This window comes from Bacillus sp. ISL-78 (assembly GCF_018613455.1).
Lineage (GTDB): Bacteria > Bacillota > Bacilli > Bacillales > DSM-1321 > Peribacillus > Peribacillus frigoritolerans.
This window is the reverse complement of sequence record NZ_JAGGQC010000027.1, coordinates 57252-114922: the sequence shown is the minus strand read 5'-3', so window position 1 is coordinate 114922 and position 57671 is coordinate 57252. Positions and strand designations below refer to the sequence as shown.

Here is a 57671-nt window from a genome sequence, read left to right as displayed (position 1 = left end):
CATGTTCGGTCCAATTCCAATGGCACAGGGGAGCTGTAATTCCCGTTCAATTTCATCTTTTATCTTTTCAGCTATCATGCGGGCATCTCCCCATAAAGAAGCAGCACCATCGACTTTCACAAAACTTTCGTCCACACTATATACATGAATCGCTTCTTTTGGCACATAACGGTTGAACAAGCGGGTGAGTTCCGTCGAAACCCTTAAATAAGTCGCCATTTTAGGTTCAACGACTACTATCCTCGGGTCATTTGGGATCTCAAACATCCGCGAACCTGTCTTGATGCCAAATTCCTTCTTCATCTTTGGAGAAGCCGCGAGCACAATGCTCCCTGTCCTCTTCAAATCACCAACCACCGCCAGATAACAATCAAGCGGGTCCAGACCAAGCATGACCGCTGAACAGCTTGCATAAAAACTTTTCATATCGATACACATAATTGATTGTTTCGGCATCGTCCCATAATCCATCATTTCTTCACCCTAACAAGAATATACGTTCGCTTTATTATATTCATAACTTTAACCGAATATACGTTCTTATTCAATGGAAGTTTTCATACAAATTTCTACTTTTTATTGTAATTTCCTTGAAAAATATAATGGATGCTAAAAATGGATAAAATACCAAATTTAAACTGAGTATCCATATTGTTTTCTTGAAAAAGCTCAATTGGTAGCTTGAATAATATCGAATAGGTCCATGTGCTCAGTTTTTTTAAATCCTCCCACCCTTTTCAACAGGCTTTCGTCTACTTAAAACTCAGTCTTAATGCTCATTTTTTGTAATGAAAATGTAACCAAAATTATGTCTAATTGTCATAATGGTATTGTAGGATAATATTGTTAAGAAATAATAGAGAGATAGATAGAGAGGAAATGAAAATTATGAAGAAATGGATCGCTTCAGCTGCTGTTGCATCTGCCATGATGCTAACCCCACTGCAAGCCTTTGCCAATATTGGAGACCAAACCCTCAGACCCGGAATGACACATAGCGATGTCAAACAACTTCAACAACTTTTAAAAACCAAAGGTTATTTCACATATACAGGTTCACTGACTACATATTACGGCACCTATTCTGTATCTGCAGTAAAAAAATTCCAAAAAGCCAAAGGGTTAACTGTCGACGGAATTGCCGGCCGAGGCACATTTAATGCGCTTGGTGTTTATAATGTCAATAATACTAGCTTGATCAGCTATGCAAAAACCTTAATAGGCAAACCCTACAAATGGGGCGGAACAACACCAACTGGATTCGACTGCTCAGGCTTCGTCTATTACGTATTCCAAAAATCGCAAGGAATCACCTTACCGCGTACTACATCATTACTTTATTCCAATACGGGTTTAAAAGTATCTTCACCAGCCAAGGGTGATCTTGTATTCTTTAATACTTCTGGAACAGGGGTATCCCATGTTGGGATTTATATCGGAAATGGTCAATTCATCAGTGCTACGTCTTCTAAAGGAATAACCATTACGGATATGGATAATTCTTATTGGAAACCAAAATATTTAGGTGCGAAAACTTTATAAAATCCAGGACAAACAGCCGGACAGAATTTCAAAGTGATTCAGTCCGGTTGTTTTATTTTATATATAATATTTCATCCGTTACATCCTCCACTGTCACAGTGAATGAAGAGTCCAAGTTGGAGCGGTTCATCATTTCGATATTATACACATGCTCTGATGGTAAATGGACGACTTCGAGAACCATGAATCGCTGACTTTCCGCTTTGCTGACATGATCGAGAGCAGCAATGACCGCCCTTTGTTCCGCTAAGCTATTTTCATCCGTCAAAACAAGAATCAATTCCGCTTCCGCTTTCCCAGGAAATGATTTCTTCACCCCGCCCCGGTGCCATGGTTTCACTTTCATCCCGATTTCCAGTTCGGAATAATCGAGGTCATTACCATGTTGATCTTGAATATATGTATCATTGGTCACCTTATAGTACGTCCCTTTAATCAAAATCCTCTTATCGTCAAGATCCGTAATGAAACCTTCTTCCCCTTTGTCAATGGATTCATCCATGTTCCAACCGGGGGATTGACAGCTGCCCAGAATGAAGGCGACGAATAAATATATATAAAGGTTTACAATCATCTTCACGAAAATCCCTCCTAATAGAAATAGACGGATTCCCCATGAAATAGTTACCCATTCAAATGATAACTTCGGTTAATACAAAAGGGGAATGTCATCGACATTCCCCTTTACCTATTATTGGACCATTTTTCATCTGGAATCGAAGAACTAGCCTACTTTTTGAAAAATGCTTTTTTCCCTAATGTTTCGGTGATCTTCGGAAACATGTTATACCATTTCCCAGCTAAATCCATCCAGCCAGGGAGATTGATTTCCCTCTTGTTGGTCAGCATCGCCGCTACGATTTTAGCAGCGACATCTTCAGGCTTAAGCATGAATTTTTCAACGTTCTTTAAGTATGTACCTGATTCATCTGCAATGTTAAAGAAATTCGTTTCTATAGGGCCAGGATTGACGGTGGTCACAAAAACATGATCTTCCATCAGTTCGAGCCGAAGTGCGTTTGAATAGCCGAGAACTGCGAACTTGGTAGAAGAGTACAATGTTGATTTAGGAGTGGCGATTTTACCGGCCTGTGAAGCGATATTGATGATATGCCCCGATTTTCTCTGCTTCATATACGGCAGAACCAGCTTTGTGCAGGCCATTAAGCCAATGACGTTGACAGCAAACATTGCTTTCGTTTCATTTAATTCCGTATCCTGCGCTTCTTTAAACGTGCCGAAACCAGCATTGTTGACCAACACATCCACTTCACCTATTTGCTCATGGATATCATTAAAAACATTTGTAACCTGGTCAGTGTCTGCAACATCAAGCATATAGGCATATGCATCAATCCCATACTGGGTGATCAGTTCATTCTTTAGCAGCAATAATTTATCCATGCTTCTGGCCAGGAGGACAAGACGTCCTCCCTGTTTTGCACTTTGTATGGCAACTTCCTTGCCAATCCCTCCGGAAGCACCGGTAATAACAATAACTTTACCTTGTAACTTATTCAAAAAAAGCGGCCTCCTTGCGAACATTAAGCGATTGAATACAGAATGACCCCTGATTGGATTTCTGTTTGGACTTCACCCAAGTCTTCTAAATAGTCCAGCTGACCGACCGTTTCCGAAAGTGTCAGGCCCACTTCCTGAAGGTACACTTTCGGAAACAGCTGCTGACACACTTCAAAGACAGATAAAGGCTTATCTTGAAGCATGCTTTTCACCTGCATGGCACGGTTATGCTGCCGCTCGAATCTATATTGAATCAAGTCTGCAACTGCATCTCCAGCCACTTCAGATCCATGTCCTGAGTAAACAGTGGATATAGGGAAATCCAATAATTTTTGAAGTGATGCATTATATTGCAGTAACGGACGAGGCCTCATGCCTCCAGGGAGTAAAGGTGGTTCCATTAATGGGTTAGGTGAAATCTTGGCGAGCAAGTGATCGCCAGCGATCATGACCCCGTCACTTTCCCGGTAAAAAGATAAATGGCTTTGCGCATGCCCTGGAGTCTCGATCACTTTCCAGCCTGGAAGACCAGGGAGCTCATCCCCCTCAGCCAAATATCCATGCAGCTTCCGTTCACTAAGGAAACGGATTTCGTCGCGGTTATGGATCAGTTTAGTTTGCAGCTCTTCTGCCACACCGAACTTTTTGGCATAATCAAGGAAAAAACGATTATGGGTTTCAAGAAACTCATCACTGATAGTAAGCCAGCGCTGATTATTTTTGTGTCCATAAACCGGGATATCCTTTTCAAAGAAATCGAGTGCACCAGCATGATCGGGATGATGATGGGTTAAAATGATTTGTTCGATATCAGGCAGTTTCAGACCCAAATCCCCAAGACCGTTAGTCAAGGCTTCCTTTGAATGTTTTGTTTTCACTCCAGTATCGATTAATGTTAAAGCATCCCCTTTAACGACATAAACATTCACATCACCCACTGCAAACGGCGTGGGCAAAGCAATTTTCGCAATATCTCCATTCCAATTCGCCATAATCTTTTCCACCTTAGAAAATTATATTTATATAAATCTTTTTATACGCTAACCAGGATTCTAAGTATAGTTATCATGTATAATTACCATTTTACATGTATTTTTAAATGATGTCATTATTTTCACATAATTCATGTCTATTTTTTATCGTCCATGCATATATTATCATTGACAGAGTACTGATATATCCTTCATAATCACAAGTAATTAAAGACGGCATGGCTTTGATTAAGGCCAAGTAAATGATTGATGGCGTAAAGAGAGTGAAGCTCGGAATGTGCTGAAAGGCTTCATCGCCCCCTCATTATTGAACCTACCTTATGAGCCTTCAGGAAAACCTGACGTAATTCCCGCGTTAGAGGATTCAAGTGCAGCTTTTCTGTTTATTTATTATGGAAAAGTTGAACAAAGGTGGTACCACGGAAGCTAGACCTTTCGTCCTTTATTGGATGAGGGGTCTTTTTGTTTTTTATAAAGGCTCTTTTCGTAAAGATTGTTGTTTTTTAAACGAAACGATTTAAGGTTGATTGGAGCGGAAGTGCGAGACTCCTGCGGGAGCAGCGGGACAGGTGAGACCCCACAGGCGTTTACGCCGAGGAGGCTCACCGCCCCGCGGAAAGCGAACATCTGGAAGGGAAATCAACCACAACTCACTACCTGGTAAATAGCAACAAAGTATGTGAAAACAGCCTTCATAAAATGGCCGAAAATTCAAAAGAAAAAGGAGCGGGAAATATGAAAAAAATCGCATTTATCGGAGCTGGATCGATGGCAGAAGCAATCATTTCGGGGCTGGTGACCCAACAGGTAATTGAACCAGAAAATATTTTTGTAACAAATAAATCAAATGATGATCGGTTCGTTTATTTAAAGGACCAATATGGCGTAACTGCAACACGATCACTGCAATTATTAATACAGGATGCAGACCTTGTCGTACTGGCGGTGAAACCGAAAGATATTTTAGAAACGATGCAATCAATAAAAGAATACATTCGTGAAGAAATGCTGTTCATTTCCGTTGTTGCAGGGGTTCATACAACAAGCTTGGAAGGAATCGCCAACAAGCGGTTTTCGATCGTCCGTGCCATGCCTAATACATCGGCAGCTGTAGGAAAATCAGCAACGGCGCTTGCGGCTAACTGCCATACGGAAGACTCGCAATTACAAACGGCGATTACCCTTTTTGAAACGGTGGGTACGGTGGCAGTGGTCGAAGAAACCCAGCTAGATGCGGTAACAGGCTTATCAGGCAGCGGTCCTGCTTATATTTATTACTTGGTCGAGGCATTGGAAAAATCAGCGAAAAAAATAGGTCTCGATTCCGAAACCGCTAAGCAATTGATTCTCCAGACATTGATGGGCGCAGCCGACATGTTACAGAAATCACCTAAAACGCCTGCCGTACTAAGAAAGGAAGTAACTTCACCAGGCGGAACGACCGAAGCAGGTCTGAAAGCACTACAAGCACATCAAGTGGAGGATGCATTCATAGCCTGTGTACAAGAAGCGACAGAGCAATCGAAGAGAATGGGCAATCAAATAAGTAAAGAACTGGCCAAGTATGTAGTTTCGCAGTAAGCCTCATGATGATGATCGGCTGTTGCCTGGCCACTCTGCAGCAGTGGTCAGGCAACAGCCCTTTTTATGATCCATACATCTTAGGGTAAACCTTCTGAAGTAGCGTTACTTTATAATCAGCATATCATTTTCATCGAAACTCCAGTCCTTCGAATACGCTACCTCCCAATAGTAACCATCGGGGTCTGAAAAATATCCGCTGTATCCTCCCCAAAAAACATGCTGAGGTGATTTCTCGATTGTTCCCCCAGCCTTTTCAGCCTTGTTGATCACTTCATCCACTTCTTCAATGGATTTAGCATTATAAGCGAGTGTAAGACCCGGGAACATTTTTCTTAGGCGGATCCATATCATTAATGTCTTTTGCTAGCTCCTCTAAAGGATACAAAGCAAGTTTCGTACCGGCATTATTAAAAAAAACGATTGCGGGATCGTCCTCTTTAATCAATGTACGGAATCCCAACCCGTCCCTGTAAAACCTTAATGATTTAGTAATATCCCTGACACCTAAAGTTATAATGTTGATCCTGTTCATGCCAGTCCTCCTTTTCCATGTTTTAAGGGTAAATTCGACAACTGGAACACTTTTCCCTTTTTAGCTTGATTGACCATCACCCACCATAGCAAATGCTTCTTAAAGTTCCTAAAACTGCTCACCACTTTGCAAAAAGGAACTCCACGGGAAATTCCACCTTGGATTGCCCCTCATGCAAATTACGTAGGAATTCCACTTTCTTTGCCGAATGAATACATGTTTTGTCATCTGTAAAGGAATTCCCCCATACTTATCGAATTCAACATGCAAAAGGGGGAATCTCAATGAATACAAGTGCAGTTGCCCGGTTACTGAATGTTTCCCATAGTACGATTCAACGCTGGGTCACCCAATTGAACATGGAAGTAGAACGGAATCAGCTTGGCCACTACCAGTTTTCGGATGAAGACATTGCATTATTGAGAAAAATCCAAGATCAGCTGAACGAGGGCATCATTCTCCAAAAGGTCAGCATCTCAGAGAAAAAGATTAGAAAAGCACCCCTCCAGAAACACTCCGAACCGAATAAAGAACAGGATCAACTGCTTGAACGGGTCATAAGGCTGGAAAATGGCCTGAAAACAAAAGCGGACGATGTTGTATCCTATCAGCTTTTACAGCACAGAAGTGAAATGGAAGAAATGCACAAACTCGTTAAAAAGCTTGAAGCCCGTATCGAAGCGTTAGAAACACCAACGGGCCAGCACTTTGATTATTTCCTCGCGGCTGAAGAAGCTGCTGCCACTAAAAAGACGAAGAAAAGGCCATTCATAAAAATGATTTTCGGAAACAGAAAGAACGATAGTTCATCATGGAGCACAGCCGACAGCGATTGACATCTATAATCAAGATCTTTCATGAGCACCCACGAATAACCATTTTGTTAGGCAAAGCATCTCTTCAAAAAAACTGATCTTATTAATTACCCCAAAATAAAAAGGCCCTGACCCAAGATTAAACTCACCTGGGTCGGGCCTTTTCATCATCTTAAATCAACACTGCACGGTCATTGATCATTTTTTCGCCTTTGATGCGTTGGAATTCGTTAAGCAGTTTTTCAACGGTTAACTTCTGCTTTGCAGCACCTCTGGCTTCAAAAATGATCTGTCCCTTATCCATCATGATCAGGGAATTTCCAAGATCGATTGCCTGCTGCATATTATGAGTCACCATCAACGTCGTTAATTGGTTCTTTTCGACGATTTCCTTTGTCAGGTTTGTAACAAGTTCTGCCCGCGAAGGATCAAGCGCTGCAGTATGTTCATCAAGAAGCAGGATTTTAGGCTCGGTGAAGGTCGCCATCAGCAGTGATAGTGCCTGACGCTCCCCTCCTGACAATAATCCCACTTTTGCAGTCATCCGGTTTTCCAGGCCTAAATGAAGGGTGCCCAAACATTCTTTAAAAAGTTCTTTCCGTTTTTTTGTCACCCCAAAGCCTAAACCTCTTCTATTTGTTCTGCCATAGGCAATTGCCATATTTTCTTCAATCGTCATATGCGGTGCCGTACCCAGCATGGGATCCTGAAAAACGCGTCCAATCATTTTTGCACGGGCATGTTCTTCAATGGCCGATACGTTTTCACCATCGATGATGACTTCACCGGCATCAGGGAGAATCTTACCGGAAATCATATTCATCAAAGTCGATTTACCTGCTCCATTACTTCCGATGACTGTTACAAATTCACCTTTTGTCATCTGCAGTTCCAGATTTCCAAGGGCTAGCTTTTCATCTGGTGTTCCCTCATTGAACACTTTATAAATCTGATTTAACCGAAGCATACTCTTCCCTCCCTTTCGGTAAAGTGCCATCATGACGCATCTGTATTTCTTTAAGCCGCCTTTTCTTCCGGTTTTTTTCCTTTTGTTTATCCGAAATTTTTGGAATGACAAGTGCCCCGACCACAATAAGTGCCGTAATTAATTTAACATCTCCCGTTTCAAGGAATTCAACGCGAAGTGCCAAGGTTACGACGATTCGGTAAATGATTGCCCCTCCAATGACCGCCAGCGTAGCACGTGCAATCGTTTTTGCCCCGAATAGAGCTTCACCGATTATGACGGATGCCAATCCGATGACAATGATTCCAATCCCCATGCCTATATCGCTAAAACCGTTATATTGGGCAACCAGGGATCCCGAAAAAGCCACAAGTGCATTTCCGATAGCAAGTCCTAAGATCTTCATGTTTCCGGTATGGGCGGAAAAACTCTTGACCATGGCTTCATTATCACCAGTCGCCCGTAAGGCAAGACCAATTTCCGTTTTTAAAAACGCTGACATTCCCGCTTGGATGACTACAGCCACAACCAGCATAACGATTAATATGGCCCACGTTTTTGGCAGGCTGTCACCGAGACCCACGAATGATAAAAGACCATTCAACATATTGTCCAGCCCGGTGCCAGCCCAGGCATCCTGGATATTCGTGATAATGGTTGTTTGGGAAAGCAACGGAATGTTGGATGCACCCATGATCCGCAAATTGATCGAGTAGAGCGCAATCATCATCAAGATACCTGCCAAGAGAGGATTGATTTTCCCTTTTGTATGAAGGAACCCCGTTATCGTCCCAGCGATGAACCCTGCCACCATGGCACACAACGTGGCTACGATCGGCGAGTATCCGTTAACGATCATAATCGCGGCAACAGAGGCCCCTGTCACAAAACTGCCTTCCACAGTCATATCCGGGAAATCGAGAATCCTGAATGTTAAATAGACACCAAGTGCCATGATTGCATAAATCATTCCCGACTCAAAAGAGTTGAATAAGGCTGAGAACATTTTTTTCTTCCTTCCCCGAACAAAAGCAGAGTTTATTTTACAAACTCAGCATCTGCTTTCCATTCTTCTTTTATTTCAACACCCATATCTTTTGCTGCTTTTTCATTGATGACCAATTTCAGTTTTTGTGGATATTGAACCGGGATATCTCCAGGTTTTTTACCATCCTTCAGGATTTCAACCGCTTTTTGCCCCGCTTCATAACCAATATCATAGTAACTGAAGCCATATGCTGCAAAACCTCCAGCTTTCACGGAATCAAGCTCGCCGACAAACAAGGGGATATCTTGATCATTTGCCACGGAAATGACCGATTCCAGTGCAGAGACAACTGTATTATCAGTAATGATATAGAAAGCATCCGCTTTTCCGATTAATGATTCCGTTGCCTGTTTAACATCCGCTGAAGTCGAGACGGACGCTTCCACGACTTTCAATCCAGCTTTTTTCGCTTCCGCCTTCACATTTTTTATTTGGACGACTGAATTTTGCTCCCCTGTGTTATAAACCGTTCCAATCGTTTTGGCGCCAAGCTCTTCCGCTAGGAATTTCATTGACTTGGCAATGGCTTCAGGATGGGAATCCGTCGTACCCGTCACATTTCCGCCTGGCTTTTCCAAAGAAGTGACAAGCTCCCCCGCTACAGGATCGGTAACCGATGTAAAGACGATCGGAATATCCTTGGTCGCATTTAAAGCACTTAGAGCACTAGGTGTCGAATTCGCAAATATCAGATCCACTTTATCCCCAACGAAGTTATTGGCAATCGTTTGGCTGTTGTTTTGGTCACCCTGAGCAATTTGAAGATCATATTTTGCATTGATGTCACTATCCTTCAATGCCGCCTGGAAGCCTTCATATGCTTGATCCAGGGAATCATGCTGAACGATTTGTGTTACCCCAATATTGAAGGTATCCTTTCCGCTTTCATCCTTTGCCGCATCTTTTTCCTTTTCATTTCCACACCCAGCCAATAATAAACCTGCGACCAATGTCATGGCTGCAGTTGAATATAATTTCTTTTTCATATTTTCCCCCCGCTTTTTCCTTATTTAAAATAATGTTTTTCTAACGACGCCAGCTTTTTTCGCTTTTATTTCCTAAATTATAATCGTTTAGTCCCAATTATTCCAATATATTTTTTAACTTTTTAGAATTTTTTGAGTTCTACATGTAAAACATGAAAAAAGCTGCTGTGAAAGGTATGATGACTTTCACAGCAGCTTTTTGAAAAATCAATGTTCGACAACCTGGCTGACAATTTCGGTAACGGTAGCCCGATCAATTTTTTCTTTTCCTTCTTTTAGGGCTTTCAATGTAGCTTTTGCCAATTCCAAGGGTATTTTACAGAATTGGATGATGTCCTTCGTTTCAATCTCTTCAATGTACGCATCGGCTAATGCAAGATTACGCTCCGTATGGGCAAGCATCTCGTCGAAACCCCAGCCATCCGGATAAAAGTTCACACCACGTTCTGCATCTTCCTCGCGGTTACGCAGGATATTGACCGTTTGGAGCCCACGGCCAAATGCGATGGCAAGTTCACGGTCCGTTTCGGTTCCATCGTACCAGTTCCACATATCAGACAGCATGACCCCCACTAAACCCGCAACATAATAAGTGTAATCATCGAGTTCCTCTTCATTATGGATTTGCCAGTCCTTAATAACCCATTTTGCCATGCCTTCGGCCATTTCCTTTGTTGACTCCAAGACTTTGCCTTTTGCACCGGGTGGACAAAATTCAACCCAATCCGAAAGAAACAGGGTCACCTCGGGCAGTTCATCCTTATATGGTTCAAATAACTTTTGAAGATGCTCTTCCTTGAAATCCGCATCCGGCAGCTCACTAAGGGCCTGTAACAAGGAAACCTTACTATCTGCAGGAAGATTTGGGTGGTCCTCTATCTCATCGATGGCGCGCATGCAAAGGTATGCAGCTCCAATACCCTCTTGTAATCCCTTTGGAAGATAACTGATTGGAATGAAAAAAGTCCGGCTTGTTTTTAGGAGAAAATCCATTGCTTTAGTATGTAGGTCACTTTTGTCAGTCATATTTACACTCCTTTAAATATCCAATGAACAATTGATTAATTATATCAAACATTGGCTTTGATTTCAGCTGTCCGATTCCTCTGAATACAAAGGAACTTTAATCGCCATCAGATCTTCACCCATGATCGTATTTGCAAAGATTGCTTTGCTTTCCTCTTTTAGCCTCTCAGCATCCTCTGGAGTATACCGTGAGCTGATATGCGTAAGGATTAGATGCTTAGCTCCCGCTTTCAAGGCCGTTTCTGCAGCTTGAACGGTGGTCGAATGATAATAGGCTGATGCCATTTCAGATTCTTCCGCTGAAAATGTAGCTTCATGAACAAGGTAATCCGCCGATTCAGCAAGAATGAGCGCATTGCTGCACATTCTTGTATCACCAAGAATCGTGATGATCCGGCCTTTTTTCGGAGTACTGATATAGTCCTTCCCATTTATGACACGGCCATCATCGAGACAGACCGTTTGTCCTTTTTTCAATGCTTTAAATAGAGGCCCCGGCTTCACACCTTCGGAACGCAGCCGGTCGACCAGCAGGCTACCCGGACGGTCTTTTTCCACAATCCGATAACCGATGCTGTAAATGCCATGATCAAGCGACTTGGCCGTCACTGTGAATTGTTCGTCCTCAAACACTATGCCTTCTTCTATTTCGATGATTTCCAAGGGATATTTTAAATGAGTCCCACTCACCTGTAAGCTCGTCTTAATGAATGAATCTATGCCTTGTGGACCATATACGGTCAATTTATCCACTCCGCCCTGAAAAGATCTGCTGCTTAAAAAACCAGGCAGTCCGAAGATGTGGTCACCATGTAAATGGGTGATGAAGATCTTTTCAACCTTTCGCGGTTTGACCGCCGTTTTTAATATTTGATGCTGTGTTGCTTCCCCACAATCGAATAACCAAATAGTCCCTCGCTCTTCCAATAATTGAAGGGCGATTGATGTCACATTCCGCGCTTTGGCCGGAACGCCAGCGCCTGTACCCAATAAAACGAAATCCACTCATACTACCTCCGTTGCAAATACTTTATGCCTTAACTATAGCATAACCAAGGTGCTCTTTCATTTATGACCCATTAAAACCGAAACCAAATTAAACTTTTAATGAAATCTGAGAAAAAATGCGCAAATTGATTGCTTTGAGGGAAAGCTAAACGTAAAATTAGAAATTGGTACACATACGGGAATTCCAACTTTATAGACAGATTTAACGGAAAGTTGAGGTTTTAACATGACAGAAAACAATAAACCCACAGCATTGATCATGATTTTTGGTGCTACCGGAGATTTAGCGAAAAGGAAATTGTTTCCTTCCATATATCGACTATTTCAAAAAGAGAAAATCAATAAGTTCGCGGTCGTCGGAGTGGCAAGGAGGCCATTGACGAACGAGGAGTTCCAAACAAGTGTCAAGGACTCGATTCTTACGTTCGGACATGCGGAAGAAAAGGTCGATGAATTCATTTCCCATTTCCATTATCACTCCCATGACGTCTCAAGTTCGGAATCATATTTGCAATTAAAAGACATTGCCGAACAATTAGACGGACAATATCAATTAGAAGGAAACAGGATCTTCTATTTGGCGATGGCACCTGAGTTTTTCGGAACGATTGCCGAACAGATTAAAGCTCAAGGCCTGAGTGACACGGATGGATATAAACGCCTGGTCATCGAGAAGCCATTTGGACACAGTTTTGAAACAGCACAACAATTGAATGAGCAGATTCGGACTGCATTCGCTGAAGATGAAATTTACCGCATCGATCATTATTTAGGTAAAGAAATGGTACAAAATATCGAGGTCATCCGTTTTTCCAATGCCCTTTTCGAGCCGCTATGGAATAACAGATATATATCCAATATCCAGGTTACTTCAAGCGAAACGCTCGGCGTTGAAGAACGCGGGCGTTATTATGAAACCAGCGGTGCCCTAAGGGATATGGTCCAAAACCACCTGCTGCAAATGGTGGCCTTGCTTGCCATGGAACCCCCGATCGCTCTGACGACTGAAGAGATTCGAAGCGAAAAAGTACGGGCATTGCGTTCACTTCGACCAATGAAGGTCGACGAAGTCAACCAATACTTCGTTCGCGGCCAGTATGGTGAAGGAACGATAGACGGTCAAATGCTTCCGGCCTACCGAAATGAACATAATGTAAATCCTGAATCCAACACAGAGACCTATGTTGCGGGTAAATTGATGATTGATAACTTCCGTTGGGCCGGTGTTCCTTTTTATATCCGTACCGGTAAAAGAATGGATGTCAAATCAACGAATATCGTTGTTCAATTCAAAGATATTCCAATGAATCTGTATTATAAAACGGAAGAAACGCTGAATCCGAATCTTCTCGTCATCAATATCCAGCCTGACGAGGGTATCACATTGTACTTAAATGTCAAGAAATCCGGGACGACTTCCAATACAAAGCCAATGAAGCTGACCGTCTCGAACAAAGGGATCGAACACATCAATTCTCCCGAGGCATATGAAAAGCTATTGTTTGACAGCATGCGCGGGGATGCTACAAACTTTACGCACTGGGACGAGGTTGCCCTCTCATGGAAGTTCGTCGATACCATTTCCAATGCATGGGAAAATACTAAAGACGAGTCTTTCCCTAACTATGAAGCGGGATCAACAGGTCCACTTGCATCCGATGAACTCCTGGCGGAAGATGGACATATTTGGTGGCAAGTCAAGAAAAACGAAAATAATGATTGAAATGAAGAAGGGATGCAGATTTGAATCTGCATCCCTTCTTCATGAAACACTCTTCCTTAGCAATTTATTCCGGATAATATGAAACATTTCCTTGGACTTGGACATTTCTTCCTCTTTTTCCGAATTAAGCCAAAATGAAACAACGGATTCTAAAGCAATGAAAAATAAAAAAATGGCTACAGCCCACCAGATGATGAACATAAAGTCCTCCGCTCCTTCTCTCTCTTTCTGCCTAATGTATCCTACGGCCCGCCCATCTTCTTTCAATGTTTATATTCCTTTTTCCACAGGTGTTTAAACCTAAAAAAGCAAGGATGAATGTCATACATCATACTACGTTTTCCCTAAAAAAGGTAAATTAATTGGAACTATTTACAACTAGTTCGTTTTTACCATTTTTCCCTCTATCTATAAAGAATGGTAAGCCTTTGCTGAGGATACACTAAAAAAGGTGCTTAATGACAGTACCGCTAACTTCGATGTGGAGGGATTAAACGATGGACATTCGTGAAGGATTAATTCCAACAGCGTTAGGCACAGCCGTGACAGCTGCGGGTTATGCAATGAAGCAGACCCGGGGTTCAAACAAAATGGTAGCTAATACGGTTTTTGGTTTCGGTTTGGCACATGTTGTATTAGGGGTCATTGACCTTGTAGAGCATCGGAGATAGTAATAAAAGGGGGCGCCAAGCGCCCCCTTTTTACATGCTGAAACAAAAAAGCCAGCTTAAAGGGGATCCCCTTCCAAGCCGGCTTGAACCTTTTACTTTTCCATCCATTCGGTATGGAACGTTCCTTCTTTATCAATGCGTTGGTAGGTATGAGCTCCAAAATAGTCACGCTGAGCTTGAATCAGGTTGGCTGGCAGCGTTTCTGTACGATAGCTGTCGAAATAGGAAAGTGCCGATGACAAGCAAGGAACCGGGATTCCGTTCATCACAGCCGTTGATACTACTTCACGTAAAGCTCCTTGATAACTTTCGACGATCCCTTGGAAGTAAGGATCTAGAAGAAGATTGTTCAAGTTCGCTTCACGATCGTACGCTTCCTTGATTTTTTGGAGGAATTGTGCACGAATGATACAGCCGCCACGGAAAATCATCGCGATTTCCCCATATTGCAAATTCCAGCCATTTTCTTCTGATGCTGCTTTCATTTGTGCAAATCCTTGTGCATATGAACAGATTTTGCTCATGTAAAGTGCTTTTCGGATACTTTCAATCAAAGCCTTTTTGTCGCCTGTAAATGATTCGGTTTTTGGACCACGAAGGATTTTACTCGCTTCGACGCGCTCGTCCTTGATTGCTGAAATAAACCGGGCAAACACGGATTCCGTAATGATTGGAAGCGGAACACCAAGATCAAGCGCACTTTGACTTGTCCATTTACCTGTACCTTTTTGGCCAGCTTTATCTAAAATGACATCGACCATCGGCTTGCCGGTTTCTTCATCATATTTTTTGAAAATATCAGCAGTAATTTCAATTAAATAGCTATCAAGTTCCCCTTCATTCCATTCAGTAAAGACTTCATGGAATTCTTCAGCAGACAGTCCAAGGAGATTTTTCAGAAGAAAATAAGATTCGGAAATCAATTGCATGTCCCCGTATTCAATACCATTATGTACCATTTTAACATAATGACCTGCCCCATCCGGTCCGATATATGTGCAGCAAGCATCACCATCGACCTTAGCTGAAATATCCTTCAAAATCGGTGCAACAAGTTCATATGCTTCTTTCTGACCTCCAGGCATGATGGAAGGACCTGTTAGAGCTCCTTCTTCCCCACCTGACACGCCTGTACCGATGAAATGGATGCCAAGCTTGCTTAACTCCTCATTGCGGCGCTGAGTGTCCTTGAAGAAGGTATTCCCTCCATCAATAACGATATCACCTTTTTCAAGCAATGGTTTTAATTGCTCGATTGTTGCATCCGTTGCCGCTCCGGCTTTAACCATCAATAAAATTTTGCGTGGTGTTTCCAAAGAATTGACGAATTCTTCAAGCGTATAAGCAGCTGTTACGTTTTTGCCTTCCGCTTCCTTCATCATCTCGTCCGTTTTTGATCCTGAGCGATTATATACGGAAATTGAATATCCCCTGCTTTCAATATTAAATGCAAGGTTCTTGCCCATTACGGCTAGTCCGATAACGCCAATCTGCTGTTTTGTCATGATTCATCTTCCCTTCTCTCTATCTTTATACAGCTTGTACGCTATTCTTTGTCAAAAGAAAGATCATTCCTCCTGGATTGCTCAAAGAAATCTTTGCTGAAGCTAGTGTCTGTTCCTATTGAACGTTTTTTCAAGGGTAATCCCTTTTTAATAATATTTTCTCCGTACTTATTTTGCAAGTGTTCCATCGCATCATACAGGGGTTCTTTTTCTGCATCCTCTTGAAAGGAAAAAATATCCAGTTGCTTGAAGGCCGACTCTTTTTCGATGACATCATAGGCTGTGACACCAAGAAGCCTGATTCCTTCCCCATTCCAATTTTTCATGAAGAGATCGATAGCTTCATCCAAAATATCCTTTTTTTCAAAAACTGGATTAGGAACCGTTCTGCTTCTCGTAAATGTCCGGCGGTCTTTGTAACGGATCGTCACCCCTATTTTTTGACCAAGGAGGCGTTTATTTCTCAAGCGGACGGCAACTTTCCCTGAAAGCTTTTCCAATACACCGATCAATTCTTTTTGATTGGCGGAGTCATGTGGAAGAGTTGTCGAGTTCCCGATGCTCTTATGCTCAAAAATCGCTTCGGGATCCACTGCCCTTGGGTCAATTCCATTAGCCCTATCTTTCAAACGGATGCCATTGATCCCAAGAAGCTGTTTAAGTTGACTATCATTGGCGTGTGCAAGGTCCCTGATCGTCATGATCCCGATAGTTTGAAGCTTTTCCGATGTCCTATCCCCGATGCCATGCATTTCGCCCACTTGTAAAGGCCAGAGCTTTTCCGGAATGTCCCGTTTCCTTAACACGGTGATACCCATAGGTTTCTTCATATCAGAAGCCGTTTTGGCCAAAAATTTATTAGGGGCAATCCCGATACTGCAAGGGAGATCCATCGTATTAAAAATTCTTTCCTGAATGCTATTGGCTATATCTAAAGGCGAACCCAATTCGGCGCATTCACTGATATCCAGATACCCCTCATCAATCGAAACCGGTTCAACCATCTCTGTATACTGCCTCAAAACATCGAAAATAGCCAGTGATGCCTTTCGATAGCGCTCGAAATTCGGTTTCTGAATGACTAATTGAGGACATAATTTTTTCGCCTGCCAAATCGGCATGGTCGTTTTAACCCCGAACTTCCTCGCCTCATAGCTGCAGGTGACGATTATGCCCCTTCTCTCCTCAACATTCCCTGCAATGGCAAGCGGTTTGCCTTTCAATGAAACATCATATGACATTTCCACTGAAGCATAGAAACTATTCATGTCCACATGGAGAATGACCCTGCCATTTTTGGGATACATGTCCTTCATGCTTGACCGTCACATCCTTGTAAAAATAAAAAACATTTCTATTAAAGTACCCCTATTTATCTTTGGTAACCACGCTGAGAGATGCTTCCACTCCAAGAAAAACAGCCATCATGTCATTGATGACTGTATTTATATTCCTTGGATAATTTGAACAACTTGACCTATTATGGGTGATTATTCCCCTGAAACTTCTTTGATGATAGTGATGACCATTTCAGCTAGCTTCGTTAATTCCTCAACTGGAATTCTTTCATTCGTAGTATGGATATCTTCATAGCCCACTGCGAGATTGACAGTAGGGATGCCGAAGCCTGCAATGACATTTGCATCGCTTCCACCGCCGCTTTTGACCAGCTCGCATGGACGGCCGATTTTCTCTGCTGCCTTTCTTGCGATTTCGACAACATGGTCACCAGCACCATATTTAAAACCAGGATACATGACGGTAACTTCAACTTCAGCACGTCCGCCCATTTCAATGGCTGCAGTCTCGAAAGCCTCTTTCATTTTCGCTACCTGTATTTCCATTTTTTCAGGGATCAAGGATCTTGCTTCAGCAAGGATTTCTACATGGTCACAAACAATATTGGTTTGCTGTCCCCCCTGGAAACGTCCGATATTGGCTGTCGTTTCTTCGTCGATTCTGCCTAATGGCATTCTAGAGATTGCTTTGGCAGCGATCGTAATGGCCGAAACGCCTTTCTCTGGAGCGACACCAGCGTGAGCAGTCTTGCCTAAAATGGTTGCGGACACTTTCGCCTGAGTAGGTGCAGCAACAACCACATTGCCCACTTTTCCATCACTATCGAGTGCAAAACCGAATTTAGCCGTTACAAGGGAGCGATCCAATGCCTTTGCCCCTACCAAGCCAGATTCTTCACCGACTGTAATGATGAATTCGATGGTACCATGTTCGATATTCTGTTCTTTCAACACTTTAAGCGTTTCTAACATGACAGCTAATCCAGCTTTGTCATCCGCCCCTAAAATGGTCGTTCCGTCTGACACTATGTATCCATCTTTGATGGAAGGCTTGATTCCATTACCCGGTACAACCGTATCCATATGGGAGGTGAAATAAATGGTATCTACGCCTTCTTTCGTTCCTTTTAAAGTACATACTAAATTCCCTGCACCATGACCGGTGACTGCTGTTGTATCATCTTCAAAAACTTCTACACCCAGTGCCCCGAATTTTTCTTTCAGCACTTTGGCGATGGCTGCTTCATTTTTCGTTTCGGAATCGATCTGCACCAATTCCATAAATTCATTAACTAAACGTTCTTCATTAATCATAAAATAAAACCTCCAAAAAAAGTTTTCCTCTTCAATTATACTTCTAAAAGCGGCGCCCCGGCAAATAATGTGGCATGCTGTCCTAAAGACCATTTTAAAAAATGAATGATGACTTATTTCAAAATGATATCTTGCCCTGTATGGAGAAGAGCCCAAAACAGATAGGTTTGGGCTCCTTGCAACGTTTGATCACAACGGGATATTTCCGTGTTTTTTCCATGGTCGAGTTTCTTTTTTGTTGCGTAGCATATCAAGAGATTGAATGATCTTAATCCTGGTTTCACGGGGATCAATGACATCATCCACCATTCCAAGACTTGCGGCAACATAAGGATTGGCGAACTTCTCACGGTATTCTTCAATTTTAGCTGCTCGTGTCGCTTCCGGATCCTGGCTATTTTGAATTTCACGGGCAAAAATGATATTTGCCGCTCCAGCAGAACCCATTACAGCGATTTCAGCATTCGGCCATGCAAACGTAAGATCCGCACCGATGGATTTACTATTAAGAGCCACATAAGCTCCCCCGTATGCTTTTCGCAGAATGATCGTCAATTTAGGCACTGTCGCTTCCGAATAAGCATACAGCAGCTTTGCACCATGTCGAATGATCCCGCCATGTTCTTGTTTAACGCCGGGGAAAAACCCGGAAACGTCTTCAAACGTAATGAGCGGAATGTTAAACGAGTCACAAAAACGAATAAAACGGGCAGCTTTATCTGATGAATCTATATCAAGTCCCCCTGCCAATACCTTTGGCTGGTTACAGACAAGCCCCACTGATTTCCCTTTAATCCGTGCCAAGCCGACCACTATGTTTTTTGCAAAGCCCTCTTGCACTTCCATAAAGGAATCCTCATCGACAACCTGCTCCAATACTTTCCGAACATCATATGGACGGATCCCTTCATATGGGACTACATCCGTTAAGTCCGGCCGGTAGTCATCTCCCTCATCCGCTTCCAGAACCGGCGGCTTCTCTTCATTATTTTGCGGAAGATAGCTCAAGAGCCGTCTAACGTCAGCCAAAACTTGCTCCTCAGATGCTCCTTTGAAATGGGCATTACCGCTTATGGTATTATGTACAGTCGCTCCGCCCAATCCTTCGGATGATATCTTTTCACCTGTAACCGTTTCAATGACTTTAGGGCCTGTTATGAACATTTGGCTCGTTTTTTCAACCATGAAGACAAAGTCGGTAATGGCAGGGGAATATACGGCTCCGCCTGCACAAGGTCCCATAATAACCGAAATCTGTGGAATGACCCCTGAATATATGGAATTCCGGTAAAATATTTGGCCATATCCGTCAAGCGAAACTACGCCCTCTTGAATACGCGCCCCACCAGAATCGTTTAAACCGATGAAAGGCGCTCCATTTTCCGCTGCCAAATCCATAACATTGGCAATTTTCAGAGCATGCATTTCACCGAGTGCCCCGCCAAAAACAGTGAAATCCTGTGAAAACAGATAAATGTCGCGGCCGTTGACCTTTCCGTAACCGGTGACAACCCCTTCTCCCGGCCCTTCTTCCTTTTCCATGCCGAAATTGGTATTACGGTGTTTGATAAAAGGATTAAGCTCGATGAAAGTACCTGGATCAACTAGAAGTTCAATTCTTTCCCTTGCCGTAAGTTTACCCTTTTCATGCTGCTTATCGATTCTTTCCTCACCGCCGCCCATTTCCACTTTTCGACGTCTGTCATATAGGTCATTGATCGCATCATAAATGTCTGTCATTTCTGCTCCTCCTTTGATAATGCTTGTTCACAAAGCTCATATAATACTCCCGCGGTAGACTTTGGATGAACGAAAGCAACATCCGCATTGTGCGCTCCCTTTCTTGATGAATCATCAATCATGCGCAATCCAGCTTCTTTGATTTCTTTTATTCTATCTTCGATGTCATCGACGCCTAGTGCCACATGATGAATCCCTTCACCGCGTTTTTCGATGAATTTGGCGATTGGGCTTGCAGGTGACAACGCTTCCAACAATTCCAAACGGGTATTGCCTGCCAGGATGAAGGCCACTTTCACTCCTTGGCTCTCCACTGTCTCGATTCCTTCAAGTTTCAATTTCAACGTTTCCGTGTAAAGCGGCAAGGCTTCATCTAGTGACTTGACGGCAATACCGATATGATCGATATTTTTAATCATCGTAAAAACCCCCATGCTATGTATTATTGGATGACTCCATTAAAATACTACTAATCTTCCATTAAAGCCTTTTAAGATTCGAAATAATATGAACATTATACTTTTACTTGTTTCTACTAAATGTTCAAGTTAAAATAAAATCAATCAAACTGTATTAAGGGAGAGAGCATATGGGAAACAAGAAAATCAGAAAGATCGTCGTGTATTTAATGCTTATCTCAATGTTATTAACGAGCTTATTATCAGGTATCGCATTTCTTTTGTAATAGACACCGTATTGGGGAGGGGAGCAGAAAGCTTCCCTCTCTTTATTTTATCGCTCCGTTTTTCTTAGCCAGCGTTTTGAAATCCTCGTTCGATAGGGTGATCAATACCTTAGTGCCGATGGGGACTTTTTCGTACAAACGCTCCACATCAGATTTATGCATCCGTACACAGCCATTTGAAATATATTTACCAATCGATGATGGCTGATTCGTACCATGTATGCCGTATATCCTCCCATCGGTATTTCGTGCATCGAAGCCAATCCATCGCGATCCCAAAGGGTTCCTGGGATCACCGCCAGGAATATTCTTTTTCCGGTAATATGGATTGACCGCTTTTACTTTGACCGTGAAAATCCCTTCAGGTGTCAGTTCCTGACTCTTTCCCGTACCGACCGGCAGAATCTCCTTGACCTCGTTATCATCAATGAAAGCCAATTTATTGTTGGCTTTATTGATGATGATAAACGGATCGCCAGGCTTAACCGATTGAGGCTGGGCCTGTACCTGTAACGGCCACAAAGATAGCATAAGCAATAAAGAAAGGATCCATTTCATTTGTATCATTCCTTTACTTTTTTGCTTAGTTTAAGCCAAGTGCCTCTTTTTCATTCGGTTGCCGGTCTGCTTAGGTAATCCCTTGAAGGAATGCTTCAACAATAAATAGCGCTCCATTTCCTTCATGAGCTGCAGTAATGCAGCCCTGGATTCGAACTCTTCACGTGTTTGCGGCAGTGCCATTCCCCTAAAATGTATCTCCATTTCTTCAAGCTTCTTCAAATAAAGGATGGCCGTATTTTGTGGGTGGACGTTTTCTGCCAAATCTTCTATAAAATCAGCCACTATCCCGCTTTGCTTGACGACCAACGGAATATTCGTGACCAAGGGAAGAATTCGTTCAATAATTTCAAATTGCTTTTCACGCATTTTGAAATAATGGTAATACAGGTCTTCTTCCCTTAAGAAATGATTTTCCACGTCCCTGAAGGCAAGGCTCTTGGCTTGATTAAGAAGATTGGCTGTTTCGGTAATTTCCTTACCATCCCATGTGTGATCATTATCCCTCAAATAGCGGACAATTCCCATCAAGATCGCACTGAAGTTCGTTTCGATACTTTCCTGATAGGCCAGCAGTTTGTCATCGACACTGGGCATGTACAGATTCATGACAAGTGCCACTCCAACTCCAACTGCAATTAATATCGTTTCATTGATCAGCAGGGAAAAAGTAATGTTACCGGACCCGTATAGGTGCATGATGATGACGCTGCTCGTCACGATCCCCTCATTAATCTTCAAGGCAACTGTCGTTGGAATGAAAATCAAGAGAATCAACCCTATTATCAGCGGATGAAATGCGATGAACTGAAATAATAGGGATGCATAGGCCATTGCGATCAAACAAGCTAAAAACCGGTGCCAGGAGGCATACACCGACTTCTTTTTTGTAACTTGGATGCATAAGATCGCAATGATTCCCGCGGCAGAGAAATATTCGAGATTAAGCATTTGTGCAATAATAATTGCCAGGGTGGCCCCCAAAGCAGTTTTAATCGTCCTGTACCCGATTTTAAACATTGTTATGTATCACCTGGCTCTTTCTCTATCTATTATAATACTATCAGGAAATCAGATATTTTTACAGTCCTTTGCGAGTTAAATTTCCAATTTTTCTAAATACATGCACGCAAAAATACATTATAGGAAAAAAATAAAAAAGGTAACTAAATGTTACCTTTTTTTCACAATTATATACTATTTGCTTTAGCTTATAAAACTTTTTCCAAGAAGTCTTTTGCACGCTGGCTTTTCGGATTGGAAAAGAAATCTTCTGGAGCACTTTCCTCAACGAGCAGACCCCCGTCCAAGAATAGTACTCGATCGGCCACTTCTTTGGCGAATCCCATTTCATGCGTTACAATCAGCATGGTCATCCCCGTATGTGCCAGTGACTTCATAACCTCGAGCACTTCTTTTACCATCTCGGGATCAAGCGCCGAAGTCGGCTCATCGAAAAGCATTACTTCCGGGTTCATTGCCAATGCCCGTGCAATCGCGACCCTTTGTTTTTGTCCGCCTGACAGACGATTCGGATAAGTCGATTCTTTATCGGCCAAACCGACTTTAGCCAATAGCTCACGAGCTTGTTTTATAGCCTCGGACTTTGATAATTTTTTCACCTTCATAGGTGCATATATCAGATTCTCCAGTACGGTTTTGTGTGGAAATAGATGGAAATGCTGAAATACCATTCCGACATTTTCACGCACTTTCATGATATTGGTCTTTTTTTCAGTGATGATTTGATCTTTAAACCTGATTTGACCATCAGTTGGAGTTTCAAGCATATTGATGCAGCGTAAGAAAGTTGATTTTCCCGAACCGGATGGACCGATGATCGCTACCACTTCACCCTGTCCTATCTCGGTGCTGATTCCTTTTAAAACTTCGAGCTTACCATAATTTTTTTTGAGTCCATCAATTTTAATCACTGCGTCTCATTCTCCTTTCAATCACTTTGCCTAAGATGGTGAGAATCATGACCATCACATAATAAATGAGACCGGCAAATAAAATCGGCTCGAAGAATTTATATGTCTCACCGCCGACAATATAAGCACGGCGCATGATATCCCCTAATCCAATAATTGTGACAACGGCTGATTCCTTCGTTAAGGAAATCAATTCGTTAACAAGAGATGGCAGGATGTTCTTGATGGCCTGCGGAAGGATAATATTAAGCATCATCCCTGAGTAAGGAACCCCAAGTGCAAGTGCAGCTTCTCGTTGGCCTTTATCGACAGCTAAAATGCCTCCCCTGATAATTTCAGAGATATATGCCGCTGAATTTAGCCCAAATGCTAGAAATGCCGCTTGGAACGCTTCGATTTGAATTCCTAATATTTGTGGTGAACCAAAATAAATCAGCATTAATTGCAGCACCAAAGGGGTACCGCGAAAAATGGATGTATAAAAGTCAGCAATCCAATTCAATGGCTTGATTCTGCTGATTTTAAGTATAGATAATAATATTCCCAAAACAAATCCGATTACTGCCGCTACCGCTACAACCTTTAATGTAGTCGGTATTCCCTCCAGGATATATGGAAGGGAAGGCATAATCCTTTCAAATTCCAGATTCACTCCATTCATCCTCTCTTATGAAGGCCGTTATCTTTAGGGCCTTCCTCCTGCTTCATTTTATTAACAATAAAGCGCGGAAAAACGTTCAGAAGGCATACCAAATCTCTTCTGAACGCTTTTCATCTCTCTGCATTATTCAGTTTCACTGCCACCGAACCATTTTAATATTAATTTTTCCATTTCACCATTTTCCATCATTTTTTTCAACTCGGCATTGAATTCTTCAGTTAACTTGCTTCCTTTTTGGAAAGCGATTGCCGATCCGGCATCTTGTTCACCGGACTCAATCAAATGCCCCACCAATTCTTTATTATCTTTCAAGTAGCCTTTTGCCACAGTATCTTCCATGATCACGGCGTCAAAACGTCCTGTTGACATTTCTTGGACAACCTCCGGAATACGATTCCTTTTTTCAACTTTCATCCCGATATCTTGGGATTTATTCAAGTCATTTGCCAATGTCTCCTGAATGGATGCAAGCTGTACGCCTACCGTTTTCCCTTTTAAATCTTCAACAGTTTTGATTTTACTGTCCTTTGTCGTGATGATCATGTTTTTAGCTGTATAGTAAATATCACTGAAATCGACTGATTGCTCACGTTTTTCTGTTGGAGTCATTCCTGAGATAACGAAATCGACCGATTTATTTTCCAGGGCAGGCACAAGACTATTAAAGTCAATGTCCTTCACTTGGACCTCATAACCTAATTTTTTCCCGATTGCTTTAGCGATATCAATGTCAAATCCTTGGATTTCATCACTTTTAGATGTTTCAACAAATTCAAATGGTGGATAATCCGCAGATGTTCCCATTACCAGGACCTTCTTGTCTTCATTGTCAGCTGTGTTCTTATCTTCTTTCTCTGATGTTCCGCATGCCGCTAAAATACCTACTAATAAAATAGAAGTAAGCAACAATGCTAACTGCTTTTTCAACTTCATTATTATTCCTCCAAAATGATATTTTCAATTCTTTTGTTATTAAATTAGGTTAGTTAAATTTCTAATAACTAATATTCATACACTAATGTGTATTTTAACACACTCTAATAATTATTCAATAATGTAAATAATAGATTCATTTTTCAGAATATTATCATAATTACACATCTAGGCTTCGTGCTTTCTCACCAAAGGTAATATATCCGCTTCCATATATATCTTCTTTCCCAAAAGATCCTGACTTATGCAATTTCATGAATAAAAAAACCCATCGATTGGGCGGGTACAGATTGTAGACAAAATTCGAATAAAAGCCAGTTTTTATATAGTTTTTTTCTTAAAAAAGTGTTTCTATTGATTCCAGAAATCCGCTCCCGTTCCGCCGACTGTCTGCCAAGCTTCTCAGCGCAAGCGCCTGTTGGCTCTCGGCTAGCCAGTTATCCGGGATGCGTGTCATAATCTCCGCAATTCAATTATGGATTAAAGTAAAAACCACCTAAGAAATTCTAGTCTGTTCTAAGATCATGGTTCGGATGAGTCCATTCCGAATCACTTTTTGTCGACAAACTAAAACCCGCCGATTGGGCGGGTTTTTAGGTTATCGCTATGGATTAAACTTCTTCGCAATATTGATCGAAGTAGTCTTGTAATTTTTCTACTACAGACATCGGGTGGTGCCCTTCAATTTCATGGCGTTCTATCATGGTGATGATTTTTCCATCCTTCAGCAATGCAAATGATGGGGATGACGGCGGATATCCTTCGAAATAATCACGGGCTTTTTCCGTTGCCTCTTTATCTTGCCCAGCAAAAACGGTTACAAGCTGATCTGGGCGCTTATCATTATGGATTGCATGAGCAGCTGCAGGTCTAGCTATTCCACCAGCGCAGCCACAAACGGAGTTTACCATAACAAGTGTCGTTCCTTTTTGTGCAAATACTTCCTCTACTTCTTCGGGAGTGGTCAGTTCTGTATATCCAGCAGTCTTTATCTCATCGCGAGCCTGTTTGACTACGTCGTTCATTAAAAAATTAAAATCCATATTCATGGCATTTGCTCCTTCCAAGTTTTCTCTTCAATCCTATCATAACAATTGCCTCTTCGTGATTCAATAAATTTACCTATTAAAACCGCATATTCCGTTCCAAACATGTTTAAAACGAAAGGGGAGCGGGAATCATGTGTGTAACAACAAGACTTACAAAAGGATGGGGCAGGCGCGGGAGAAGATCCATGCCTGCCCCATCCCCTTTATTTTTCATTAGAATTAAATGTCTCGGCAAAAGATTGAAAGGCCTGCTTAACAGCAGCAGTAACCGTTTTATTCCCTGACATCACTTGGTTCTCAAGTATAGGAAGAAGATTCTTGACGGTTTCATTTTTATAAAACATCGTTTTAAGCTGGTGATCGATCAATGAATAAAGCCATTCCCTAGATTGCATTCTTCTCCGTTCTTGAAAAACACCCGATTCCTTGGTCATATGGGAAAATTCATTCAATACATCCCAAAGCTCAGGAATTCCTTTACCGGTTATGGCGGAACAAGTATATGCCTTTCCTGCCCAACCCTTTGTTGCTGGCTGAAGGAAGTGCAAGATTCTGCTGTATTCGGATTTCGTCCTAATCGCCAGGGGGAGGTTCTCTCCGTCGGCCTTATTGACAACAATTCCGTCCACAAGTTCCAGAATCCCTTTTTTCATCCCTTGCAATTCATCTCCGGCACCCGTTAGGACAAGAAGCATGAAGAAGTCGACCATACTTCGAACTACGGCTTCACTCTGACCGACCCCGACAGTTTCTATCAGTATCACATCAAATCCTGCCGCTTCACAAAGCAACATCGTTTCCCTCGTTTTGCGGTGAACCCCGCCCAGAGTTCCTTCGGATGGTGAGGGTCTTATGAAGGCATTGGGGTTTCTAGCCAGTTCCTCCATCCTTGTCTTATCGCCCAGTATACTTCCGCCATTGACCGAAGAGCTTGGGTCGACGGCTAGAACGGCAACCTTATGGCCCCTGTCACATAAGTAGGTTCCGAACGTCTCGATGAAGGTACTTTTCCCGGCACCAGGCACTCCGGAAATCCCGATGCGGATTGAGTTCCCTGTATGAGGAAGGATGGCCTGCAATAATTCCTGTGCATGATCCAAATGGTGGGATGCATTGCTTTCAACCAATGTAATTCCTTTGGCTAGCTTGGCCCTGTCCCCTTTTATAATTCCCTCTTTAAGTTCATGGACCGGTATGTTTACATTATGTTTTTTGACGAATTTGCTTTTTGAAGGTTTGTTTTGGCTGGCTGTTAATTCCACACCTGGCTTTAATGAAGTAGCAAAACCTTCCTGATTGTTAAGATCGACCCATTCCGGCTTCTTGTCTTCACTCATTATTGGGCCACTTCCTCATATCCGAGGCGATTGTATATTTCCTGAAGCACTTTCTTTGCTGCCTGCGGAATGACCGTCCCAGGTCCAAAAATGGCTGTAGCGCCATTTTCCATAAGATAATCATAATCCTGTGCAGGGATGACGCCGCCTACGATCACTATGATGTCCTCTCGTCCCAAGTTCTTCAGTTCCGTCATAAGCTGCGGCAACAATGTTTTATGGCCGGCAGCAAGGGAACTCATTCCGACTACATGCACATCATTTTCCACCGCCTGGATGGCGGTTTCTTTCGGTGTTTGGAATAATGGACCGATATCGACATCATAGCCTAAATCCGCAAACCCCGTTCCGACTACTTTAGCTCCGCGATCATGACCGTCCTGGCCCATTTTAGCCATTAACAAACGCGGTCTTCTTCCTTCATTTTCAAGGAATTCTTCCGTCATGCGGACGACTTCCTCAATTTCCGCTTCTTTTGAGTACGCCGAGCTGTATACGCCGCTGATAGAACGGATCGTTGCTTTGTGACGTCCAGCCACCTCTTCGATCGCATCGGAGATTTCACCTAATGAAGCCCGTACTCTTGCTGCTTGCACAGCCAGTTCAAGAAGGTTACCCTCGCCAGTTCTGGCAGCCATTGAAAGCGCTTGAAGAGCTTCATCCACCTTTGCCTGATCACGTTTCGCTTTCAAATCGCTCAGTCGCTTAAGCTGACTTTCGCGAACTGCTGTATTGTCAATCTCCAGTATTTCAATCGGATCTTCTTTTTTCAACCGATACTTATTGACGCCTACGATCGTTTCATCTTGAGAATCGATTTTAGCCTGACGCTTTGCAGCGGCTTCCTCGATCCTCATTTTTGGAAGGCCGGTTTCAATTGCCTTCGCCATTCCTCCCAGACCTTCGATTTCTTCTATGTGAGCCCAAGCCCGTTCGATCAATTCATTAGTGAGCGATTCTACATAGTAAGAACCCGCCCATGGATCGATTACTTTTGTGATCCCGGTTTCCTCCTGCAGATAGAGCTGTGTATTTCGTGCAATGCGTGCCGAGAAATCCGTTGGCAGGGCAATGGCCTCATCCAATGCGTTCGTATGGAGCGATTGTGTATGTCCAAGTGCAGCCGCATGCGCTTCAATGAGGGTCCTTGCGACATTGTTAAACGGATCCTGCTCGGAAAGGCTCCAGCCGGAGGTTTGGGAATGAGTCCTCAATGCCATCGCTTTATTATTTTTCGGTTCGAATTGTTTCATCAGTTTTGACCAAATGAAACGAGCCGCCCGCATTTTCGCCACTTCCATGAAATAGTTCATTCCTACAGCCCAGAAGAATGACAGGCGTGGTGCAAATTTATCGATATCAATGCCTGCTTTCATTCCGGTACGTGCATACTCAAGCCCATCCGCCAACGTATAGGCAAGTTCGATATCAGCCGGCGCCCCCGCTTCTTGCAGATGATAACCGGAGATGGAAATGGAATTGAACTTGGGCATATATCTGGAAGTATACTCAAAGATATCAGCTATGATTTTCATGGACATTTCAGGCGGGTAGATATACGTATTCCTAACCATGTATTCCTTTAAGATGTCATTTTGAATCGTGCCTGAAAGCTTATCCTGTGTTACGCCTTGTTCTTCGGCTGTCACGATATAAAACGCAAGGATCGGTAATACTGCACCGTTCATTGTCATAGATACGGACATCTGATCAAGCGGAATGCCGTCGAACAAGATCTTCATGTCAAGAATGGAATCAATGGCAACTCCCGCCTTCCCCACATCACCGACAACGCGCGGATGATCGGAGTCATAACCGCGGTGTGTAGCTAAATCAAAAGCAACTGAGAGCCCTTTTTGCCCCATCGCCAGATTACGTCTGTAAAACGCATTGGATTCCTCAGCAGTAGAAAAACCTGCATACTGCCGTACCGTCCAAGGCCGATTGACATACATCGAAGGATAGGGCCCCCTTGTAAAAGGAGCGATGCCTGGCACACTTTCCATATGCTCCAGGCCGCGAATATCTTCCTCAACATAAAGCGGTTTGATTTTTATTTGTTCATTGGTTTCAAACAGAAGATCCTCAATGTTTTTCCCAACGGCTTTTTCGACTTCCTTTTTCCAAGCTTCCACTGTACCTTTCATCTCGGACTTAGCAGGATTTATAGCAGAAAAATTCGGTTTTTTCATTTCAGTTCACCCCTAGCTTCTGCAATAATTCAAGTAAAATGGATATTGCATTCGTTTTAACATGGATAAAATCTTTGACCCCGGCTTCTCTTAGTGTAATCTCCAATTCTTCTTGCTGCTTCCCCGCAATATAAATGGTGATGTCAGGGAATTGCTTTTTAATTTCTTTAATGATGACTGGCGCTAATTCCGAATAGTCACCATCACTGCCGCAAAGACAATAGATTGGGAGTTTGGTCACAGCTACATAATCGATTGCTTCCTCAACGGCTTGACATCCCTTACTGCCGATTGTTTCGATACCACCTGCTGCCGCAAGACTTTGAACGAAATCAGCACGAGGTTTATAGGATTTGAGATTTTTCAAATTAATTAAACCGATAGTTGGAGCCGTTCCGCTTATTCCTTTAAACTTTTCACTGCGTAGTCTTATCTGTTCGAACTGACTGGATACCCGTTCCAATTCAAGTGGGGTAATGCCAATCGGCTTCGCAACTTTCATATATGACACATGTTTATCCTTTGCCGTGTTTTTAATCTTATCAGCGGGATTCGGATATACATTCGTTCCGATGATGCTTTCTTTTCTGAAAGCCGCATTTTGAACTCTTCCTTGGTAAACTTCAGCTATTTCTTTCTGAAGGATACCTTGTTTAATTAGCTCCAGAATCCCTCCAGCTGCATCGATTTCAAGGAATTTTGCCCAAGCCTTTTCAGCCAACTCATCCGTTAGTTGCTCAACATACCATGAACCGCCAGCAGGATCGACAACTGTTGTAATGTTTGTTTCTTCTTTTAAAATCAAGTGAGTATTACGGGCAATTCTTTCTGAAAACTCATCGGTTGCACCGGTTGCGTGTGTAAATGGATGAATTTGAAGATATTGAATGCCTCCAATGGCTGCTGCAAAAGCTTGGTTCGTGGTCCGAAGAATATTGACGTGCTGATCATATAGCGTTTCTGTCAACTCGGAGGTTACGGCATGTATCGTCATTTTAAAATGGTCCGATGCTGTATCGAAAGCTTCTGCAAGACCTGCCCAAAGCCTTCTGGCAGCCCTCAGTTTAGCGATGGACATGAAGTAATTTGAATCCACTGCAAACGAGAATACTATTTTTTCGGAAACCGCAGCAATAGAAAGACCTTGCTTTTGCCCTTCCAATAGATATTGGACGGCTGCCGATAATCCGTATGCTATTTCTTGTACGGAATTGGCTCCTCCATTATGGTAGACTGCCGTATTAATCAAAATTGTTTTTAAATCCCTGCCTACCTTCTGATAGTCCTGGATCGTCTTCAGCCAGTCTGCAAAATAGTTATCCGTATCATCTGGCAGCTGACCGCAAATGAGCCATTCTGCAATTGGATCTTCAGCAATGACGCCTGTCAATTGGGTATTTTGTGCTTCGGCAACAGCTTTGAATTGAGGGAATAATTCTTTTTGTTTCCCCTTAAGGTCAATGAAAACCGGTATTTCTTTTAATGATATTTCCTTAAACAAGGTTTCAGCCCTTGCTCCCTCGGAAAGCAATCGTGCAGGATACGCCACGACATTTTGACCGCGCTTGAATGCAGCCCTCATCTTTTCATTTGCTTCTTCAGCCGTGATACCGCTTACAGGTTGAACGACAAGCCAAGGTTTGTCATGATATCCCGTTGGGGACGTTCCTCGGGTGAAAGGGAAAAATCCTGGCAATTCAGCTACTTTTTCCGTTGATTCCGCCTTTTCTGTATAGAGTGGATATAAAGCGATGCCCTCATATGTATTCGTTTTAAGCTTTTCTACACTTTTCCCTTTTAAACTTGCTTCCGCAGCTTCTTTCCACTCTTCAAAAGAAGGCTTAGGAAAGGTTATGTTTTTTACATCTTTCAGTTCCATCTGTAATCGCTTTCTTATCCTCATACGCCCTTTTCCTTCATTGGGAGAACGAACGCTCAGTCAGTTTTGGATAAGAAAACCACCCTCCCGTCAATTTAATCTGGATTATACTAACATTCTACCATAATTTTCTTGAAATTTAAGACAATAGAAATTAGCAAACCTGTTATTAGGGAAACCACTAGCCTATTTTGCCTCTTTAAATCAAGTACAGTCCCTGACCTGTATTAGAACAGCTCTTAATAAAATAATAGCAAAAATAAAATTTTTGTCGATGTTTTTCTACGGAAAAGCGAAGTGCAAAAAAAAAGGAAGGACCTTCCGGCCTTCCTTTTCTTCATTTTAGTATATGGGAGTGTTGTCTTTGGAAATCTTTTCGATGATTTCTTTAACCCTCGCGAGGAATCGTCCGCATACCAGTCCGTCCAAAACACGATGATCAAGTGATAAACAGAGATTCACCATATCTCGTACTGCAATCATGTCATTAATGACCACAGGACGTTTTACAATCGTTTCAACCTGTAAAATGGCTGCCTGTGGATGATTGATGATTCCCATGGACTGGACAGAACCGAATGAGCCAGTGTTATTAACAGTGAACGTACCACCTTGCATATCCTCTGCTTTTAACTTACCTGACTTCACTTTTGATGCAAGTTCCTGTATTTCCCTTGCTATACCTTTGATTGATTTTTCATCTGCATTTTTAATGACCGGAACAAATAGGGCATCTTCAGTTGCAACGGCTATCGATATATTGATTTCTTTCTTTTGTACGATTTTTTCGCCGGCCCACATCGAATTCAGTTCTGGAAATTCCGTAAGGGCTTGAGCAACCGCTTTTACGAAAAAGGCAAAGTATGTTAAATTATAGCCTTCTTTTTGTTTAAAATCGGATTTTAGATTATCACGCAACTTCACCATATTGCTGGCGTCAACTTCCACCATCGTCCAAGCATGAGGAATTTCATGCTTACTTTTCAACATATTGGACGCAATTGCCTTACGGATGCCGGTTACCGGTATTTCCTTGTCACCAGCCGCAGTCGGCACGTTTGTTACTGGACTTGTTTGACGATTGACTTGAGGAGCGATCTCTTCAGGAGCCGCATCGGAAATTGCGGAAGGCTCATCCGCCTTAGGAAGATTCCCTGATTCAACAAGTTTCAGTAAATCTTTACGGGTGATCCGTCCCTCATTCCCCGTCCCTTTAACTTTTGACAGATCGATTCCATGCTCCTGGGAAAGTTTTAACACAGCTGGCGAATAGCGAGCTTTCCTTGATGGTTCTCCCGCTTGCTGCACATCTCTTGTAACAGGTGCCTCAACTTTTACCTCATTTTGAGAAACTTGCGCAGCATTTTCGTTATCCGTCTTTGCCGTTTCAACTTCTATCGAGCAGATGACTTCCCCGACTGCCAATGTTTGATTCTCATCCGCTTTCAATTCCTTGATGATGCCGGTGAAGGAAGAAGGAACCTCAGCATTTACTTTATCCGTCATCACTTCAGCTAGCGGGTCATATTTCGTGACATGATCACCAGGCTTCACAAGCCATTTACTGATGGTTCCCTCTGTGACACTTTCGCCTAGTTGGGGCATCTTCATTAATTCCATAGCCATAATTCGTTCCTCCTTCTTAACAGTCATTAATACTCGGCCAATTCCCTCATTGCCTTTTCCACTTTATCAGGATTCACCATGAATTGTTTTTCCATCGTAGGTGCATAAGGCATGGCAGGTACATCCGGGCCGGCCAATCGTTTTACAGGGGCATCCAAATCAAAAAGGCAATGCTCGGCAATTATGGCTGCGACCTCACTCATGATGCTTCCTTCTTTATTATCTTCCGTAACCAATAATACTTTCCCCGTTTTAGAAGCTGCTTCTATGATGGCATCCTTATCCAAAGGGTACACGGTACGCAAGTCAAGAACATGTGCAGAAATTCCATCTGCAGCTAATTTTTCTGCTGCCTGAAGGGCAAAATGCACACAAAGGCCATAGGAGATGACAGTAATGTCTTCCCCTTCCCTTTTCACATCCGCCTTACCGATTGGAAGTACATAATCTTCAGTAGGCACCTCACCCTTGATCAAGCGGTATGCGCGTTTATGTTCAAAGAAAAGCACTGGGTCTTCATCGCGAATGGCAGCTTTAAGCAAGCCCTTTACATCATACGGAGTGGAAGGCATCACAATTTTCAAGCCCGGCTGATTGGCAAAGATCGCTTCAACCGATTGCGAATGATAAAGAGCTCCATGAATTCCCCCTCCATATGGAGCACGGATTACCATAGGACAGCTCCAGTCATTATTGGAACGGTATCTGATTTTGGCTGCCTCTGAAACAATTTGGTTAATGGCAGGCATGATGAAATCAGCGAATTGCATCTCAGCTATCGGCCGAAGCCCATACATGGCGGCTCCAATTCCAACTCCTGCGATTGCAGATTCTGCGAGCGGGGTATCGATGACCCTGTCTTCACCGAATTGGTCATATAAACCATTAGTGGCTTTAAAGACCCCACCTTTTTTCCCTACATCCTCTCCCAATACGAATACACGGGAATCCCGTTCCATCTCTTCCCTCATTGCCATTGTCACGGCATCTATATAAGAAATCACTGGCATTCTATTACCCCCTTACTTTTGTGCATAGACATGATCCATAGCACTTTCAGCCTTTGGATATGGAGCATTTTCAGCATAATCGGTTGCTTCGTTGACTATCTTCATGACTTCATCATTCAGTTGTTTCTCAAGGTCATCATCCATGATTCCCACTTCTTTTAAATAGGCTCCAAATGTCATTATGGAATCCTTCGTTTTGGCTTCGGCCACTTCGTCCGCCGTCCGGTAGCTTCGGTCATCATCATCACTTGAATGTGGTGTAAGCCTGTATGAGACGGTTTCCACTAGTGTAGGGCCTTCTCCCCTTCGTGCACGGTCAGCCGCTTCTTTCACCGCAGCATACACGGCCAATGGATCATTGCCATCCACCGTTATCCCAGGCATCCCATAGCCAATCGCCCTGTCGGAAACATTTTCACACGATAGCTGTTTCTCTATAGGAACTGAAATCGCATATTTATTATTTTCACACATGAAAATGACCGGTAGCTTATGCACACCTGCAAAGTTGGCCCCTTCATGAAAATCGCCCTGATTGGATGAACCTTCCCCAAACGTTACGAAAGTCACCAAATCCTTACCTTCCATCTTCCCTGCAAGGGCAATTCCGACTGCATGCGGGACCTGTGTCGTTACAGGCGATGAACCAGTGACGATCCTATTTTTCTTTTGACCAAAATGACCTGGCATTTGGCGCCCTCCGGAATTGGGATCTTCCTCTTTCGCGAAACCTGAAAGCATCAAATCTTTTGCGGTCATTCCGAAGGTAAGCACCACACCTACATCCCGGTAATAAGGCAGCACATAATCCTTTTGCCGATCAAGCGCAAACGCTGCCCCAACCTGTGCAGCTTCTTGCCCCTGGCAGGAAATCACGAAAGGAATTTTCCCGGATCGGTTTAGAAGCCACATGCGCTCATCAATTCTGCGGGACAAAAGCATTGTCCGGTACATATCTAAAACCGTTTCCTCATTTAAGCCTAATTGTTCATGACGTTTTTCTACCATCATAAAACCTCCTGACCTTATTCTTTAAGAATGTATGGCACGTCCATCGACAGCAAGGGCCGCCTCCCCGATTGCTTCGGAAAGACTTGGGTGCGGATGAATTGTCTTGCCTATCTCCCAAGGTGTCGCATCAAGCACTTTTGCAAGTCCAGCTTCTGAAATCATATCCGTAACATGTGGCCCGATCATATGAACACCCAGTATATCATCCGTTTTCTTATCGGCGATGATTTTGACAAAACCATCCGCTTCCCCGAAAACAAGGGCCTTACCAACTGCACGGAATGGGAATTTCCCTATTTTAAGGTCATAGCCTTCCTTATTTGCCTGATCTTCCGTCAAACCGACACTTGCAGCCTCAGGGCTTGAATACACACATTTAGAAATGAGCGAATAATCCAGCGGTTCCGGTTTTTTGCCTGCAATATGTTCAACGGCCGTAATACCTTCATGGGAGGCAACGTGTGCCAATTGCAGACCGCCGATACAGTCACCGATCGCATAGATATGTGATTCCTTCGTTTGGAAGAAGTCATTGGTTTCAATAAAACCTTTTTCTTTCACAATCTCCGTATTTTCAAGGCCGATCCCTTCAACATTTGCTGACCTTCCTACGGAAACCAGCATTTTTTCAGCTGTGAATTCCTCTACCGAACCTTTGACTTCAGCAGAAATGGATACTGAATCACCCGTTTTCAGGGTTTCAGGCAATACCTTGGCACCTGTAACGAATTTGACGCCTTTTTTCGTTAGGAGACGAAGCATTTCACTGGAAATATCATGGTCTTCTGTCGGGATGATTCTATCTGCATATTCCAGTACTGTCACTTCCACACCAAAATCATTGAGCATCGAAGCCCATTCAATGCCGATAACTCCACCGCCTACAATAATCATCGATTTTGGCAGGCTCTCAAGCGCTAGAGCTTCATCCGATGTAAGCACCAATTCCCCATCAATCGCTAAACCGGGCAGTGTTTTCGGACGCGAACCGGTTGCAATGATGACATTCTGGGGAATGAGCATTTCATTTTCACTGCCATCATTCATTTCCACGGAAATTGTCCCAGGCATCGGTGAAAATATAGAAGGACCAAGTATACGCCCTAACCCTTCATAAACCGTTATCTTTCCTTGTTTCATCAAGTGCTGAACTCCTTTATAGAGTTGATCGACCACTTTAGTCTTTCTTTCCTGCACTTTAAGGAAATCTACCTTTACATCCCCGGTAACAATACCGAATTCCTCACTTTTCACTGCAGTCTGATAAACTTCCGCACTCCTTAAAAGTGCTTTCGAAGGGATACAGCCTTTATGTAGACACGTTCCGCCGAGCTTGCCTTTCTCCACGACAGCCGTTTTCAATCCTAATTGAGCAGCCCTTATCGCCGCCACATACCCGCCTGTTCCTCCTCCGAGGATAACGAGGTCAAATTCTTCAGCCAAAACCACTCCTCCTCACAAATACATACAATTTGTCACCATTTTTACTTGCCCTATGTTTATTACGTTATCCATGTTGAAAATTCCTGTGTTTATTTAAAAAAACACAGGAATCTAATCTTGTAAATTACATTCACTTTCTTCCATTCAAGATATGTTTTTCATTTTGCAGGAATTGGCTCCTTGAATTCCTCATGCGAGCAATTCGCTCCTCTGCCATCCTATCCGCCGCTTTATAAGTTGGGATTTGATCACGTTTTGCAATCTCGATGACTCTTTCAATTGTATCATAAACCGTTTCCACTTTCTTAAGGGCTCTTTCCCGATTATACCCTAAAAGTTCATCGGCCACGTTTATGACTCCCCCTGCATTAATTACATAATCAGGAGCATATATAATACCTTTTTCATGAATTTGATCGCCATGAACAGATTCCTTTAATTGATTATTGGCAGCACCTGCAATGACCTTCGCCCTGATTTGATTGATTGTTTGATCATTTATGACAGCACCTAATGCACATGGTGCATAGATGTCACAGTCGACTCCATAAATTTCATCTGGATTCACTGCAGTCGCACCAAATGATTCGACCGCACGGGCCACGCTTTCTTTATTGATATCCGTAACGATGAGCTTGGCGCCCTCCTCATGAAGATGACGGCATAAGTTATAAGAAACATTCCCGACGCCTTGGACTGCAACCACCTTGCCTTCTAAGGAATCAGTTCCGAATGCCTCTTTTGCAGCAGCCTTCATACCGCGGTATACCCCATATGCCGTTACTGGGGAAGGGTTGCCCGAAGAACCGAATGCAGGGGAAATCCCCGTGACAAAATCCGTCTCCTCATGAATGAGATCCATATCCTCAACCGTTGTACCTACATCTTCAGCTGTTATATAACGGCCATTCAGCCCTTGGATATACCTTCCGAATGCACGGAACATTTCTTCATTTTTATCCTTACGCGGATCGCCGATGATGACGGTTTTCCCCCCGCCTAAATTCAGGCCGGCAGCGGCGTTCTTATATGTCATTCCTCTCGAAAGCCTTAAGGCATCTTCAATGGCATCTTCTTCAGATGCATACGTCCACATCCTTGTGCCTCCAAGCGCAGGCCCTAATGTTGTATCATGAATGGCAATAATCGCTTTCAAACCCGATTGTTTATCCTGACAGAATAGCAGTTGCTCGTAATCATACTTCTCAAGATATTTAAAAATTTCCATAAAGGAATCCTCCCTAGATGTTTTAATACATGTCAGATATGAGACTACTGAATTTCTCCTCATTCTTACTTTTCCTACGTTCGTTTTAAATAAAAATCCGCTACTCACATGATATTTTCCCTATGGGGAATGGGTTCCCTTGAAAAACCCATGCACCTTTAAATATGCAAATAACATGCCAATAAAATACATAATCAGCACCTCTTTATCCAAAAAAAGGACATGCTGGTTAATAAGTTGGGCAACTATAGCCTATAACAAATTCAAAAAAATTTCATGTCAGAAGTGGAGTCTCGCTTAAATTAAAATAAATCAGAAAATTCCACGCATTTTTTTTCACGGTGTGCAAATGATTGCATGCAAAAATTTTCACAGTTTTAGTTTTTCCATTTTATAATATAGATTTCTAACTGAAATCCCCAGCGCTTTTGCCGTAAGTGTTTTATTTCCCTTGTGGGTATGGAACGCTTGCTGAATGATTTCGGCTTCATACTGGTCTATTATCTCCGAGAGCGGTTTCCCCGATACGTAGCCGGAAGGCTTCATTAATAATTTCTCTTGATTTAATGGAATCTCTTCGATAAAATCCGGAATATGATGGGTATCAATGATTGTCTCGTTCAATTTCATGAAAATGATTGCCCGTCCTAAGATATTTTCCAGTTCCCTCACATTTCCCGGCCAGTTGTAGATTTGCATCTTATGTATAGCTGCTTCTGTAATTCCCTCTATGCTCCGTCCATACTCCTGATTGATTTTATTAATCAAATGCTCCGCCAATTCTCTCAGATCTTCTTTTCTCTTTCTTAATGGAGCAATGAAAATAGGCATGCGGTTCAGCCTGAAATATAAGTCTTCCCTGAATGATCCGTTTGCGATGGCCTGTTCAAGATTGATGTTCGTAGCGGCAATGACCCGGACATTGATGGGGATCGGCTTCGTCCCACCCACCCTGACGATTTCCTTTTCTTGTAAAACCCGAAGTAATTTAGCTTGGATGTTGGCTGGCAATTCACCAATTTCGTCCAAAAAGATACTCCCTTGATTTGCCTCTTCAAAAAAACCGACCTTTCCGCCCCTGCTTGCACCGGTAAAGGCTCCTTCATCATAACCGAATAGTTCACTTTCAAGTAATGATTCCGAGATGGCCGCACAATTTACCCGAACGAATTTATTGAACTTCCTATCGCTCGCATTATGGATGGCATGTGCAAATAACTCTTTGCCCGTCCCTGATTCCCCTCTTAATAAGACAGTAGCAGGTGTTCTTGCCGATAATTTCGCCTGTTCAATGGGAAGCTTCATCTCTTCGGAAGCCCCAATTATATCATCAAAGGAATATTTAGCCTGCAATGTCCGGATAATCTGTCTTGCCCGATTAAGTTCGTGGGTCAAGGCTTGAATTTCCGATACATCATGAATGACGCCAACACTTCCTTTCAGGCACCCATCCACGATGATTGGAGCAACATTCACGATCACTTCCTTGTGTTTAGGGCCGACACGCATATTGACACCACGAACAGGTTTTTTTGTCTGAAGCACTTTCATATGCATACTTTCGCCTTCGTAAATATCGATAGAAGCCGGTTTACCGATCACTTGGGTCTTTGTTAAGCCAGTGATTCTTGTATATGCCGGATTGATCAATAGCCCCCTTCCTTGATCATCCACAACAGATATGGCTTCATCACTGGATTGAATGATTGCCTGGAGCATCGTCTGTATCTCTTTTAAATCAGTGATCTGTTCCGCCAATTGCACAGCTTCCCTCTTATTCCTAAACACGGCAAAAGCCCCTATGATTTCCTTATCGGCATTCACCAGAGGTATCCTTGTCGTTATGAGTTCCATCCCATTGCCAAGGGTGATTTCCTGATTCACTTCTTTTTGGTTCGTTTGCATCACTCGCAGCAACCCTGTTGATGGGATGAAATCTTTGATATGTCTCCCAATCACATCCTCTCGCTTTGTGTCTGATGCACGTTCCGCACTATCATTGAACATGATGATGAATCCTTCATGGTCAATCACGACCATCCCTTCACTGGTCGTATTAAGGATCAAATCCATTTTTGCGGAGGTATTCTCCAATTTACTTATCAAACGATTTTTCTCTTCAAACAACTTAGTCATAATGAGGGCGACACTTCCAGGAATGAGAATCGTTTGTTCGCCCATGTCCCTTTTTATCTTTTTATAGATAGACGGGTCACCGGTCGTATCAAATATGATGTCCAAACCCCACTTCAATCCCATGCTCCAATCAGTCACAGTAGGAATCCTTCGTTCCTTCGCAGCAAGCATCCCTTCAGCCGATTCATTCTTATCAGCCATACAAACAATGGAAAATACTTCACTTTCCGATAGGAGTTTCAACACGGTCGTCCCTCCCACTCCTCCCCCTACTATCATGACCTTTTGCATCAGCCATCCCCCTTAAGAAATAATTATCCCTTTAAAAATAGATCATTCCCTGCAATTTTTTTCATACTCCACACCATTTTACCATATCGGCCCCCTTTAAAAACAGCCACCAAATCCCAGTCATTATCAAGATTCCCGTTACTTGACAAATAATTTATATCCTTTATCATTTTTTAAAGATGGAATTTTCGGAAGGGATTTGACTGCATGAAACGTTTAATCGCTTTTTTGATTCTTTTTATACCCGGTGCCTTTGCTGCCTATGGCATAAAAATAATGAGGGACATGGTGTTCGGTATTTTACAGCCCCCCTATCCATTCCTTTGGCTGCAATTTTTAATAGGACTGCTCATTACGATAGGCGGAATAGCCTTTATCGCCGGTTTCATCTTACATCGAGATCGAAAACAAAATAAGGTCCAGAGCAGGTTCAATAAATTTTAAACGCAAAAAAAGGTGCCTTGCATGGCACCTTCTTTCTTCATCTTGACTTCAATTCTTCTCTGATCCGTACCGCTGCTTTGGGGTAATCGGTTATGATGCCGCTGCACCCCAATTTGAATAACCGCCTCATCTCGGTTTCTTCATTAATGGTATAGGGCCTTACAGGAACACCCATACTAACCGATGTTTGAATGAGTGCATCAGGGGCAGCCCGGATATTCGGGTGAATTGCACTTCCGCCTATTGCCTTGGCATATATCCACGGCATGTATAGGCCATCCCTATATAGCGGTGCCGTTTCCAATTCTGGTGCCAATCGATGGCAATTGACCAAACTGTAATGATTGAAAGAAGAAAGGATTATCCTTTCCTCCATTTCGTAGGTACGGATGAGCCGGATGACTTTCTCTTCTAAGCCTGGATACAGAAAAACCGTATTTTTCAATTCAATATTGCAAAAAAGCTGATTATCATTAAGCCAAATAAACAGTTCTTCAAGCGTAGGGATCTTTTCCTTACCAAAATTACCCTTATGGGTTGCGGACGCATAAAGGGTTTTCAACTCCTTTAATGTTCGGTCTTTTACATACCCCGAGGCATTCGTGGTCCGATCGAGCTTTTCATCGTGGATGATGACCACTTCTCCATCTTTCGAGAGCTGGACATCCGTTTCAATTCCGTCTGCACCGACACGGGCAGCTTCCTTGAACGCCGACATTGTATTTTCCGGATGAGTTCCTGAAGAGCCTCGATGTGCAAAGATTAAGGTCATGATGAAACGCCGCCTCTCTCAAAAGATGTTATACACCGATTTTATGAACAGAAACAGCAAATTATTTCATCTAGATCAATTCTACAATCAAAACGCAGGTGATTATTTTCTGCATAGAAAGTTTCTTTCTTCAAATCACTCCTTTTCTTTTACAAGCTAATATGTGCCGCTTTTTCAACCAAACAAAAACGCATTTTATTTATGGGATTTGCTGCAAAATCCAATAAATAAAATGCGTTTAATTTTTTAACCGGCGTAAAAAGATTTGAAGTTGCCGATTAGAAAAAATCACGAAGCAACTTCTTCCTGTCCTTTACCTCCAGACGGAGAGTTCCTATTTATATTTAGCGGCTCTAGCCTTTATAAGGTCAATAGTTACCCTGAGTCTTAACAACCGGTATTTACCTTACCTCTGTCAAGAAGCTTTATGTTCGAGGCGCAGCTTATCGGCAACCATGGCAATGAATTCGGAATTTGTAGGTTTTGCCTTTGTCATGCTTACGGTATAGCCGAAAAGAGATGATATGGATTCTATATTTCCACGGCTCCAGGCCACTTCAATCGCATGCCGGATAGCACGTTCAACTCGGCTGGCCGTAGTATTGTATTTTTTTGCGATATCCGGATATAAAACTTTGGTGATGGAACCCAATAGTTCAATATCATTATATACCATGGATATGGCTTCCCTTAAATACAAATAGCCCTTAATATGTGCAGGCACTCCAATCTCGTGAATGATGCTGGTGATGCTTGCATCAAGGTTCTTCGGTTTGGATTCATTTTGGGGACGATAGCTAAATTGACTATGATTTTTTAAAACCGCCTGCCCTTTACCGCTTACCTGACGGATGTTATTGGCCAGATTTTCCATATCAAATGGTTTCAAGATAAAATAAGACGCACCCAAATCAACTGCTTTTTTCGTTACATCCTCTTGACCAAAGGCAGTAAGCATTATCACATTAGGCATGGCACCCCGTTTTACTTCACGAAGTTTCTCAAGTACACCTAACCCATCTAAATGAGGCATGATAATATCGAGGATCAAAATATCCGGATCAACGCTTTCTAGCATACCCAGGCAATCTTGACCGTTATGTGCCACCCCAATCACTTCCATGTCTTCCTGTGCAGAAATGTATTCTTCCAGAAGGCCAACAAGTTCTCTATTATCATCTACAACGCACACCTTAATTTTTTTCACGCTTGATTTCCTCCTCAACTACAATTGGTCTTTTTTTCTATATGACTAAATTCTATTGTAATTGAACTTTTCGACAATGGAAACTAAATTCCTTTTATTTTTGAAAAAATATAAGGAATTCAATATTATTCTCCGGATATCTCTTGTTTTCGACTTCGTTTGCTATTGGAATAAACCGTTTGTCGAAAAATCTTCATATCGTTTTCATTTTATCACAACGTTCCAAAAAAACCTCTATTTTTTGAAGAAATCAAAATTAATTCCGACCCAAACCTATGCTAATCATAATTTTCCATCAAAAAGGGGCATCCAAAAGGATACCCGGATTCTTAGCTTGCCTTTTCATAATTATCTTTGTCGTATATATTTATACCGGCTTCGTTTAACATCCATTCGATATGGACTCCATACCCACTTGTAGGATCATTAACGAATACATGGGTGACTGCACCGATTAATTTCCCATTTTGAATGATAGGACTGCCGCTCATGCCTTGAACGATCCCACCCGTTTTTTGAAGCAATTCTTTATCCGTCACTTTTAAGACCATTCCTTTGATTGCAGGGAACTTCTGTGGGATGGAACTGACGATTTCGACATCGAATTCCTCCACTTCAGAACCATCCACCACTGTAAGGATTTTTGCTGGCCCTTCCTTTACCTCATGGGAAAGGGTGATCGGGAGTGGTTTATCGTTAATTCCATTTTTAAAATCTTGATTTAATTTCCCAAAAATACCAAAGGGACTATTGCGATTGATATTTCCTATTTTTTCTTTATTGGAAGAAAAGCGTGCCAATTTTTCTCCCGGATCACCATTGCTTCCTTTTTCGATGGATGTGACCGTCGATTGAACGATCTGCCCGTCCTTAACAACGATCGGCTTTTTTGTATCCATATCGGATATGACATGTCCCAACGCCCCATATTTTTTTGAATCCGGGTGATAAAACGTCATCGTTCCGATGCCAGCTGCCGAATCACGGATATACAAACCCAATTTGTAAGTTCCTTCATTCTTATCTTTTAGCGGTAATAAGGTACTATGAAGCACTTCATTATCACGGTTAATGACAATTTTCAACGCCTCACCCTTTTCACCCGCCTGCTGAACAAAAGGGGTTACATCCCCCATCTTCTTTATCGTCTGACCATTGATTTCTGTAATAATATCACCGATTTCAATTTTCGCTTTTTCTCCCGGTGATTTTTTCCCCTGCGCCGTATCAATAAGATGATGACCTACTACGAGCACCCCAAGAGTATTAAGCTTCACTCCAATGGATTGACCTCCTGGCATTACCCTAAAGTCTTTTAACACCCTGATGTCGACCTTTTTGGCAGGCAAGCCTGCTACATCAAGTAACACTTCATTCGTACCTGGTTTCTCGGCACCAAGCGTAATCGAAGCTTGTTCATCATGAAGTGAAATTCCATCACTGGATCCCGACGTTTTTGCAGAAACAGGCAATGATTTGGAAATACTATATTGACTTCCTTCAAATAGTACAAGATGCTTTGGAATTAATAAATATTCACGAGATGGCTGGTATAACCCTAATGTTAATAGCGAAACAAGGAGAATTCCACCGATGATCCTGTTTATCCATATAAATTTCAATCCATTCACTCTCCTCGCTCTCTGAAACTTTATGGCTACACCTTTAATTTAGCCCTCATGACAGTCATTTATAACAAGTGCAAAAAATAAAAGCTATCCGTTTTTGGATAGCTTTACAATGAATGCTTATGATAAGTTTAAATAATCTTCTTAAGTGCCCATCAAGATGTAATCTTAAGCCTTTTGGCCAGCTGGATTAATTCATTGGCATGTTGTTTCGTCAAGTCCGTAATCTCTACTCCCGAAATCATCCTGCCAATTTCTTTTATTTTTTCAGTTTCAATTAGCGGTTTGACCGAGGTATTCGTGCGTCCGGACCTTACATTTTTCGCTATGAAAAGGTGAGTATCCGCCATGGCTGCCACCTGTGGCAAATGGGATATGCATAATACTTGTGATCCAGTTGCCACTTTATAGATCTTTTCGGCAATGGATTGCGCAACACGTCCGCTCACACCTGTATCCACTTCATCGAATATAATGGACGTTATGCCTTGATGCTTGGAGAAAATGCTTTTCAAAGCCAGCATGATCCTCGACAGTTCTCCACCAGATGCGATTTTAGAAAGGGGTTTTAACGGTTCACCTGGATTGGTGGAAATATAAAATTCCATGGAATCCAGCCCTGACTGATTAATGCCCCTATCTGACAATTCATCGAAAGTATAAGCTGTCTGAAGGAAATGAGGTTCGAAAATTGTTTTTTCCATATATAAATCCTTTAATTCCTGGTGAATCTTTTTGGTTAGCTGCTGAGCGAATTTCTGGCGAAGTTCAGACAGATTCTTTGCTTCGACGATAAGATCTGCCTTGATGGATTTCATTTCCTTTTCAAGCTTCGCGATATGGGTTTCCCTATTTTGCAGTTTTTCGACTTCTTCTTCAATTGCGGCCCCATATTCCAGGATTTCCTCGATGGTCCGCCCGTATTTACGCTTTAATTGATTTATTTCATTAAGTCGACTTTCAATGAATTCCACACGTTCTGTATCATAATCCAAAGAGTCCAATTGGTCCCGGATATTTGACACAGCCTCTTCGAGCAGGAAGTAGCTATTTGAAACGGTTTCAGAGCTGTGCTTTAAACCTTCATCAAGCCCTGCCGCTTCCTCCAAATTATTCATGGCTACGGATAGCCAATCAATTGCATGCTGCTCACCATTCAAAGCATTATAACTGGTTTGCAGCGCTTCATGGATTTTTTCAAAATTATTAATTTTCTTCCGTTCTTCCATCAATTCTTCATCTTCGCGTAATTTCAAATCAGCTTTTTGGATTTCATCGAATTGAAACTGGATCAAATCAAGTCGGTGGACCATTTGCTGTTCATTTTGGCTCAAACCATTCAATTGTTTAGAAGCGGTTTCATAACGTTTATATAGCTTTTGGTATTCAGTGAGTGCAGATGCGATTTTTTCACCGCCGAATTGATCGAGCAGCGGAAGATGGAGTCGTTCATCCATTAATTCCTGATGTTCATGCTGACCATGGATGTCTATCAATGTTCTCCCTATCTCACGCAAGGTGGAAATCGTTACCATCTTTCCATTTACCCTGCAAACGCTTTTACCGCTTTGTGAGATATCCCTTCGAAGTATCGCCATCCCATCATTCATATCCAGGCCAAACTCTTCCGCTTTGGCAAAGACCGGGTGTTTTTCATCTTCAATCTGGAATAATCCTTCTATTTCAGCCTTCGACTCACCATGTCGAATGAACTCTGCAGAACCACGTCCCCCAACCAAGAGATGAACGGCATCTATTATGATTGACTTCCCTGCCCCCGTTTCTCCTGTCAAGACCGTCAAGCCTTTCTCAAATGAAACGGACAGGCTGTCTATGATCGCAAAATTCCTAATCGATAGTTCTGTTAACAAACTAGATCACCTCACAACATTATTAAAGCATGTCCAAGAATTTGCCGGAAATGATCTTTGCATCTTCCTCGGAACGGCAGATAATTAAACATGTATCGTCGCCGCCGATCGTCCCGAGTATTTCTTGCCAATTTAAATTATCAATCAATGCACAGATGGCCTGGGCATTACCCGGGAGCATTTTCATAACCAGCAAGTTGTTGGCTGAGTCGATGCGTACAAATGCATCGACAAGGATTCTCTTTAATTTTTGAAGTGGATTGAAACGTTGGTCGGCCGGCAGACTGTATTTATACCTTCCATCCGTTAAAGGAACTTTTACAAGGTGAAGCTCTTTAATATCCCTTGAAACGGTGGCTTGAGTTACATTGTATCCAGCTAATTTCAATTCTTCAACTAACTCATCCTGTGTTTCGATATCATTATTCGTTATAATGTCCCTTATTTTTATATGTCGTTGTCCTTTATTCATAAGTAGAAGCACCTCTTCTCAACTGTTGCTCATTTAATGGTAATTGTATCACTTTCATTTCTTACTTAAGCAAGCTGCCCAATTTGCCTGGGTATCATCAGTACGTGCAAATAGGCCGCTTTACTAAGTGGCTAATATTAATGTTATCGGATTTTTATGCAATTGTACAACTTTTTCTCTAAAATGAATACAAGTCTACTTTTTGCACTTACCTATCTTATGTATCCACCCATCAATGATTCAAGTTCATGCCGACAATGTATAGTCAAAAAGCTCCTTTAGCCAACCATTCAGCCAAAGGAGCCATACAAAGTTCTAGCTATTCTTTTTTAAATTGGGCATGGGCCTCTCCAACGATGTCATCAACCGTTTTCTTAAGCAATAATGCTCCATCTTCCTTCGGCCCTTGCCAGTGTAAGTGAAGTAAGAATTCAATATTTCCATCACCGCCGGTAATCGGTGAGAAGGAGGCATCTTTAATATCATAGCCTTCCTTTAAAGAAAAAGAAATGATCTTATCCAACACTTGTTTATGGATTTTGGGATCACGAACAACCCCCTTTTTACCCACTTGATCCTTCCCAGCTTCGAATTGCGGTTTAACCAAGGCAACGACATCACTATTCGGGACGAGCAAGGTCTTTAGCACCGGTAAAATTAACGTAAGCGAGATGAAGGAAACATCAATGCTTGCGAAGTTTGGCATCTCCCCGTCGAGATCGGCGGGTGTAACATAACGGAAATTGGTTCTTTCCATTACTTTTACCCGCTCATCCTGCCTAAGCTTCCAGGCAAGTTGATTATAGCCGACATCAAGCGCATAAGACATTATGGCTCCATTTTGCAAAGCACAATCCGTAAACCCGCCAGTTGATGATCCGATATCAAGCAGTATTTTTCCATTCACTTGTAAATCGAATTCCCTTAATGCCTTCTCAAGTTTAAGACCGCCTCTCGAAACGTAAGGCATGACTTTTCCTTTGATCGTGAATTCGAGATCGACCGGCACTTTTTCCCCCGGTTTTTCGTATCTCTCTTCATTCGCATAGACAAGGCCTGCCATAACCATACGCTTCGCTTTTTCACGTGTATCGGCCAAGCCTTGTTCTACAAGTAATACATCCACTCTTTCTTTCATCACTTTCATATTTTCAGGCCCTTTTTTCTTTTTTGGGTGTTATCATTTTAATCTTTTTGATGGCTGTCTCAGTCGTCAGACCGATTTCTTCAAGAAGTTCATCGACGCTTCCATGTTCAATGAAATAATCAGGTATCCCCATTCGATCTATAATTGCCCCATAAAATCCTTGATCATGAGCATATTCAAGAACAGAACTACCAAAACCACCTTGAAGAACCGCTTCTTCTATTGTCAGGATTGGCATTTTTTCACCAAGGAGACTGCTCAGCATGTTCTCATCCAAAGGCTTAATGAACCTGGCATTGACCACCTTCACTGAATAATCCTCTTTCTCGAGCAGTTCTGCCGCTTCAAGAGCCATGGGAATCGTTGTGCCGAAAGTCAAGATGGCAGCATCCGTTCCTTCTTTAAGAACTTCCCACGAACCGATCGGAATCTGCTGTAATTCAGCATCCATCTCAACTCCCCAACCATTCCCACGAGGGAAACGCATGGCAATCGGACCATCATTATATTTTAAGGCCGTATTGACCATATGCTGGCCTTCGTTTTCATCTTTCGGCATCATCAGCACCATATTCGGTACGTGGCGCAAGAAAGCAATGTCGAAAACGCCTTGATGCGTTTCACCATCGGAACCAACCAATCCAGCACGATCGATTCCTATGAATACGTTCAAATTCTGACGGCAAATATCATGCACCACCTGGTCATAAGCCCTTTGCAGGAAGGTTGAATATATAGCCAGGAATGGTTTCATTTTTTGCGTTGCCAATCCGGCAGCAAAAGTTGCAGCATGCTGCTCGGCAATCCCTACATCATAGAAACGCTCTGGGAACTCTTGAGAGAAGCCCACCAATTTCGAACCTACGGGCATTGCAGGTGTAATCGCGACAATCCGCTCATCGTCACGGGCTAGCCTGCTGACAGTATCGCTTACGAGAGCGCTCCAAGCAGGACCCTTACTAGGGGATTTCACGAAATCACCTGTCTCGATCTTATATGGGCCTGTCCCATGCCAGTTCCCGGTTGTGTCTAACTCGGCAGGTGAATATCCCTTGCCTTTTTTCGTGATGACATGCAGCAGGACCGGTCCCTTCGTTTTCTTGGCATATCTTAAATTCTCAAGCAATTCTTCATAATTATGTCCATCTACTGGTCCAAGGTATGTGAACCCGAGTTCTTCGAAAAAGATTCCTGATACCAATAAATATTTCATGCTATCCTTTAAACGTTCTGCTGTAGCCGCAAGTTTACCACCGACTGCAGGAATTTTTTTCAAAAGCAGCTCCAATTCATCTTTTGCCCAGTTATATTTACCTGCTGTCCGCAATCTTCCCAATATCGTGTGTAAGGCACCTACATTGGGGGCTATGGACATTTCATTATCATTCAGGATAACGATCATGTCCTTTTTTTCATCACCGATATGGTTCAACGCTTCAAGCGCCATCCCCCCTGTTAGGGCACCGTCTCCGATTACAGGCAAAATAAAGCTGCTTTCCCCTTTGATATCACGGGCAGCCGCCATCCCCATTGCAGCTGAAAGGGAAGTTGAACTGTGACCGGTTTCCCAAACATCATGGGGGCTTTCAATCATTTTAGGAAAACCGCAAAGACCTTTATATTTCTTTAAGGTGTCGAACTCTCCTGCTCTGCCAGTCAGGATTTTATGGACATAGGATTGATGTCCGACATCCCATAAAATTTTATCATTCGGACTGTCGAATTCTTTATGCAAGGCTATAGTCAACTCGACGACACCTAAATTGGGACCAATGTGCCCACCGGTCACCGATAATTTTTCCACAAGGAATTTCCGTACTTCCACACTTAACTCGACAAGTTCTTCATTATTCATCTTCTTCAAAAAAGAAGGGTCTTTTATAGATAGAAGATCCAAACAGGACCACTCACTTTCTGTCATTTTCGGTGGTTAGCATAAACAAAGCCTCATGAAAGAGGGCTATGGAAGACTTGACCGAAAAATTGGTTTTAAGTTAAAAAATAGCCGCCAACACCCAGGTGATTTCGGCGGCTTATTATACCTATTTTATCACGTTTCTCAATTAAAAAATTCATTTTGATTTTCACATATTTTTGCACAATGAGTATACCACAAAACCTCAATTGATAACAAATTTAGCCACAATCAATGATTACGGTTCGCAATTAAATCAGTTAGTTCATTCAACAAACCCGTTTGTAAGGTTGTTTTTCCTAAAGCGGCATGGGCAAGTTCTATATGATGTTCCAACTTTTGCTTTGCCCCTTGAAGGGTTAGTAAAGAAGGATATGTGCTTTTATGATTCCCCACATCACTGCCAACCGGCTTGCCGATCAACTCGACTGACCCTTCAATATCCAGAATATCATCGCGAATTTGAAAAGCAAGCCCCAGGTGGTATGCAAAGTCTCGTAAATGCAGTTGCTGTTCTTCACTCGCCCCTGCTAATATAGCACCGGAAAGGATGCTTGCAGTCAATAACTTCCCTGTTTTATGTTCATGTATATACTCCAATTCCTGAAGGGTCAGCTGTTTATTCTCACCTTCCATATCGGCAACTTGCCCCCCAACCATTCCTTCGGCTCCGGCGGACTTCGCAATTTCACTTACAAGGTTCAGCTTCATTTCAGCCGTGACCTCGGGAGTGGTCATATCCGTCACCAATTGAAAGCTATAAGTAAGAAGCGCATCACCTGCCAGTATGGCCACCGCTTCACCGAACACTTTATGATTCGTCGGTTTTCCGCGGCGGAGATCATCATCATCCATTGCCGGAAGGTCATCATGAATCAAAGAATATGTATGAATCATTTCAATGGCAGCCGCTGCAGGAATCCCAATCCTCAAGCTTTTTCCAAAGGCCTCCAAAACCGCAAAGACCAATAATGGGCGAATCCGTTTACCCCCTGCCTGCAGTGAATAGATCATGGCTTCTTTGACTATTGCCGGGGCTTTAAGTTTATTAACATATTCGACGATTTCCCGTTCTATAATTGCCTTATATTCATTAGAAAACATTTCAAAGGACGCCGTACCCATGTCATTCTTCCTCCTGTACAGCAAAGTTTTCAAGTTCCCCATCTTCGCGTAAAATTTGAGTCAACTGATCTTCAACAGCCTTAAGCTTTGAATGGCAAAGCCTCGATAAATCCATTCCTTGTTTATATATCGAAATGGCTTCTTCCAAGGGCACATCGCCTTCTTCCAACTGCACTACAATTTTTTCGAGATTCTCCATCGCTTCTTCAAATGTAGCTTCCTGTTTTTTTGTCATGATTCAATCCGCTCCTTAATTTCTTTAATTTCACATTCAAGAGTTCCATCTTTTATCGAAACCGCTATCTTATCCCCTTTTGATACTTGCTGTGTACTTTTTACTAATGTCTCATCCTCAGCAAACACCAATCCATAGCCCCGTTCCATGATTTTTAGTGGACTGAGAGCAGATAAAGTGGCTGTAATATGGACGAACTGCTGAGATTTATGCCGATAGATGGCTTCCATGGCCCTCCGTAAAACCTTTGCATGCTGCTGCAGTTCATCTTTCGCATTTTTCACCGCTTGTTCAGGATGCTGCTTTTTCAAAATATCGTTCAGCTGATTCAGCTCATCCCTCTTTTTCATGAAATATCGCGTGCTGGTCCTCCCTAGCCTGTCCATCGTCTTGTCTAGTTGTTCAAGCTTCTGTTCGTACATTTTATGTGGGTAACGGAAGGCATAAGACCTCTCCATCCTGGTCAAACGGGTTCGTTCAAAATTCACTGCTTCTTGAATGGAGCGGGTCAATCGATTCTTGCGGTTCATCAGGCGTTCGAGTATTTCATTCAAGTGAGGAACCGCTAACTCTGCTGCACCAGTCGGTGTAGGAGCACGCATATCGGCGACAAAATCAGCAATCGTAAAGTCGGTTTCGTGACCGACAGCAGAAATTACAGGTATATCGGAATCATATATAGATTCAGCCACTATCTCCTCATTAAAGGCCCATAGTTCCTCGATCGACCCGCCGCCCCTTCCGACAATGAGAACATCGCTTTCCGCCCTTGCGTTCGCCATGGAAATTGCCTTGGCAATCGATTTAGCGGCATTATTCCCTTGTACAAGTGCTGGATAAACGATGATCCTGGCGATTGGATATCTCCGCTTGATGGTTGTCAGGATATCTCTTAATGCAGCGCCGGTCGGGGAAGTTATGACCCCTACAGACTTAGGGTACTGCGGGATCGGCTTTTTGTGTTCGGCCAAAAACAAGCCTGCCCCCTCCAGCTTTTTCTTCAGTTGTTCATAAGCAAGATATAAATCCCCCACACCATCAGGGGCCATGCTTTTCACATAAAGCTGATACTGTCCTCCAGCTTCGTATAATGATATATCACCCTTAACAAGTACCTTCATGCCATTTTCAGGCAGGAATTTCATCCCTTTATTATTGGCGGCAAACATGACGGAGAGAAGTCGTGCCTTCTCATCCTTTAAAGTAAAATACATATGTCCGCTTGTATGTTGTTTAAAATTTGAAATTTCACCTTTTATGTATACATTTTGCAAATGGGGGTCGGCATCGAACTTCCTTTTTATGTACTTCGTTAAAGCCGACACACTCAAATATTGTTGGTTGCTCATATCATGTCTCCTTCCGATGGAAATCGGATATAAAGAAAACTCACCTATAGATTATCATAAATCCATGAATGGAAAAAAAGCGGTCTCCCGTTATTATAAAACAAGAGGTCCGCTTCTTTAAAATAATTTAACGTTTTTTTCAGCTTTTTAATGCTTGCTTGTTTGATTCAAGTGCTTTTTGAGCAGATTTGACCGTATTCTTCATAAGCATCGTAATCGTCATGGGACCAACGCCTTTAGGAACAGGTGTAATGTATGAAGCCTTATTTTTCACGTCATCAAACGCCACATCACCGCAAAGCTTCCCTTCATCATTCCTGTTCATTCCGACGTCAATGACGATTGCGCCTTCTTTAATGTGGTCACTCGTGATCGTGTCCCTCTTTCCGACCGCTGCCACAACGACATCGGCTTGCTTGGTATAATACGCAAGATCCTTTGTCCGTGAATGACAGTATGTAACGGTTGCATTTGCGTTTAAAAACAATTGTCCGGCTGGTTTTCCGACGATATTACTTCTCCCTACGATGACAACATGCTTACCTTCAAGGTCATAGTCGATATACTCAAGCATCACCATTACGCCGTATGGAGTACAAGGTAAAAATGCATCTTGTCCAGTCATCATCCGCCCAATATTAATCGGGTGGAATCCATCTACATCCTTTTCAGGGGAAATCGCTTCAATGATCGCCTTTTCCTGAATATGTCCAGGCAAGGGCAGCTGCACCAATATACCATGAATGCTGTCATCCTGGTTTAATTCAGCAATGCTCTGAATTAATTCCTCCTGAGAGAGTTCCGCAGGCTTTTTAATTAGTACGGAATGCATACCCAAGTCCTCACAGGCCTTTTGCTTATTGCGCACATAAGTTTGAGATGCTTGATTGTCACCCACCAGGATTACAGCTAAACCCGGAACGATATTTTTTTCACGTAACTGTTGAACTTCCTTACTGATTTCCTGCCTAACTGACTCTGCAATTTCTTTACCATTAATGATTTGAGCTGACATGTGTTTATTCCTCCCAAGTTAATTTTGCTAAAGAAATTGCTGAGAAAATCCTTGTTCAAGGCTGCAGCTTTAGCTGCCGCTTTTCACCTTCACTTTGGATAAAACGGCATTTACAAAGCTGCTTGATTGATCATCACCGAATTTCTTAGCAATTTCAATAGCTTCATTCATTGCAACACTTACAGGAACATCTTCACTGTGAACCATTTCATAAACCGCGATCCGCAGTAAATTCCGATCAATGTTCGCCAGTCTTTCCAACGTCCAATTCTCTAAATTGTCCCTGATCATTCCATCAATTTGTTCACGATTTTCCGTTATCCCCATTACTAATTTCTTGAAATAATTATCAGTGGGAGCACCATCCAGTACGCTTTCCATTGCTTCTTCTGCATTCGAATTGGTAATATCTATCTGATATAGTGCTTGAAGGGATTTTTCACGGGCTTCTCTTCTTTTCATAATCTTACTCCTTTTACATCTACTATTATATATGAAAATGCTAGAACAAACGAACATTAAATAACATTTTTTCAAAAATATTAAGATTCTCGCTATATTTTTTATAAAAATAAGCTAAATCCCACTAAATTAAAGGCCAAAAGATTCAATATCTTGATTCAAGATTACATTTCAAGATTACTTTCCAATTAAACGGCCAACAGAGTCCCATACTTTTCGAAAGTGTCAAAAAGCTCTTGCCTAGCTTTCATGCTCATATTTCACCTTTTACACTCTAACAGAAATCACCCTTGAATTAAAGGGAAATTTCCAGACACCGCCTTATTATGTTCATTTCAAATTAATATTATAAGCAGGCTCCAAAAACGGGTATCTTTGAGTTTACATTCAAAAAACAAAAACCCGGCTTTTTGCCGGGTTTTTGCAGGTGTGAATCGAATGAAGCCCACTTACACTTCTTGTTCGTAATCCGCTTCTTGTTTAGCGTTTTCAAACGCAATGCCCACTACATGAATGTTCACTTCGCCAGCGTCGATAGCGGTCATATTCAACAAAGCTTCACGAATGTTATCTTGCACTTCCTGAGCAACTTTCGGAATTGAAACACCAAACTTCATGACACAATAAAGTTCGACTTTGATGGATTCTCCCGTTAAGTCCACTTTAACACCTTTACCGTGGTTCTTTTTACCAAGCTTTTCAACTACACCCGTAGCGAAATTCCCGCGCATATGTGCAACACCTTCAACTTCCGATGCAGCGATACCCGCAATCACCTCTATCACCTCAGGCGCAATCTCCACTTTGCCCAGCCCACTATTATAATCATTCATTTCGAGTAATTGGCCTTCCATTTCACTCATTCAAAAGCACCTCCTGTCTTCCTTTACATTATGAGTTCATTACATCATATATTTCAAGGAATTTGGTATTAAATTCTCCGGAAACAAATTGTTCATGCTGAAGTAACTTAATATGGAAAGGAATTGTGGTACTGATCCCTTCAATGACAAACTCACCCAAGGCGCGTTTCATCTTCTCGATCGCCTCTTCTCTAGTCGGTGCATGGACAATCAATTTAGCGATCATGGAATCGTAATACGGCGGTATCGAGTACCCAGGGTATGCCGCAGAATCCACACGAACTCCGTAGCCGCCTGGAGGTAAATACATTTGAATCTTACCTGCGGAAGGCATGAAATTCTTTTCTGGATTTTCGGCATTGATCCGGCATTCGATAGACCATCCGTTATAAGTGACATCCTCTTGCGAGAGCGATAGTTTGTTGCCTGAAGCAACTTTGATTTGTTCTTTAATCAAATCCACGCCCGTTACCATTTCTGTAACTGGGTGTTCAACCTGGATACGTGTATTCATTTCCATAAAGTAGTATTTTCTATTCACATAGTCATAAATAAATTCTACTGTTCCGGCACCTGAATAGTTTACGGCAAGTGCAGCCGTCACAGCGGCCTGCCCCATTTCCGCACGTATTTCACCATCCAACGCCGGTGACGGGGTTTCTTCAACAAGTTTTTGCAAACGTCGTTGGACCGTACAATCACGCTCACCTAAATGGATGGCGTTGCCATGATTATCGGCCATGACCTGTATTTCAACGTGACGGAAGTCCTCGATGAACTTTTCAATATACACGCCAGGATTCCCGAATGCCGTCGCGGCTTCCTGTTGCGTGATGTTAATGCCCTTAATGAGATCTTCTTCCGTCCTTGCGACGCGGATACCTTTACCGCCTCCGCCTGCAGTAGCTTTGATGATGACTGGATAGCCCATTTCATTAGCTAGTGCTACACCCTCATCCGTATCTTTGATTATGCCTTTAGAACCTGGCACGATCGGTACACCAGCTTTGCGCATGGTTTCCCTTGCTACGTCCTTTGTACCCATTTTATTGATCGCTTCGGGGCTAGGACCAATGAAAATGATATTGCATTCACGGCATAGCTCAGCAAAGTCGGCATTTTCAGCTAGGAAACCATATCCCGGATGAATTGCATCAGATCCCGTTTTCTTGGCTGTGCTGATAATGTTGGTTGTATTCAAATAACTGTCTTTTGATAATTTAGGACCGATGCAATATGCTTCATCAGCAATTTGAACATGTAATGCTTCTTTATCTGCTTCTGAATAGACAGCAACAGTCTCGATCCCTAATTCCTTGCATGCCCGGATGATTCGGACTGCAATTTCCCCACGATTGGCAATTAATACCTTTTTAATCATTTAGAAACAGCTCCTCATTCCGGCTTTACTAAAAATAATGGTTGACCATATTCTACAAGCTGACCTTCTTTTACAAGGACTTCCACGATTTCACCGCTTACTTCAGCTTCGATTTCATTGAAAAGTTTCATGGCTTCCACGATGCAGACGATGGAATCCCCCGTTACTTTATCGCCTGCTTTTACGTATGCAGGTGAATCCGGTGCAGGAGATTGGTAGAATGTCCCTACCATCGGGGAAGTGATTTTATGTAAATTTTCCTGTTCAGTGACGGCAGCAGCCGGTTTTGCAGTTTCAACAGCTTTCGGTACTTCAGGGGCAGGGGCCGCTGCGGGCTTGACCTCTACAGCTGCATTGGCTTGAACAACATCTGGAGCAACTGCTGCTTGGTGTAATACTGTACCCATTTCGGTTTTTTTCAATTTAATTTTCGTTCCTTCATTTTCGAAAACGAATTCACCGATATTTGATTGATCGACTAACTTAATAATTTCACGAATTTCTTGCACTTTCATTTTGTGGCACCCCTTGTCTAATTTAATATGAGTTTGTGAGGCAATAATATTTTATGTAACCCTACCCTTAGCTTATCCTACTTTGTCCAATACTGCACAAAGTAGCCGCTTTCTTTACGCGAATGCGAATAAACTGAATATAAACCTCATCTGTATTATAACAGATATTTCACTTTCTCAAAATATTGTTTCCCTAAGAAAATTGAAAAGTTTATGACCAGCTTCTAACATCATACAATATTAGCTTATACAAATTCAATGATAGATTAATTGTTACTTAATATCCATACTTCTATCTTACACCTTTATTATAATATTGTGAATATTTATCAACTGGGGCACCTTAACGGTTTCTCATGAATTCTGCATTTCATTCCTGGAAAACCAGCCATAATATCCATTGTAATTACTTTTCTAGAATATTACGGATGATCATCATCACCATTTCTATTTGAGTTCCTGATTCCAATCGACATAAAAAAACTTTTCCTCTAAAGTTTTCAGGTTTGTGAGATAGTTAATAAAATCATAATAAAAAGCCTCCCATTTTTTTATTAAGGGGGCTTTCAAATTTTTATGTTGATGAACTGTTCTGTATCAGTCACTTTTTTCTGTATGTGTTTTTACTTTTCCGGTTGGAAATCGACCACTACATTTTGTGCATCGCTCACTTCTTTCCTTACGAGGCGGATAATGTTATTGGCCTCTGTTTTCGTTTGTTTATCCGCCTTGACACTCACCTTAACATCCGTTCCGTCAACCCGGACCAGTGCGGCATTGTAATCCATGGCAACAATTAAGTTTTCGATGATATTTTCTTTCACTTTCGTTTCACTTAATTGTTCGATTTTTGCATAAGCCTCGTCTCTTTCTTCAGCTGATAGTTCGGTGTTGCCCATCTTTGCAGTCAATTCTTCATTCAGCTTCGCTCGTTCATCTTCAATCTGCATCCTTAACGATTCGAACTCATCTCCAGATGCAATGGTTACAGAGGAACCTTCTGTATTTTTGGAAGTTTCTTTTTC

At 42.4% G+C, this 57671-nt stretch carries 53 protein-coding genes and 1 pseudogene (2 of these 54 cut by a window edge); 7 read left to right on the top strand and 47 right to left on the bottom strand.

The features are described 5' to 3' along the window. Window positions 1-474 carry the beginning of a Y-family DNA polymerase gene (locus tag J7I96_RS22830; protein WP_214772134.1) on the bottom strand. It extends 786 nt beyond the left edge of the window, so 474 of the gene's 1260 nt are visible here — the first part of the coding sequence; it begins with the start codon at window positions 472-474; its stop codon lies off the left edge, out of view. A 414-nt stretch (window positions 475-888) separates the two neighbouring features. Here J7I96_RS22830 and J7I96_RS22825 point away from each other — a divergent pair, with 414 nt between their 5' ends. After that, the gene (locus J7I96_RS22825; protein WP_214772136.1) at window positions 889-1542 is read left to right on the top strand and encodes a C40 family peptidase; all 654 of its coding nucleotides are present in this window, start codon (window positions 889-891) and stop codon (window positions 1540-1542) included. A gap of 52 nt (window positions 1543-1594) precedes the next feature. Here the strand turns inward: J7I96_RS22825 and J7I96_RS22820 are convergent, their stop codons facing one another. The 3 genes from J7I96_RS22820 to J7I96_RS22810 form a co-directional block, all read right to left on the bottom strand. Beyond that, window positions 1595-2122, bottom strand: coding sequence for a DUF3221 domain-containing protein (locus tag J7I96_RS22820; RefSeq protein ID WP_214772137.1), 528 nt, complete (start codon window positions 2120-2122; stop codon window positions 1595-1597). A gap of 149 nt (window positions 2123-2271) precedes the next feature. Further along, a complete protein-coding gene (locus tag J7I96_RS22815) occupies window positions 2272-3063 on the bottom strand; it encodes an SDR family NAD(P)-dependent oxidoreductase (RefSeq protein ID WP_251025253.1) in 792 nt (263 codons plus the stop codon). 23 nt (window positions 3064-3086) lie between these two features. Then, the gene (locus J7I96_RS22810; RefSeq protein ID WP_214772139.1) at window positions 3087-4055 is read right to left on the bottom strand and encodes an MBL fold metallo-hydrolase; all 969 of its coding nucleotides are present in this window, start codon (window positions 4053-4055) and stop codon (window positions 3087-3089) included. A 735-nt stretch (window positions 4056-4790) separates the two neighbouring features. Here J7I96_RS22810 and proC point away from each other — a divergent pair. After that, the gene (proC, locus tag J7I96_RS22805) at window positions 4791-5636 is read left to right on the top strand and encodes a pyrroline-5-carboxylate reductase (RefSeq protein ID WP_214773205.1); all 846 of its coding nucleotides are present in this window, start codon (window positions 4791-4793) and stop codon (window positions 5634-5636) included. Window positions 5637-5741: 105 nt separating this feature from the next. Here the strand turns inward: proC and J7I96_RS22800 are convergent. Beyond that, window positions 5742-6171 (bottom strand): annotated as a pseudogene (locus J7I96_RS22800) (VOC family protein). A gap of 284 nt (window positions 6172-6455) precedes the next feature. On the opposite strand from J7I96_RS22800, the gene J7I96_RS22795 reads away from it, so the two are divergent. Beyond that, the gene (locus tag J7I96_RS22795) at window positions 6456-7007 is read left to right on the top strand and encodes a MerR family transcriptional regulator (protein ID WP_214773208.1); all 552 of its coding nucleotides are present in this window, start codon (window positions 6456-6458) and stop codon (window positions 7005-7007) included. Between the two features lie 151 nt (window positions 7008-7158). Here J7I96_RS22795 and J7I96_RS22790 read toward each other — a convergent pair whose 3' ends face one another. The 5 genes from J7I96_RS22790 to rnz form a co-directional block, all read right to left on the bottom strand. Next, window positions 7159-7953, bottom strand: a complete 795-nt coding sequence (locus J7I96_RS22790) for an ABC transporter ATP-binding protein (protein WP_214773210.1) — start codon at window positions 7951-7953, stop codon at window positions 7159-7161. Further along, complete coding sequence (locus J7I96_RS22785; protein ID WP_214773211.1) at window positions 7928-8959, bottom strand: ABC transporter permease; 1032 nt, start codon at window positions 8957-8959, stop codon at window positions 7928-7930. The genes J7I96_RS22790 and J7I96_RS22785 overlap by 26 nt, the downstream gene beginning before the upstream one ends. 32 nt (window positions 8960-8991) lie before the next feature. Beyond that, window positions 8992-9987, bottom strand: coding sequence for an ABC transporter substrate-binding protein (locus J7I96_RS22780; protein WP_214773213.1), 996 nt, complete (start codon window positions 9985-9987; stop codon window positions 8992-8994). Window positions 9988-10194: 207 nt separating this feature from the next. Continuing rightward, window positions 10195-11013, bottom strand: a complete 819-nt coding sequence (locus J7I96_RS22775) for a squalene/phytoene synthase family protein (protein WP_214773214.1) — start codon at window positions 11011-11013, stop codon at window positions 10195-10197. Between the two features lie 63 nt (window positions 11014-11076). After that, window positions 11077-12018: a ribonuclease Z gene (gene rnz, locus J7I96_RS22770; RefSeq protein ID WP_214773215.1), complete on the bottom strand. Its 942-nt coding sequence runs from the start codon at window positions 12016-12018 to the stop codon at window positions 11077-11079. 229 nt (window positions 12019-12247) lie between these two features. On the opposite strand from rnz, the gene zwf reads away from it, so the two are divergent. Further along, the gene (gene zwf / locus J7I96_RS22765) at window positions 12248-13744 is read left to right on the top strand and encodes a glucose-6-phosphate dehydrogenase (RefSeq protein WP_034308214.1); all 1497 of its coding nucleotides are present in this window, start codon (window positions 12248-12250) and stop codon (window positions 13742-13744) included. Window positions 13745-13783: 39 nt separating this feature from the next. Here the strand turns inward: zwf and J7I96_RS22760 are convergent, their stop codons facing one another. Next, a complete protein-coding gene (locus tag J7I96_RS22760; protein WP_214773216.1) occupies window positions 13784-14011 on the bottom strand; it encodes a hypothetical protein in 228 nt (75 codons plus the stop codon). Window positions 14012-14241: 230 nt separating this feature from the next. Here J7I96_RS22760 and J7I96_RS22755 point away from each other — a divergent pair, with 230 nt between their 5' ends. Then, window positions 14242-14415 (top strand): hypothetical protein, encoded by a 174-nt coding sequence (locus J7I96_RS22755; protein WP_034308217.1) that lies wholly within the window; start codon window positions 14242-14244, stop codon window positions 14413-14415. A gap of 92 nt (window positions 14416-14507) precedes the next feature. On the opposite strand, the gene gndA is transcribed toward J7I96_RS22755, so the two are convergent. The 5 genes from gndA to mce all read right to left on the bottom strand — a co-directional run bounded on the left by gndA (window position 14508) and on the right by mce (window position 20691). After that, window positions 14508-15920 (bottom strand): NADP-dependent phosphogluconate dehydrogenase, encoded by a 1413-nt coding sequence (gene gndA / locus J7I96_RS22750; RefSeq protein WP_214773217.1) that lies wholly within the window; start codon window positions 15918-15920, stop codon window positions 14508-14510. Between the two features lie 41 nt (window positions 15921-15961). Continuing rightward, entirely contained in the window at window positions 15962-17236 is a 1275-nt protein-coding gene (locus J7I96_RS22745; protein WP_214773218.1) for a DNA polymerase IV, read from the bottom strand. 174 nt (window positions 17237-17410) lie between these two features. Beyond that, on the bottom strand, window positions 17411-18532 hold the full coding sequence (locus J7I96_RS22740) for a tripeptidase T (RefSeq protein WP_048678525.1): 1122 nt from the start codon (window positions 18530-18532) through the stop codon (window positions 17411-17413). 189 nt (window positions 18533-18721) lie between these two features. Continuing rightward, window positions 18722-20272, bottom strand: a complete 1551-nt coding sequence (locus tag J7I96_RS22735) for an acyl-CoA carboxylase subunit beta (protein ID WP_214773219.1) — start codon at window positions 20270-20272, stop codon at window positions 18722-18724. Beyond that, a complete protein-coding gene (gene mce, locus J7I96_RS22730) occupies window positions 20269-20691 on the bottom strand; it encodes a methylmalonyl-CoA epimerase (RefSeq protein ID WP_082201153.1) in 423 nt (140 codons plus the stop codon). Before mce ends, J7I96_RS22735 begins: the two co-directional genes overlap by 4 nt. 170 nt (window positions 20692-20861) lie before the next feature. Here mce and prli42 point away from each other — a divergent pair, with 170 nt between their 5' ends. Then, a complete protein-coding gene (gene prli42 / locus J7I96_RS28490; protein ID WP_155726463.1) occupies window positions 20862-20957 on the top strand; it encodes a stressosome-associated protein Prli42 in 96 nt (31 codons plus the stop codon). Window positions 20958-20999: 42 nt separating this feature from the next. Here the strand turns inward: prli42 and J7I96_RS22720 are convergent, their stop codons facing one another. The 15 genes from J7I96_RS22720 to J7I96_RS22650 form a co-directional block, all read right to left on the bottom strand. Beyond that, window positions 21000-21515 (bottom strand): L,D-transpeptidase, encoded by a 516-nt coding sequence (locus J7I96_RS22720; RefSeq protein ID WP_202313180.1) that lies wholly within the window; start codon window positions 21513-21515, stop codon window positions 21000-21002. Between the two features lie 30 nt (window positions 21516-21545). Then, on the bottom strand, window positions 21546-22535 hold the full coding sequence (locus J7I96_RS22715; RefSeq protein WP_214773220.1) for an aromatic acid exporter family protein: 990 nt from the start codon (window positions 22533-22535) through the stop codon (window positions 21546-21548). Between the two features lie 191 nt (window positions 22536-22726). Continuing rightward, a complete protein-coding gene (locus J7I96_RS22710) occupies window positions 22727-23449 on the bottom strand; it encodes an amino acid ABC transporter ATP-binding protein (RefSeq protein ID WP_214773222.1) in 723 nt (240 codons plus the stop codon). After that, window positions 23442-24101 carry an amino acid ABC transporter permease gene (locus J7I96_RS22705; protein ID WP_034311315.1) on the bottom strand — a complete coding sequence of 220 codons (660 nt, stop codon included), beginning with the start codon at window positions 24099-24101 and terminating at the stop codon, window positions 23442-23444. The genes J7I96_RS22710 and J7I96_RS22705 overlap by 8 nt, the downstream gene beginning before the upstream one ends. 132 nt (window positions 24102-24233) lie before the next feature. Next, entirely contained in the window at window positions 24234-25037 is an 804-nt protein-coding gene (locus J7I96_RS22700; protein ID WP_214773313.1) for a transporter substrate-binding domain-containing protein, read from the bottom strand. A 617-nt stretch (window positions 25038-25654) separates the two neighbouring features. Further along, the gene (locus J7I96_RS22695) at window positions 25655-26092 is read right to left on the bottom strand and encodes a BrxA/BrxB family bacilliredoxin (protein WP_034308239.1); all 438 of its coding nucleotides are present in this window, start codon (window positions 26090-26092) and stop codon (window positions 25655-25657) included. A gap of 203 nt (window positions 26093-26295) precedes the next feature. After that, window positions 26296-27429 (bottom strand): methylmalonyl Co-A mutase-associated GTPase MeaB, encoded by a 1134-nt coding sequence (meaB, locus tag J7I96_RS22690; protein WP_214773223.1) that lies wholly within the window; start codon window positions 27427-27429, stop codon window positions 26296-26298. Then, complete coding sequence (scpA, locus tag J7I96_RS22685) at window positions 27429-29621, bottom strand: methylmalonyl-CoA mutase (RefSeq protein WP_214923415.1); 2193 nt, start codon at window positions 29619-29621, stop codon at window positions 27429-27431. The genes meaB and scpA overlap by 1 nt, the downstream gene beginning before the upstream one ends. A 1-nt stretch (window position 29622) precedes the next feature. Further along, window positions 29623-31524 carry a methylmalonyl-CoA mutase family protein gene (locus tag J7I96_RS22680; protein ID WP_214923413.1) on the bottom strand — a complete coding sequence of 634 codons (1902 nt, stop codon included), beginning with the start codon at window positions 31522-31524 and terminating at the stop codon, window positions 29623-29625. Between the two features lie 318 nt (window positions 31525-31842). Then, a complete protein-coding gene (locus tag J7I96_RS22675; protein WP_214773228.1) occupies window positions 31843-33126 on the bottom strand; it encodes a dihydrolipoamide acetyltransferase family protein in 1284 nt (427 codons plus the stop codon). 26 nt (window positions 33127-33152) lie between these two features. After that, window positions 33153-34136, bottom strand: coding sequence for an alpha-ketoacid dehydrogenase subunit beta (locus tag J7I96_RS22670; protein WP_034308251.1), 984 nt, complete (start codon window positions 34134-34136; stop codon window positions 33153-33155). A gap of 12 nt (window positions 34137-34148) precedes the next feature. Further along, window positions 34149-35144 (bottom strand): thiamine pyrophosphate-dependent dehydrogenase E1 component subunit alpha, encoded by a 996-nt coding sequence (locus tag J7I96_RS22665; protein WP_214773229.1) that lies wholly within the window; start codon window positions 35142-35144, stop codon window positions 34149-34151. Window positions 35145-35168: 24 nt separating this feature from the next. Then, window positions 35169-36590 carry a dihydrolipoyl dehydrogenase gene (gene lpdA / locus J7I96_RS22660; RefSeq protein ID WP_214773230.1) on the bottom strand — a complete coding sequence of 474 codons (1422 nt, stop codon included), beginning with the start codon at window positions 36588-36590 and terminating at the stop codon, window positions 35169-35171. A gap of 130 nt (window positions 36591-36720) precedes the next feature. After that, entirely contained in the window at window positions 36721-37818 is a 1098-nt protein-coding gene (gene bcd, locus J7I96_RS22655) for a branched-chain amino acid dehydrogenase (RefSeq protein ID WP_133347738.1), read from the bottom strand. Between the two features lie 369 nt (window positions 37819-38187). Then, a complete protein-coding gene (locus tag J7I96_RS22650) occupies window positions 38188-40245 on the bottom strand; it encodes a sigma-54 interaction domain-containing protein (RefSeq protein ID WP_214773232.1) in 2058 nt (685 codons plus the stop codon). Between the two features lie 207 nt (window positions 40246-40452). On the opposite strand from J7I96_RS22650, the gene J7I96_RS22645 reads away from it, so the two are divergent. Then, on the top strand, window positions 40453-40689 hold the full coding sequence (locus tag J7I96_RS22645) for a DUF2627 domain-containing protein (protein WP_076365441.1): 237 nt from the start codon (window positions 40453-40455) through the stop codon (window positions 40687-40689). Window positions 40690-40726: 37 nt separating this feature from the next. Here the strand turns inward: J7I96_RS22645 and J7I96_RS22640 are convergent, their stop codons facing one another. From J7I96_RS22640 to J7I96_RS22565, 16 genes are all read right to left on the bottom strand, one after another. Beyond that, window positions 40727-41461: a glycerophosphodiester phosphodiesterase gene (locus J7I96_RS22640; RefSeq protein ID WP_214773233.1), complete on the bottom strand. Its 735-nt coding sequence runs from the start codon at window positions 41459-41461 to the stop codon at window positions 40727-40729. A gap of 415 nt (window positions 41462-41876) precedes the next feature. Then, a complete protein-coding gene (gene spo0A, locus J7I96_RS22635) occupies window positions 41877-42668 on the bottom strand; it encodes a sporulation transcription factor Spo0A (RefSeq protein WP_214923411.1) in 792 nt (263 codons plus the stop codon). 329 nt (window positions 42669-42997) lie between these two features. Continuing rightward, window positions 42998-44290, bottom strand: a complete 1293-nt coding sequence (spoIVB, locus tag J7I96_RS22630; protein ID WP_214923409.1) for a SpoIVB peptidase — start codon at window positions 44288-44290, stop codon at window positions 42998-43000. 161 nt (window positions 44291-44451) lie between these two features. Continuing rightward, the gene (gene recN, locus J7I96_RS22625) at window positions 44452-46167 is read right to left on the bottom strand and encodes a DNA repair protein RecN (protein WP_214773237.1); all 1716 of its coding nucleotides are present in this window, start codon (window positions 46165-46167) and stop codon (window positions 44452-44454) included. A 22-nt stretch (window positions 46168-46189) separates the two neighbouring features. Beyond that, window positions 46190-46639 (bottom strand): transcriptional regulator AhrC/ArgR, encoded by a 450-nt coding sequence (gene ahrC, locus J7I96_RS22620; RefSeq protein WP_034308279.1) that lies wholly within the window; start codon window positions 46637-46639, stop codon window positions 46190-46192. A 319-nt stretch (window positions 46640-46958) separates the two neighbouring features. Beyond that, entirely contained in the window at window positions 46959-47786 is an 828-nt protein-coding gene (locus J7I96_RS22615) for a TlyA family RNA methyltransferase (RefSeq protein WP_214923407.1), read from the bottom strand. A gap of 4 nt (window positions 47787-47790) precedes the next feature. Beyond that, on the bottom strand, window positions 47791-49683 hold the full coding sequence (gene dxs / locus J7I96_RS22610; protein ID WP_034311320.1) for a 1-deoxy-D-xylulose-5-phosphate synthase: 1893 nt from the start codon (window positions 49681-49683) through the stop codon (window positions 47791-47793). Window positions 49684-49932: 249 nt separating this feature from the next. Continuing rightward, complete coding sequence (locus tag J7I96_RS22605) at window positions 49933-50826, bottom strand: polyprenyl synthetase family protein (protein ID WP_214773239.1); 894 nt, start codon at window positions 50824-50826, stop codon at window positions 49933-49935. Window position 50827: 1 nt separating this feature from the next. Beyond that, window positions 50828-51061, bottom strand: a complete 234-nt coding sequence (locus tag J7I96_RS22600; protein WP_214773240.1) for an exodeoxyribonuclease VII small subunit — start codon at window positions 51059-51061, stop codon at window positions 50828-50830. Further along, complete coding sequence (gene xseA, locus J7I96_RS22595; RefSeq protein ID WP_057278793.1) at window positions 51058-52410, bottom strand: exodeoxyribonuclease VII large subunit; 1353 nt, start codon at window positions 52408-52410, stop codon at window positions 51058-51060. The genes J7I96_RS22600 and xseA overlap by 4 nt, the downstream gene beginning before the upstream one ends. A gap of 139 nt (window positions 52411-52549) precedes the next feature. Next, window positions 52550-53425, bottom strand: coding sequence for a bifunctional methylenetetrahydrofolate dehydrogenase/methenyltetrahydrofolate cyclohydrolase FolD (folD, locus tag J7I96_RS22590; RefSeq protein WP_214773242.1), 876 nt, complete (start codon window positions 53423-53425; stop codon window positions 52550-52552). Window positions 53426-53494: 69 nt separating this feature from the next. Beyond that, window positions 53495-53887 carry a transcription antitermination factor NusB gene (gene nusB, locus J7I96_RS22585; RefSeq protein WP_214773243.1) on the bottom strand — a complete coding sequence of 131 codons (393 nt, stop codon included), beginning with the start codon at window positions 53885-53887 and terminating at the stop codon, window positions 53495-53497. 449 nt (window positions 53888-54336) lie between these two features. Then, complete coding sequence (locus J7I96_RS22580; protein WP_222620245.1) at window positions 54337-54741, bottom strand: Asp23/Gls24 family envelope stress response protein; 405 nt, start codon at window positions 54739-54741, stop codon at window positions 54337-54339. Window positions 54742-54778: 37 nt separating this feature from the next. Further along, a complete protein-coding gene (gene accC, locus J7I96_RS22575) occupies window positions 54779-56131 on the bottom strand; it encodes an acetyl-CoA carboxylase biotin carboxylase subunit (RefSeq protein ID WP_034308301.1) in 1353 nt (450 codons plus the stop codon). 14 nt (window positions 56132-56145) lie between these two features. After that, a complete protein-coding gene (accB, locus tag J7I96_RS22570; protein WP_214773245.1) occupies window positions 56146-56646 on the bottom strand; it encodes an acetyl-CoA carboxylase biotin carboxyl carrier protein in 501 nt (166 codons plus the stop codon). A 623-nt stretch (window positions 56647-57269) separates the two neighbouring features. Beyond that, window positions 57270-57671, bottom strand: the 3' portion of a protein-coding gene (locus J7I96_RS22565) for a SpoIIIAH-like family protein (RefSeq protein ID WP_214773246.1). It continues 180 nt past the right edge of the window; 402 of the gene's 582 nt are visible here — the last part of the coding sequence; its start codon lies beyond the right edge, outside the window; it ends in the stop codon at window positions 57270-57272.

Coding starts and splice junctions, on each gene's coding strand:
- J7I96_RS22825 (WP_214772136.1), top strand. CDS start 889: ATGAAGAAATGGATCGCTTCAGCTGCTGTTGCATCTGCCATGATGCTA.
- J7I96_RS22810 (WP_214772139.1), bottom strand. CDS start 4,055: ATGGCGAATTGGAATGGAGATATTGCGAAAATTGCTTTGCCCACGCCG.
- proC (WP_214773205.1), top strand. CDS start 4,791: ATGAAAAAAATCGCATTTATCGGAGCTGGATCGATGGCAGAAGCAATC.
- J7I96_RS22795 (WP_214773208.1), top strand. CDS start 6,456: ATGAATACAAGTGCAGTTGCCCGGTTACTGAATGTTTCCCATAGTACG.
- J7I96_RS22790 (WP_214773210.1), bottom strand. CDS start 7,953: ATGCTTCGGTTAAATCAGATTTATAAAGTGTTCAATGAGGGAACACCA.
- J7I96_RS22785 (WP_214773211.1), bottom strand. CDS start 8,959: ATGTTCTCAGCCTTATTCAACTCTTTTGAGTCGGGAATGATTTATGCA.
- J7I96_RS22780 (WP_214773213.1), bottom strand. CDS start 9,987: ATGAAAAAGAAATTATATTCAACTGCAGCCATGACATTGGTCGCAGGT.
- J7I96_RS22775 (WP_214773214.1), bottom strand. CDS start 11,013: ATGACTGACAAAAGTGACCTACATACTAAAGCAATGGATTTTCTCCTA.
- zwf (WP_034308214.1), top strand. CDS start 12,248: ATGACAGAAAACAATAAACCCACAGCATTGATCATGATTTTTGGTGCT.
- J7I96_RS22755 (WP_034308217.1), top strand. CDS start 14,242: ATGGACATTCGTGAAGGATTAATTCCAACAGCGTTAGGCACAGCCGTG.
- gndA (WP_214773217.1), bottom strand. CDS start 15,920: ATGACAAAACAGCAGATTGGCGTTATCGGACTAGCCGTAATGGGCAAG.
- J7I96_RS22745 (WP_214773218.1), bottom strand. CDS start 17,236: ATGAAGGACATGTATCCCAAAAATGGCAGGGTCATTCTCCATGTGGAC.
- J7I96_RS22740 (WP_048678525.1), bottom strand. CDS start 18,532: ATGATTAATGAAGAACGTTTAGTTAATGAATTTATGGAATTGGTGCAG.
- J7I96_RS22735 (WP_214773219.1), bottom strand. CDS start 20,272: ATGACAGACATTTATGATGCGATCAATGACCTATATGACAGACGTCGA.
- mce (WP_082201153.1), bottom strand. CDS start 20,691: ATGATTAAAAATATCGATCATATCGGTATTGCCGTCAAGTCACTAGAT.
- prli42 (WP_155726463.1), top strand. CDS start 20,862: ATGGGAAACAAGAAAATCAGAAAGATCGTCGTGTATTTAATGCTTATC.
- J7I96_RS22720 (WP_202313180.1), bottom strand. CDS start 21,515: ATGAAATGGATCCTTTCTTTATTGCTTATGCTATCTTTGTGGCCGTTA.
- J7I96_RS22715 (WP_214773220.1), bottom strand. CDS start 22,535: ATGTTTAAAATCGGGTACAGGACGATTAAAACTGCTTTGGGGGCCACC.
- J7I96_RS22695 (WP_034308239.1), bottom strand. CDS start 26,092: ATGAATATGGATTTTAATTTTTTAATGAACGACGTAGTCAAACAGGCT.
- meaB (WP_214773223.1), bottom strand. CDS start 27,429: ATGAGTGAAGACAAGAAGCCGGAATGGGTCGATCTTAACAATCAGGAA.
- scpA (WP_214923415.1), bottom strand. CDS start 29,621: ATGAAAAAACCGAATTTTTCTGCTATAAATCCTGCTAAGTCCGAGATG.
- J7I96_RS22680 (WP_214923413.1), bottom strand. CDS start 31,524: ATGAGGATAAGAAAGCGATTACAGATGGAACTGAAAGATGTAAAAAAC.
- J7I96_RS22675 (WP_214773228.1), bottom strand. CDS start 33,126: ATGGCTATGGAATTAATGAAGATGCCCCAACTAGGCGAAAGTGTCACA.
- J7I96_RS22670 (WP_034308251.1), bottom strand. CDS start 34,136: ATGCCAGTGATTTCTTATATAGATGCCGTGACAATGGCAATGAGGGAA.
- J7I96_RS22665 (WP_214773229.1), bottom strand. CDS start 35,144: ATGGTAGAAAAACGTCATGAACAATTAGGCTTAAATGAGGAAACGGTT.
- bcd (WP_133347738.1), bottom strand. CDS start 37,818: ATGGAAATTTTTAAATATCTTGAGAAGTATGATTACGAGCAACTGCTA.
- J7I96_RS22650 (WP_214773232.1), bottom strand. CDS start 40,245: ATGCAAAAGGTCATGATAGTAGGGGGAGGAGTGGGAGGGACGACCGTG.
- J7I96_RS22645 (WP_076365441.1), top strand. CDS start 40,453: ATGAAACGTTTAATCGCTTTTTTGATTCTTTTTATACCCGGTGCCTTT.
- J7I96_RS22640 (WP_214773233.1), bottom strand. CDS start 41,461: ATGACCTTAATCTTTGCACATCGAGGCTCTTCAGGAACTCATCCGGAA.
- ahrC (WP_034308279.1), bottom strand. CDS start 46,639: ATGAATAAAGGACAACGACATATAAAAATAAGGGACATTATAACGAAT.
- J7I96_RS22615 (WP_214923407.1), bottom strand. CDS start 47,786: ATGAAAGTGATGAAAGAAAGAGTGGATGTATTACTTGTAGAACAAGGC.
- J7I96_RS22605 (WP_214773239.1), bottom strand. CDS start 50,826: ATGGGTACGGCGTCCTTTGAAATGTTTTCTAATGAATATAAGGCAATT.
- J7I96_RS22600 (WP_214773240.1), bottom strand. CDS start 51,061: ATGACAAAAAAACAGGAAGCTACATTTGAAGAAGCGATGGAGAATCTC.
- xseA (WP_057278793.1), bottom strand. CDS start 52,410: ATGAGCAACCAACAATATTTGAGTGTGTCGGCTTTAACGAAGTACATA.
- folD (WP_214773242.1), bottom strand. CDS start 53,425: ATGTCAGCTCAAATCATTAATGGTAAAGAAATTGCAGAGTCAGTTAGG.
- nusB (WP_214773243.1), bottom strand. CDS start 53,887: ATGAAAAGAAGAGAAGCCCGTGAAAAATCCCTTCAAGCACTATATCAG.
- J7I96_RS22580 (WP_222620245.1), bottom strand. CDS start 54,741: ATGGAAGGCCAATTACTCGAAATGAATGATTATAATAGTGGGCTGGGC.
- accC (WP_034308301.1), bottom strand. CDS start 56,131: ATGATTAAAAAGGTATTAATTGCCAATCGTGGGGAAATTGCAGTCCGA.
- accB (WP_214773245.1), bottom strand. CDS start 56,646: ATGAAAGTGCAAGAAATTCGTGAAATTATTAAGTTAGTCGATCAATCA.